Here is a 56,148-nt window from a genome sequence, read left to right as displayed (position 1 = left end):
AGCGCTCGCCTTTTTTGCCTTGAGCGATTGCCGCTCCTCCTCCGCCGAACGTTTTTTGTCGTTTTGCGCCGCAAGCTTACTCTCTAAATCCGACTGTAGCGCCGCAAGTGCCGTGGCCTCGCTTCCGAGTCCAATGTTTAATGAATGCAATGTCTGGATCTCTAGCAAGCTCGCCGCAAGTGTCTGGTTTTTAAGGAACGAGAGCAAGGCGCTCTCCCCGTCTTTTTGTTGTATGGCGCGAAAAATGTCCCGCACCGCCGTCTGTTTTTTGTCGCGCGCGGCGGTGGTGTCCGTGATGCCGTTCTGTAACGCCCCGATTTCAAGCTCTAACTTGTCAACGGTGAGTTCGCTTGATCGGATGCCCAGGTTTACTCTGTTCAGTGAGGCGGTGATGCGGTTCAGCTCCTGGCTCAAGCTCTTGCTTTGCTCTTCTGTTTCGATAAGATCCTGCCGCTTTGACTGGATTTCTAGCGATATGGCCTGCAGCGCCTTATTTTTTTCTTCGATGGCGATTTGAAGTTCCGCCGGAGTCGCGGCGAAAACAGCAATCGGACTTATCAGCCCGATAAGTCCGATAAGTATTAAAGGTAGGCCTTCGACAAGCTCAGGCAATAAGATTTTTATTCGTCGAAGCGTTACAATTTTCATAGTTTCTCAATTGCCGCGTCAATGCGCCGGAGTGATTCGTTTTTACCAATGACCGACATTATTTCCAACGGTCCGGGAGATGCTTCGCGGCCGGAGAGCGCCGCCCGGAGCGGCCAAAACGTTTCCCCTTTGCCGTGCTTCGCGGCAAGTGGCGCGATGACTGATTCCAGCAGGGATTTTTGGAATTCCGCGCCGTCAATCTTCGCGACTGCTTCTCGGAGCAGCGTCAGATTCTCCCGCGCAACAACGCCAGTTGATTTTTTCCAGACAAGAAGCGCCGGTTCATACTCGTCGGCAGTGAGAAACAGCTTCGCGTGCGTGAAAAATTCTTTGAGCGTCCCCATACGGTCCTTGACGAGCGCGGTAAGGGCGTTCTGCGCCTCCGGCGCAAAACGTTTCCGGAATTCTTCGTATTCGGGATAGAGCGCGGCCAACAGACCCACTAGTTCCCCGTCGGGCATCTGCCGGATGTATTGCGTGTTTAACCACTGTAATTTTTCAACATCAAAAATGGCGCCGGCTTTTTGTACGCGCTCCAGCGTGAACGCGGAAGAGATTTCGTCCATATTCAGGATTTCGCGGTCGTCTTTCGGATGCCAACCCATCAGCGCTAAAAAGTTGAGCATTGTTCCGGGGAGATACCCTTCTTTGCGGTAGTCATCTATGGCGGTCGCGCCCGCGCGTTTGGAGAGTTTTGCGCGCTGTTTGTCTAAAAGCAACGGCAAATGCGCGTACGTCGGACGGGCAAAACCGAAAGCTTCCTGGATAAAGAGCTGGCGGGGGGTGTTGGCGATGTGCTCTTCCCCTCTTATGACGTGAGAAATGCGCATCAGTTCATCGTCAACGACGACGGCGAAATTATACAGCGGTTCACGGAGGCTTTTCGCGATGACGGTATCGCCGATGAGCGCGCCGTCAAACGCAAGTTCGCCGCGGACGATGTCGGTGAACGTGATTTTCTGTTCTGGGATTTTGAAGCGGATGACGCCGGGGCCTGTTTTTATGTTTTTTGAGCGGCATTTGCCGTTATACTTTGGGGCAACCCCACGCTTCAACATCGCGGAACGCTCCAGCTCGAGCTCCTCGCTTGTGCACGCGCAATAATACGCGAGATCTTTTTCCAATAAGATGTTGAGATATTTTTCGTATATGTCCAACCGCTCGGTTTGGCGATATGGACCATAGCCCCCTCCGATATCCGGTCCCTCATCCCAAGTAATCCCAAGCCAGCGCAGTCCTTCTATTATATTAGTCTCAAATTCGGGTTTTGACCGATCACGGTCGGTATCCTCAATCCGTAAAATAAATTTGCCGCCGCCGTGGCGGCTAAAAAGCCAATTAAACAGCGCGGTGTGCGCGGTGCCAACGTGGAGGTTTCCCGTTGGGGATGGGGCGATACGGACTCTGATAGGGCTCATAAGACGTACAGGACCAATAGGACTGATAAGACTAATAAATTACAGAAGACTTAATATGTCTTTCGCGATGTTTGTTGCGGCGTCGGGCTTATAGAACTTTGTAGCATTTATCGCCATTTTTTTCAATCGCTCGGGATTTGCGAATAATCCGTCAATTTCGGCGAGCACGAGGTTGCCGATAAGATTTTCTTCTTCGATTACAAGACACGCGCCGACTTCGCGGTACTGAAACGCGTTTTCGCGCTGGTGATCGTATGCGGCGTTCGTCAACGGGATGATGAGCGACGGTTTGCCCCACGCGGCGATTTCAAACAGAGCGCCGGCTCCGGCGCGCGAAATAACAAGATCGGCCGCGGTGAGCGCCTGACGGAAGTCTGTTCCGAAAAACGGCACCACTCGGTAGCGCCGCGCGAGCTCCGCTTCCAGTTGTGGTTTTGTCACCGTGTTGTATGTTGCGATGTGCGCGTCGTAAAGATCCACGCCCACTTGGTGAAGCACTTGGTAGCGCGAAAGTATGGCGGGTAGGTTTTCCAGAATAAAGTTATTGATGATTTCCGCTCCTTGCGATCCGCCGATGACGAGGAGTAGTGGAAGCTCCGGAGCGAATTTCATCGTCAGTTTTGCTTCGTGCGCCGCCCCGCTTTGCGGGGCTTCCTCCGGTCGCATGGCGGAGCGGACGGGATTCCCCGGCGCTTTCACTCTTTCCGCGTACGCGCTCACATATTCCGCGCCGGACGGAAACGCGAGTTCAATAATTTTTGCCACGCGCGCGGTGACGCGACTCGTCAGCCCCGGAACGGCGTCGGAGTCGTGGATAACAATCGGGACACGGTAAAAGGCGCAGGCGTTGACGATGGCAATCGCCCCGGGACCGCCCTTGGAAAACGCAACGTCCGGCATGAACCAGAACACTTTCCAGAGCGCCTGCGGTATGCTCCATGCAAACTTGAAGAAATCAACGATGTTCATGAAGGAAAAATAGCGGCGAAGCTTGCTCCCTGCCACGCGAGTTACGCGTACACCGATGCCCTGCAATTCCAGACTATAGTGTCCCGGATTCCCAAAATAGCGGGCGTCGAGCGTTGCGCCGCTTACCTCGATGAGTTTCTTTAGCTCCTCAATAACGGCAATAAGAGGGTAGATGTGTCCCCCGCTTCCCCCGCCGGTTATGAGTATTCGGATTTTTTTCATCAAATGTATGCCTTCGATATACTCAGGCAATAATTATGTTAATTTGTGTACGTTGAGATATTCGTGATGACGCCGATCATCGTTAAAAATACCACAATGCCGGTCCCTCCGTAACTCACGAACGGCAGCGGCATTCCGGTTAACGGTATAAGCCCTGAAATGGCGCCGATATTTACAAACGCCTGGAGTCCGATGATGGTGCCGAATCCGATGAGCAGGAGTTGACCGAAACGATTCTGCAATCTGCGCGAAAGGAGCAGTGTCCGCATGCTTAGTGTGCCGAAGAGCAACGCCACGGTCGCGCTTCCGACAAAACCGAGCTCCTCGGCGATGACCGCGAATACCGAGTCGCCGATCGGTTCAGGGAGGTATTTCATTTTTGTGGTTGACTCGCCCAACCCAACGCCCCATAATCCCCCGGAGCCGATCGCGATGCGCGCCTGATTTCCGTGGTAGCCCGCATCCTCTAGGTTCGCCTCGGGATTCACATATGCCATGATGCGGCTCCATCGGTATGGAGAAAAATAACTCACGATGACAATGGTGCCGATGCCGAGGACCGCGGTGAGCAGCAGATATATGGCACGCGCGCCGCTCGCGAAATACATCACGCTCGCGGTTGCCGCGAGCAGTACAAACGCGCTTGTCGTGGACTGCGCGAGCAGTATTGTCCCAAGGAGTCCCAACACCGCGAGGAACGGCACAAGACCGCCCCAAAGCGTCCTTGGGCGACGAGCGTCACCGCCGAGCCATGCTGCAATATAAATAACGAGAGTTAATTTCAATATCTCCGCGGGTTGCACCGTGATTGGACCCACGTTTATCCAGCGCTCCGCGCCTCCTGCGCGGAAACCCAGTGGCGTAAAAATCAGCAAAATGCCGATAACGGACAGAATGAACAGCGGTAGGGCGGCGCGCTGATATAGCCCATAGTATGTTTTGGCGGCGGCAAAAAAACCGACCAGTCCGAGCGTCAACCCGAACAGCAGTTGGTGTTTGACATAGTAGTAACTGTCGCCGAAGCGCGTTTTTCCCAGATCCGAAGAAGCGCTGGAGAGCATGATGACGCCGAACGCGATAAGGAACGCGGCGCAAAAAATAACAATGTAATCCGGTCGGCGTTCGTCGCGATATGTGAGGGCGGAGGGAGGCATGGGTACACAATTTTAAATTTCTAATGCCTAATTTCTAATTGATGAAAAAATGCTAGCCGCGGCGGAGAACGCGGCCAAGAAGCGCGGGGGTTACCGCGCCGTCTTTTACCGCCAGTCGGCCGTTCAGGATGGTATGCGCAACGTTCGCGCCGTCAAGGCAGACGAGATCCGCGTAACTTCCCTGTTTGATAATGCCGCGGCCGGTAAGGCGGAATGTTTTTGCCGGAATCGCGGTGATTTTTTCGATGGCTCGCTCAAAAAGCGATGGAGGCATAATGCGCGCAAGCTCAAGGAATCTCGTGAAGGTTTCCTTCGCGCGCTCCGGCTCCAATGCGCTGTTTCCCGGTGGAAGGCTCGCACTGTTCGTCGCGACAAAGGCGCGCGGTTCAAACACCATACGTTCCGCGATGCCCTTGTTGATGTTATCAATGAGCACTACAGCGCGCATGCGTGTCATCGTCATGAGTTCAAATAGCGCGTCGCGTACGTCCATTTCTCGGGACGCCGCGAAACCTCCGAGTGTTTTCCCGACGAGGTAATCGCTGCCGGGTGATTTCGCGATAACAATATGCTCCAGCGCCACAGGAACAAGCCCCTCCCGCAGTTTGCCGCGGTGCATTGCGGCATTTACGGTGCCGAGCATAGATTCAAGATTCCCGCGTTTCGCCCATGCCGGAAGCAAAGTGTATACGGGCACATAACTCGTTCCGAACGGATACAGATCAAAATGAAGATCTACGGTGTCGGGAAGCGCATGGATGGTTTTTACCGCGCGGGCAACCTGCGGTTCAAAGCCGATGAGCGGACGCAGGTGGCTGATGAGCGTCCGCGCTTTTGTTTCCTCTGCCAGCCGTATTGTTTCCGCAACCGATGCCTCCACGCCCGATTGTTCGTCCCGGAGATGCGTGCTGTAGACCCCGTTGTAGCGAGCGACTATTTTTACGAGCGCGCGGATTTCCGCGTATGGCGTCAATACCGCGTGGGCATAGCCCAATCCTGTTGAAAGGCCGAGCGCGCCTTCCTTTAAGGAGCGTTCAACAACATGTTCGGCAACGTTCAATTCTTTATCGGTTAAGTCGCGGTGGTCTTCGCCGATAATCGCACGACGGATAGTGGAGTGTCCGACAAGCGTGCCAAAGTTCACTCCGATTCCCTGTTTTTCAATGGTGCGGAAAAATTCCGACACCCAATGCCAGTTGACGTTTATGAGGTCCGGATTTGCCCACTTGCGGATGGATTCCAGCGAGCCGTAGAGGAGCGGGGCGAGTGAGGAGCCGCAATGTCCGCCGATGATGGTGGTAATCCCCTGTTTTAAGAAATCGTCCTGCGAAGGGTGCGTTAAGAGCGCTAAATGATGGTCTGAATCGTTATTGACGTCAATAAAACCTGGGGTGACGGTGAGCCCCAAGGCATCAATCACCACGTCGGCTTTTTTGTTCGGAAACGCGCCGATAGCGGAAACTTTATCGCCCGCGACAAAAATATCGCCTTTGTATGAAGGCTTACCTGTCCCGTCGATGATGTTGGCATTGCGGATGAGCAGCATAAATTCCACCCACTATATAGGTATTATAGCATTACTTTTCCCCAAATACTGACGCGCCGGACTTAATCCCAGTATTTCTCTACTTGTTCGAGAATCTTCTCTATTTCTTCCTGAAGCTTTTGATGGGTTTTGGCTTTGCCGATGATTTTTCCTTCGGTTGTGTCAAAGTCGCTTGTCGCGCCATGAAACGATTCCGTGAAGTGCCGTAACTCTCCGTCTACATTGCGTTCGAGTTTGAGCGCCATCACGATTTCGTTATCTTTGATAATGTCCACACTGAACCGCTCAACCTTCCGCCTCCCCCCCTTTTGTGTGTTTGTTGTTTTTTGCTTAAGCCAATTGAATTGAATGTCGCAATTGTACCACAGTACCGCGTGGAAATTCCTGCGGCGCGCTTGCTCGGTGTCCAATTTCAGTTCCTCCATCGGCCTCCAAACGGTTGCCGGATCCTCGTTGAGCAGCGCAATGATATCAATAAAAAGATCAACCTCATCAGCGGGCTCTTCGTGCTTCAGTTCTTCTTGAATACGACCAAAAAGTTCCCGGCGGAGGCTTTCGAAATTTTTCTCTGCTGACTCGGGACGTTCACGCATATGTCATATGTTTTGTTAGCAACTTATAATGCAAGCCGGCTGACAAAAAATAGCGCAAGCCCCAGCGCGCAGCCGACGGCGGAAATAATCCAGAAGCGCATAGTCACTTGCGTCTCCGGCCAACCGATCGCCTCAAAGTGGTGGTGGATCGGCGTGGAAATAAACACTTTTTTCTTCAAGAGCGCCTTACTCCCGAGCTGAACGATGACCGAAAGTGATTCAAGAACAAGGATCGGGGCGAATAACGGAAGATACAGGGCGGTATTAGTGAGCATCGCAATGACGCCCATGGTGATGCCCAGTGACATTGAGCCCGTATCACCCATAAAAAAGCGCGCGGGGTAGATGTTAAACCATAAAAACGCGAGCAGTGCTCCCACGATAGCGCCGGAGAATGTCGCAAGATGAAATCTGCCGAGTATGAACGCGACCGCGGTGAGCGCAAGAAACGCAAAAAGCATAACGCCGCCCGCAAGACCGTCCAATCCATCGGTTTCATTCGCGGAAAACGCGCTTGCGATAATGATGAACATAAAAATCGGGATATACCACCAATTTACCGCCACCGCGCCATAAAAAGGAATTTGCAGAACGTCCCAATCAAGACGGTAGTAAAACCATAAGGCGCCTAAGAGGGCGACGACCGAATACATGATGAGTTTGTGGCGCACCTTCAGTCCACCGCCGGATGGGCCCACGCGCAGGACGCCGAGTAAATCGTCCGCGAGCCCGAACAATGCCGCGATAAGCATTGCCGCGAGCGGCAGATACGTTTCTGCTCGGTCAATGAAATTCAACTTCGTGAACATGCCGTCAAATAACCCGTCCAGAGCGTAGAAACCGACCGCGACAATCACAACGGTCAGCCAGATGATGACGCCGCCCATTGTCGGCGTTCCCGCTTTTTTCTCGTGTAATCGCGCGTATACCGGAGCTTCTTCGGCGCTACGGATTTGTTTTCGAAATCCAAGGCGACAAATGACCTTGGTGACCAGTGGCGCGATGAAGAACGCAATCATAAACGAAAGCGTTGCCACGGCGAGTACGCGTAGTGCTTCAAAAATTGCGGGTGTTTCTATCATAGGTCAGATTATTGCTCCTTTGCCCATTTGCCCAGAGCGCGCGTTTCTCCAAACCGGTCATCGGTGCCCAGTACGATGATTAGGAGTGTTTTTTCACCGGCGCTAAACAGCGAAACAAGGTTGCCGTGGGCTTCCGGCGTATAGCCGGTTTTTCCTCCCAGAAATTGCGGATCCCCCGCGAACTCATTGATACTTTTTATGACGCGCGGCGTTTTTGCAGTTTGTTCCAGTATAGTCTGTTCTTTGCTTCTACTCAATGTGAAAATTTCCGGATAATATTCGCGGATGTAGCGGACGAGGCTCGCGACGTTTTCAGCGGTGCTTTGGTTCAGCGACGAGAGGCCGCTTGGGTCAAAAAAACTCGTATTGGTCATTCCGATATCATTTGCCTTTTGCTGCATCGCGTTCACAAAGAGGCTTGTTCCATAGAAGCGCGCCAAGGCGTCCGCCGCGTCGTTTGAAGAGGAGAGTATCATGGCGGCTACGAGATCGCGCACCGAGAATGTTTCGCCGGCTTTAAGCCCCGCCGCATCCCCTTCCGCGCGCACGTCTTCGTCCGTGATCGTAATCGTTTTTTCCATACCGATGTTTTCAAGCGCCACGACGCCGGTCATGAGTTTGGTGAGCGATGCCAGCGGATGCCGCTGTAGTGGGCGGCGCTCCCATAGCACGCTTTGGTTTTCAAGATTTACAACGGTACCGGCAAATGCGGCTACGGCACTGTCGATGGAAGTCTCGCGCGGCGGCCCGGATACCGGCTGTGTCGCCGGCTGTCCAACGACAGCGTCGGAAATCTGTGGCATTGTGAACGGCGCGACGCTCGCGTCCGGATTCGTCACGCTTACAACGCTTCCGAGGGTGATGCGCTCCGGCGCCGATTCAACGCTTTCTTGTAAAGCGCTTTTTGTGTGTCCCCAAAATATAAGCGTGAGAAATAACGCCGCGAATCCGATGGTTTTATTCATTGATGATTGGCGTAATGTGCGCCGTATCCTTGACGGCTTCTCCGGCGTTCCGAAATTTTTCAATCAGCGATCGATATTTTTCGTAATCCGGAAGCTCGCGCGCGTTTCCGACGCCGAGGTGTTTTAATGACGCGAAACTCGCGCTGTAGCGATACGCGTTTGCGCGGTGTGGGTCAACGTCGCGGTCGATGAGGCCACGGAGCGACAAGCTGCGTAAAATAAAGCTGGAGTTGACTCCGCGGATATAGTCAATTTCGGCGCGGCCGATAGGTCCGCCATAGCCGATAATTGCCAGCGTTTCCTCGGCGGCCGGCGTCAGCGCTTCCTGCACCTCGGATTTCACCAGTGTTTCAATAAGCGCCGACAGGTTTGTTTTCGTGACCAGTTGCGTTTCATTGTCGCGGCGGAGCAGGGCGATTCCACGCGCTGAGTCGGCGTTGTAGCGCGATTCCAGCTCGGTGAGATGCGCGGCGACTGTTTCCGCGTTAAGGCCGGTGAGTAATGAAAGTTTTTTTAGCGTTACGGGTTCACCGTACGCAAACAGCAGCGCCTCAATCTTCGCTATATCATTATTTGCATTATTTGTTTCCATTTCCTCCATAGGCGGGCAGACGCATTATTCGCGATTACTACTTCCTAATAATAATATCAGCAAATTGATCTTGTTGCTCAACATTTATGCCGTGGTGGCGCACAAGGTGCAGTACCGCGAGAAACAGGGCGACGACTTCGCTTTTTGATTTTTGCGTGGATAGCGAGCGGAAACTTTGCGTCGCCATTTCTCCGAGGCGAGCGATAAGCTCCTTCATCTTTTCTTCAATCGTAACCAGCGCGCGCTTCACGACGCGTTCATCCTTCGGGATAAACTCTTCAAGCACCGCGAACACTCTTCCGATCGCGGCGCGAAGGGTGTCAACGCGGAGCTCTTGCGACGGGTAAAATATCGGAGGAGTTCCGAAAAGGAATTGGCGGCTCGCGGATTGAGGAGTTTCTGAAAAATTTTTCGCGAACACCGCTCCGGCCGCGCGAAATTCGCGGTACAACGCGAGGCGCGATTCGAGGTCGTGAATATCGCGTTCTTCAACATCCGTCAGTGGTAGCGAAGGAAGCAATACTTTTGACTTGATGAGCACCAACCGCGAAGCCACCACGACAAAATCCGCGAGCACGTCGGCCCCGATGTTCTCCAGTGTTTTTATGTAGTCCAAAAAGTCCGCCGTAACGTCGGCAAGCGCGATGCGGGTAACCTCAAGCTGACGCGCTTCAATAAGCTCAAGGAGTTTTGCGAGCGGTCCCTGAAACTGTTCGTTTTTAATTTCAAACATTTGTTTAGGATTCGCAAATATCGCGAATAAGAATCAGTTATTCTATTTGCAACGCTTCTTCGGTGTAGGTACTCCCCGAATTCCAAAGCATCCAACCGCCGATAAAGCGTCCGTCAATTGCGTCGCGGTGGATGAGGCCGTCGCAAATGGGCGCGCCGGTTTCCGTGACTCCCGATTGCTTCAGGCATTCGCGCGCGGTATCGTCTGTCGCCCGGATTTGCGTCTGTACTTTTTCCGCGTCATAGGTCGCGCCGAGATTAAAGTCCTGCAACCACGGACGGAGCTTTGCGCGCATAGGCAGAGGAACGGGGGTTGTGACGCCGATCACCTCCGCGGTCAGGTTCCTGCGCTGAGCCTCGTCGCGCGCGGACTGATATTCTTTCATGCGCTTTACTGCTTCGTCCAGGGAGTAGCGCACAACTTCATATGGAGCGGACGCCGGGTTTTTGATGCCGATGAATCCGCTTCCGTAATGCGATGGGTAGACCATTGGGCTCACTGCGTCAAAATACGGCAAGGCGTATTCCAAATATTGGCCGATATTCAAATCGTCCTTATTCGTTGTTGTCATGCCGAACAAATCGGCGGAGAGTTTCGCGTCGGGAAGCGACTCGCGGAGATACGCAAAAAATTGGCGCAAAACCTCTTTCTTTGGGGTTTGACCGTTCCAAATCGGATACCGGATGTCCTTTAAATCTCCGTCTGACGCGAAACGGATGTAGTCAAAATTTATTTCGTCAATTCCACGAGCGAGCGCGTCCTTCGCGATGGCAATATTGTAGTCCCACACATCACGCGAGGCGGTATCGAGCCACATCAGTCCCTTATAATCTTTCCACGCCCCCTCTTTTGTTTTGCTCTGTAAGGCAAGCTCCGGCCGAGCGACCGGCAGTTTTTGATCTTCAAAAACCGCGATGCGTCCGATGACGTACACTCCCTCGTCGTGCAGTGTTTTAATCAGCGTGTTGATTCGCGGAATGCGGCGCTCTTCGGCGTTGTATTTTTTTACGTCCGGAACATTGGTGATGTAGCTTACGGTGCCGGTGAAATCTTTAAGGTCTACGACCACGGCGTTCAGTTCCGTGTCCTTGAGCAATCGGAGCATGTACGCGCTTTTTTTCGCGCTGCCCGCGGCCCAGCTGGTGAGGTACGCGGCTTTAATGACAACCGGGGGTGTTCCAAGCGGCTGTTGCGGCCCGATGTCGGCGTTCGGATGAAGCGGCGCCACGCTCGCGATTTCCAGCGGAAGTTTTTTTACGTCAAGATCAAACGTATAGTTGCCGCGTTCGCGCAAAAACAGCGCGACTCCGGAAGCGGCGGCGGTGAGGAGCAACATCAAGAGAGCAACCTTTTTCATGCAGGGGCGAATCTCATTTGTATACTTCTATTTTATCGCGTAGCGCGCGTATTGCGCAATGCTATGCATATCGCAACCGTTGGCGCATTGAGCTTTTTAGGCGCATCGGTATACTGAAGATATGCGTCTTGCGCTTTATCGTAAATATCGTCCGAAAGTTTTTGCGGATCTCGTGGGTCAGGATGAGCTCCGTACCGTTATCCAAAACGCGGCGCGGAGGGATTTGCTCGCTCAGGCGTATCTTTTTTATGGTCCGCGCGGAACAGGCAAAACCACGTCGGCGCGGTTGGTGGCAAAACTCGCGAACTGTGAAACGCGAAGGGTGGACGCGAAATTTAAGACCGTGGGCGAGCCGTGCAACAAGTGCGCCCCATGCGCCGACATTGATTCCGGAACGGCGCTGGATGTCATCGAAATTGACGCCGCTTCCAACCGCGGTATTGACGAGATCCGCAGTTTGCGTGAAGGCATCAAACTTTCCCCTACTTCGTATCCGTACAAGGTTTTTATTGTTGATGAGATGCACATGCTGACACGCGAGGCATTTAACGCGCTTTTAAAAACACTGGAGGAGCCGCCTGCTCACGCGATGCTGATTCTCGCGACTACCGAATACGACAAAGTTCCCGCGACCATCACTTCCCGCACCCAGCGGTTTCACTTCGGAAAACTTTCGGTGGCAACGATTGTGGAAAAACTTTCCCGCATTGCCCGCGAGGAAAAAATGAAGACCGGCGGTGAAGTGCTGGAGCTCATCGCTTCGGCATCCGAGGGAAGTTTGCGCGACGCCGAATCGCTGCTTGACCAGGTGTTTACTTCGGGCGCACTTTCCGATATCGCCTCTGTGGAGCGCCTCATCGGAAAAGTCGGCGGGCGCGTAACCGGTGATATTGCCGAATTGCTGCTTCAGAAAAATCTTTCGAAGACGCTGGAATATCTTTCGCGTCTGTATGAAGGAGGGCACAACGTGACGGACTTGACCAAAGAACTCGTCAATTATTTTCGGCGCGTTCTGGCATTGAAGTTTGATCCCGCGCTTCAAGACATGTACGCCCATGAACTTACCGCCGCGGAATTGGCGCGCGTAAAATCTCATGCTGCCGTTGCCGATGTCACCCGCGTTTTGCCGCTGATGAAATCTCTTATTCGCGCCTATGGCGAAATGCGCTACAGCCCACTGGTCATTGCTCCGCTTGAAGTCGCGGTGATTGAAAATTTAAAGGAGTGATTGCTTCATGGACATCGGTTATGGTATCCTATACCTATGACCGATATCCACAAAAAACCGTTCTTTAAGCAAAGGGCGGTGGCGTTAAGACGTCAGGGACTTTCTTATTCCGAAATACTTCGCGAGGTTCCCGTTGCAAAATCTACTCTTGGAGTATGGTTGCACGATGTAGGCCTTTCAAAAACTCAAAAACAGCGTCTTACGGATAAAAAGCTTGCTTCGGCGCGGCGTGGAGCAGCGATAAGACATGCCAATCGGCTTGCGACCATAAGTCGGATTCATGCCGAAGCCGCAAAGGATATTATCAACATCTCGGAGCGTGAGCTTTTTTTGATCGGCGTTGCGCTGTATTGGGCGGAGGGTGCAAAAGAGAAGGATTATCAACCAGGGTCTCGTATTGCGTTCTCTAATTCTGACCCGCGTATGATTAAACTTTTCCTAAGATGGCTCTCCGCCATCTGTCGCGTCCCCGCTGACCAGCTCGTACTAGAAATTTATATCCATGAATCGGCAGCGAACACCATTCCCTCGGTTACAAAGTATTGGGCAACAGCGACCGGGTTCGACCAATCATCATTTACAAGGATCTATTACAAGAAAAACAAGTTGCGCACTAACCGAAAAAGGGTTGGTAATGATTACTTTGGTTTGCTGCGTATCAGAGTAAAAAGAAGCTCGTCGCTTAATAGAAAAATTGAGGGCTGGATAAATGCCATCGTTCGGTGTACAATATAGACATTGCGGGATCGTCTAATGGTCGGACGTCTGCCTTTGGAGCAGAAAATTGGGGTTCGATTCCCTATCCCGCAGCAAATTTGCTATAATAAAAATATATGAAAAATTATCATTTGTCGGTGTTTGTGATTACTGTTTATGCAACCTTCGCCGCGTCCGCGGTCTTTGCGGCAAGTCCGGTGCCTGTAAACCTTGGGTTGGCGGGAAAATACGTCGTACTCGCCGGGTCCGGCATTACCAACAGCAGAATTTCTACGATTCTCGGAAATGTCGCGATTAGCCCCGCGGGCAGATCAAGTATTGTCGGGCTCGGGGTGGACGAGGTAACCGGAAAAGTTTACGCGGCGGACGATGTGACGTCGGGCGTAAAGGAAAATCTCGCGCAGGCGCAAAGCGATCTCGCGACTGCATATGCCGATGCGGCAGGACGCGCTGCGGATGCAATTCCTCTTTCCGGAAACATCGGCGGACAGAAACTTGTTCCCGGGCTTTATGTAGCAACAGGCGACCTTGAATTATCTTCCGGAGAATTGACGCTTGATGGCTTGGGCGACCCGAACGCGGTTTGGATATTTAAGATCGGCGGGGCGTTCAAAATGACGAGCGGTCGTACCGTCGCCTTGACCGGCGGCGCGCAAGCTCAAAATATTTATTGGCAAGTGGGTACGATAGCCACTATCGGCAGTGGCGCAATCTTCCGTGGCATCATCATGGCGGACCAGTCCATTACCATCGGACCAGTCGCGCGGCTGGACGGCAGGGCGCTGGCGAAAAACGGCAGTGTGACGCTTGCGTATAACCTTATCACCGAACCGACGGATGCTCCCGCGGTTGCGCCCGCGCCGTCTTCGGCGCCTCAGCAAGCACTGCCTATTATTCCGACAACATCCTCGGCGCCCGCGCCGACCGCGTCCGCTGATGTCCAGCTTGCCGCGCTTTTGGCACAGTTAGCGGAGCTACAGTCGCAAGTCGGACAAAGCGTGCCCGCGGCACCGGCCGCTCCGGTGGTCGCTGCTTCCGCCGCAGTCACCGCCCCGCTTGGGACCATCAAACATCTTCAGCAATTTCTGAACGCTAAAGGATTCCAGATTGCCGCAAGCGGCGCGGGCTCACCCGGGAAAGAAACGAGCACGTTCGGAGGTTTGACAAAGAAGGCCTTGTGCAAGTTTCAAGTGAAAACCGGTATCGTTCCAACCTCAGGCAACAGCTCGTGCGGCGTGTATGGTCCGAAAACGAAACAGGTTGTGCGCGACATGAGTCGGTAGCTACATTTTTTGCTTTGCATCCCGGCGCGGCTATGCGCGGTGGTATCGCTATCTATTTTTATAGAAATGTGGTACTATCTCGGAATGCCCCGTGTTACAACTTCGATCACGGAAGCACCGCATAGAGCGTCTTAACTTGCAACAGAGCAGTTCGTACAGCAGGTTGGCCTATTATAATAAACATTAATCGAAGTTGTAACACAGGGAATGCCCAGCGACGAAGTCATTATCCGATTTAATAAGGTATCGTTTGAGTACGGACCGAATAAGCCCATATTACATGAGGCGGATTTTTCTTTGCGCAATGGTTTTAAGGCGACATTAATGGGTCAGAACGGTGCCGGCAAAAGCACAATTTTTCAGCTGATTACCGGCGGCTTAAAACCCGATTCCGGAACATTAAGCGTCGCGAATAAACTGACTATCGCTACCGCGCGCCAGGTGATCCCCCGCGATCAGATGCAGCTTACAGTAAGAGAGTTTTTTGAACAAAGTTTTTCCCCCGCGACGTTGGCGCGCGTGTCGGGCGGCCGGGGAAAAATCTATGATATTGACCCGCGCATTGACGACGTACTTTCGATCGTGAACCTTAAGGCTCCGCATGACCGGATTATGAAGTCGTTTTCCGGCGGGCAGCAGGCGCGGTTGTTGCTTGCCTCGGCGCTTATACAGAACCCGGACTTGTTACTGCTTGATGAGCCGACCAACAATCTTGATAAAGCGGGGATCGCGCACTTAACTCAATTTCTTATTGACTATAAAAAAACATGCATTGTTATTTCGCACGACGCCGCATTCTTGAACGCATTTGCCCAAGGCGTCCTCTATCTTGATATTTTTACCCACACGCTTGAGCAATATGCCGGAAACTATTTTGATGTGGTGACGGAAATCGAAAAACGTCTTGAGCGCGAGCGCATGAAAAATGTCCGGTTGGAAAAGGACATCGCGAATCGGAGGGAGCAGGCGGGGTTCTTCGCGCAGAAGGGAGGCCACATGCGCGATGTCGCGAGGAAAATGCGTGAAAAGATTGAGGAGCTGGAAGAAGATCTTGTGGATGTGCGCAGAGAAGACAAAACCATCCGCAACTTCATCATCCCCTGCCAGGAAAATCTGACGGGTAATATTTTGGAGCTTACTTCCGCCACGGTGATCAAACATCATAAGCCGGTTGAGAAAAAAGTTCACGTGATATTAAAAAAAGGTGAACGGCTGCTTTTGACCGGGCCGAACGGCATCGGAAAAACGACGCTGCTGGAAAAACTTGCCGGCGGTCACGCGAAGGGTGAGCACGTACTACCCGGCACGCGCATCGGATATTACCGACAGGATTTTGGAACGTTGGATTTCAACGCAACGGTATATACGGCGCTTGCCGACGCAATGCAGCAACACGGAACTGACCATGAATTACGCGCCAAGGCGGCCGGGTTTCTTCTTGACGAAGATGTGTTGAAAAGAAAAATTGGCGTGCTTTCCGAGGGGCAAAAGGGTCTCGTCGCGTTCGCGCAGCTGGTGCTGGCGCGTCCGGGGCTCTTGATATTAGACGAGCCGACGAATCACATTAATTTTCGGCACATCCCGACCATCGCCCAGGCGCTGGATAAATACGAAGGAGCGATGATTCTTGTAAGTCACGTCCCGGACTTTGTCGAAAAAATAAAAATTAACCAGACGTTGGACCTCGAAACTCTTTAACCTTACACCTATGAACGAAGAACCGATTTTAACGGAGCAAGCAGGGGCGGGGTTTACCGATTTAGGCATAGCGCCGGCGATTCTCGCGGCGCTGGATCAGCTCAAATACTCCATCCCCACCCCGATTCAGCGACAGGCGATCCCAACCGCGATACAAGGAAATGATGTTATTGGTATCGCGCAGACCGGTACTGGAAAAACGCTTGCGTTCGGCATCCCGATGATTCAACGACTGGTTCAGGCTCCGGGTCGCGGTCTTGTTATTCTTCCGACGAGGGAACTCGCGCTTCAAGTGGATGAGGCGTTGCATCGGGTCGGCGCGGGGTTGGGTATTACCACAACCGTACTCATCGGAGGCACCTCGCTTACGCCGCAAATTCGGGCGCTCGGGAGAAACCCGCGCATCGTCATCGCAACGCCGGGCCGGCTTATTGATCACTTAAACCAGCGGACGCTTACGTTAAACGCGGTGCGCATCCTCGTGCTGGATGAGGCCGACCGCATGCTTGATATGGGTTTCGCGCCACAGATACGAAAAATTTTTGACCATTTGCCGAAGGAGCGCCAGACCATGCTTTTTTCCGCGACTATGCCAAAGGAAATTATGAGTTTGGCAACCGCGCAAATGAAACTTCCTATCCGCGTGGAAGTCGCTCCCGCGGGGACAACCGCCGAACGCGTGACGCAGGAACTTTTTATTATCATCAAGAGCGACAAGAATCGCCTGATTGAACGGTTGCTGGGAACGCACGCGGTCACCACGCTTATTTTTACCAGGACGAAGCATGGAGCGAAGCGGCTGACGCAGACGATTCACGATATGGGCCATACGGTGGCGGAAATCCACTCTAACCGATCACTGAATCAGCGGCGCATTGCCTTGGACGGATTCAAGTCCGGGAAATATCGGGTGCTTGTCGCGACTGATATCGCCTCACGCGGCATTGATGTTCAGGGCATCGGACTGGTAATCAACTATGATGTGCCGACTGACGCCGAAGATTATGTGCATCGCATCGGCCGCACGGCGCGTGCGGGAGAACGCGGACATGCGATTACGCTTGTGACGCCCGAACAACGCGGTGAAATCCGCGACATTGAACGGCTAGTGCGGCAGACATTACGTGTTTCCCCGCTTCCGGAATTACCGCCGGAGCGACCTCGGAGTATTGTGCCTGATCGCGAAAGTCACTTCGGACAACGACCACGATCCGGCGGTCCGCATCGTACCCCGCGTTTTGGGGGAGGCCGCGGTCAGCGGCGGTCATAGCACCGGTTAAATAAACTGAAATACCCTCCACTGCGGAGGGTATTTCAGTTTATTGCTTTTTTGTTCTTAGAGATCTTTCACCTTTGACTGTACCGCCGCCTTCAATTCTTCTACTGTCATTTTCTTGACCATCTCCTCCACGGCTGCTTTGTGGACGGCCGCTCCGTGGCTATCCGCTTTTGTCATAACTTCTTCCACGGACTCCGCGGTTGCGACGTAGTCGCAGTCAAACCCCATATCCCGGCATGCGAATGATTTCATTTGAGTATTTTTGTATTGAGCGAACGACCTTTCACCCGACTTTCCGTTGTCTATTGAAGAAAATTCAACAATTTTTCTGTAAGATCTTTCAAATCAAGACGGTGTTTTTCCAGGTAGCCGACGCACCCAAGCTTGATTGCTTCTTCGATCATGTGCATGCTTTCAAGCACAGTCATCATAACAACAGGGACACGCGCGAACTCAGGGTTTAGTTTTAATTGGCGTAAAAATTCAATGCCGTTTATTTTTGGCATCATGATATCGCACGCGATGAGGTTTGGTTTGCGCTCCTCCGCAACACGCAACCCTTCCTCGCCATTCGTCGCGGTAAGCACCGTAATATCCTTTTTTTGAGACAACATTTCCTGCAATGCCGCAAGGAAAGATTCGTTGTCATCAATGATAAGAATTTGCTTCATGGTTTAAGTATGCTTCATTCGTCGGTAACGTCAACTGCCGGTTTGCTTACGGTTTTTTTCTGGCAACAACGTAGCGATCGTTATACGCGGTAACATCGTAAGCTGGGTTTTCAATATATTGTTTTGCGTACGCGGCGAACGCGTCGGTATTATCGCCGAACCCGAACGGATCATTGATGTCGATAAACGCGACATCCGCGAACGCGCGCTCCATGCCGAGTTGGTATATTTTTTCGCGGTGCGCAAGGTGCGGGAGCAGGTTTGTTTGCGCGGTAACGGAAAGATTTTCGGGAATGTCCCGCGATAATTCACGAAATATCTGCCAGCGTGAGTTTGTTCCAAAAAGATTAAACGGGAATGTAAACGGATTCACGGGCGAGCGCACAAAGAATCCGATAGCGACAGCAATGACAAGAGCTCGCCGCGCAAAGCGCTCCCATGCCGGCCAGCGTCTCACGACATTGCGCAACCCGTAGACCGCGCAAAAAAACATTCCCGGAATAAGGATTGCGTCGTATTGATAGAATGTTGAAAACTGAAACCGGTTTGTGGTCAAAAGATTTTCCAGCAGCCCCGGAACGATAAGCAAAAATGCCCGGCCGGAAAATAGCGGTAAAAACGCGAGCGGCGCGAACAGCCAAAGCAAATAATCCATCTTCGGAAGCGTGAGAATGGTGCGCGCAAACAGCGTCGGATTACGGACAAGGTTTGTTACAATTTCTCCAACCGAGCTCCCGAGCGCCGCGTAGCGGTCGAGGCGCAGTAATCCCCCGCCGAATGCCGGCATAAATACCTTAACCGCCAATACAATGTAGAGCAGCGCGCCGAGCGCGATGAACGCCGCGTATAACCGATTGCGATTCCACCACGCGAATGTTGCGTCTTTCCGGCGAATAAGAAAATATAGTCCGGCAAACGCCACGGCAATAATCGCGTCTTCCTTCATGCTTGCGGCAATCGCGAACCAAAACGACGCCCATCCCCACCGCTCGGCGTCGGCATAGTAGAGCGCCGCAAGCAGCGCCGGAACAAAAAAGGCGATTTCGTGGAAATCAAAAAGGTTTAGCCAATGCAGGGATGGGTACAAGAGATACGCGACAGTGATAAGTTTCGCGAGCGATTCCCGTTGCAACATGCGCATTGCAAGTCGGTAGAGCGGCAAGGCGCCAGCGGCGAGCGCCAGGACTTGGATAAAAAGCAAATAGTATGGTGAGGGAAAGAGCGCGTAACCCGGCACGAGCAGTAATAGCCCCGGGCTCCAGTGGACGCCGAAGTGATCCGGGATTTCCTCGATGCTCCCCTGCATGATGCGGCCGTGAATAGTGTTCCAAAACAGCTGATCAAACACGCCCATGTCCCAGGTTTGGGTTTGGAAATTATAGTGGCGGAGCGCGGTTACGACGCCGAATATGATGATGTAGAGTATGACGGCAACGACGATCGCTCGATACGCGTGCAAGGAAGTCATATTTACTATATTATCAGGAAACAAAAACTCCCCCAAGGGGGAGTTTTTGATCGGTTATGCGTAAGCGGGGTTCTGTCTCATTCGCTTTACGCGGATGACGCAACTATTTCTCTGGGATGGCGATCGCTCGCCACCTCTAGCGGCACTGTCGCCAAAGGCGACCACGGCCTTGCACTCGGGTAAGGGTTTTGCCGTTTCACTCCGGTCTTTTTGTCTCTATAACCGGATTAGGCCATCAAGCTTGAGACGGGGCCTTTCCAACCCTTGCGGATCGGAACGTCACTGATCGCACCTCTGTGTTACCACCGGCAGGCGTTACCTGCTACCTTTGGTCGCCTAAGGCGACCTGAGTGCCCCGACTTTCCTCTGTCGCCTGAGGCGACAGCAGTCGCGTGCATAACCAACAGATTAATCATAAACTGCTTTTTAATGCTTTGTCAAGTGCCTCGTTGACCATTCTGTCGGCGAGCTTGTTTTCTTCGCGTGGAATATGCGTGAAGCGTACCGATTTGAAGTCCTGGCGCAAGTTCCACGCCTCAATAAAGAGCGGTTGCAGGTCGGTGCTTTTAACCTTATATATCCCGTTCATTTGATTGATGATAAGCTCGCTGTCCATGTTGCAATGTATATTCGTCTCCTCTGCTTTTTCTTTGCCGAGCAACGCAATCGCTTTTTTCAGCGCGAAAATCAGCGCCTTGTACTCGGCGACATTGTTTGTTGTCTCCCCGATATATTCACCGTATGGTTTCCCTCCGACAACCGCGCCGATAGCGGCCGGGCCCGGATTCCCTCTTGCTCCGCCGTCAGTGGAGATAACCAACTCTTTGTCTGGAAAAAGCATCTGTGCTGCCATATTAGTTATTTACCGCCTTCCACGGGAACGGCGTATTTTCTGGAATCGTGAAACCCGACGCGTTTTTATGTCCTCCTCCGCCGTATTTTTGCGCGATTTTCGCAACGTCCACTTCCCCTACCGATCGGAGCGATACGCGATAATAGCCGCCACGCTTTGCCCACACAATGCTTATAGGGGGGTTACGGCGAACAAGTTCGGTTCCGATACCCGTCACAAGCATCGGCGAGTTCGCGGCAAAACACCGGAATCCCTCAAACTCAACGAGTTCAGCGTCCGCGGCAAGCTCCTGTATGATTTTTGTTTCTCGCGCAAGCACCAATTTTCCTTCGGCGATCGCGCGCTTCCGGCTCGGCGCCCCCTCAAATGTTTTCGCGAGACGGCTCCATGCGTTAAATTCATACGGATGCGCGCCGATATAAGAAAAAACTTCGCGCGTGTGCGGCAACGACCACCTTCCCAAATCGGTGTCTTCAATATATGTGAGGAGCTTCGGCATTTTTACCTTCGGATGGAAGTACGTCCACGCAAGCACCGATCCGGAGTGTTCCATTTCATACAGCGACTCATCAACCAGCCCAACCTTATCCGCGTTTGATTTATGGTGGTCAATGAGGACAATGCGCTCGTTATTCTCGCGTACAATTTTCAGTTCCGGCACGGAATAACAAAGGTCAATGAAATATACCGTCGCGCCGGAAAAATCCGTTTTCGGGACGTCACCGTGCCGATACGGAATGTAGCGCGCGCGGTTACCGAATTTTTTCCACGCCGCGAACGCGCCGCCGAAACCGTCCTTGCACTCACCGTGGTAGATAACGACGATGTCTTTTTTCATATAGTAATCACGAATATCGCGAATTGGGCTCTAAAAATAATGCGAATCGGGCCGCCGGCTCACTTTAACGCTTCAATGCCGGGCAGGTTTTTGCCGGCGAGAAATGCAAGCATCGCTCCTCCACCGGTTGAAAGCAGAGAAATTTTTTTCTGCAGACCAAGTGAACGGATGAGTTGGGTTGTTTCGCCTCCGCCGACAACGGAAAACGCTTTGCTTTTCGCGATTGCCTCGGCGATTGCGACGGAACCGTTCGCGTAACGTGTATGCTCCACGAGGCCAAGCGGGCCGTTCCACAGCACCGTTTTTGCTGTTTTGATATGTGCCGTGAAATCCGCGATTGTTTCCGGGCCGATGTCCAGTATTTTATTTTTGTCCCAAAGCCAATCGCGCATCACAACAACCTTTCTATTTTTTGCCAATCGTTTTCCAAGCGCGATAAACTCTGGATCACATACCGAATCCCCAATGTCCGTCCCTGTCGCCTTAAGTATGGTATTCGCAATGCTTCCGCCGAAAAGAAATGTATCCGCGCGTGGCAGGAATCTGCTGATAACCGGCATCTTGTCTTGCGCCTTAATGCCGCCGATGATTACCACAAACGGATGGGCCGCCTTGCTTATCATTTCTCGGAGTGTTCCGCATTCACGTTCCATGAGCAGCCCGCCATATGACGGGAGGTAGCGCGTGATTGCCACGACCGAAGCGTGCTTACGGTGCGACACCGCGAACGCGTCGTTTATATACAACGTTCCGAGCGACGCGAGCGTTTTCGCGAGCGGCGCGCTATTCGTCTCCTCGCCCATGAGCAGTCGGATATTTTCCATAAGATATACGCTTCCCGCGGGAGCCGCGCGGAGCGCATCGCGAATTTCAGCAAAGCGGAAATGATCGATGAACATCACCGCTCTTCCCAACATCCGCGCGAGCGGCGCGACATTACCACGGAGCGTTACGGATGAGTTGCCGGCCGCGGACGCGGCATTGTCCGTCGGAGTCGGCCGTCCGCGATGGCTGATCATCAGCACGCGGGCATTGCGCGACAGGAGCCACTTTAACGTTGGGATGATTGCTTCTCTGCGCCAGGAATCGTGCGTGTCTTCCACGTTTAGATCAACACGAAGAATGACAACTTCGCTCGAGAGGTCGGATGCCTGTATGTCGCGCAGTGTCTTCATGATAAATTTTATTATATACTGATGGGATGATGACCGCAACGAGAATACATTCCGAGAAGAAATCCATCGTCATCTTGGGCGCGGGTTTTGGAGGGCTCAGAACAGCAATATTACTCGCGAAAGCATTGCGTAGAGCGCGGCTCACCAACCGCTACGCGCTCTATCTCATTGACCGCAACAGCTACCATACCTATACGCCGACACTCTACGAGGTTGCGACCACATCAAAGGAAACCGCGAATTATATCCAGCTCCGCGATATCGTTACGTTTGATGTCGCCTCCCTTGTTTCCGGATTCCCTGAAATCAACTTTATCCACGATGCCATAACGGCGCTTGATCTTCCGAACGGCGACATTCATTGCGGCGGCCATGAAATGAAATTTGATTATCTTGTACTCGCGATGGGCTCCGAAACCAACTACTTTGACATTCCGGGGCTCCATGAACATTCGTTGCCGCTCAAGTCTTTTATGGACGCTATCGTGCTCCGCGACCGCGTACTTGCGCGCTACGCGGAAGGCGGAACGCTGCGTATTGTTATCGGTGGCGGTGGCTCAACCGGCGTAGAGCTTGCCGGTGAACTCCAAGGGTGGTTTACCGAACTCCGCGCGAAGATTCACCTCGCATGCGCGCCGACGGTAACAATCATTGAAGGAGCGCCTACAATACTTACAGGATATGCCTCGGGCATCATCGCAAAGGCAGCGGCGCGTTTATCGCATCTTGGCGTTACGGTTATTACAAGCGAACGCATCACGGGCGTTACCTCCGCCGAAGTAACGCTGCAAAGCGGCCATACGGCGCCGTACGACATTCTTATTTGGACCGGCGGCGTGAGAGCCGCAGCGCTCATGGGCTCCCTGCCGCTGAAGCGGGAATCAAAAGGGCGCGTTGAGGTCGCCGGCGAGATGCAGTGCTTTCCGCAGACCGGTGATTTGAAACTTTATGAGACTATCTACGGCATCGGCGACGCCGTGTGCTTTTTTGACCCGGTAACGAAAAAACCCGTGCCGCTTGTCGCGCGGGCAGCGCTTATTCAAGCGGACATTGTCGCGAGCAATATCATGCGGCAGATTCTTATCGCTGAAAAACGCCGTCATAGCGTGGCGCTGTTGCGTTATCATCCCGTAGAGTATCCGTACATCATTCCGGTTGGCGGCAAATACGCCATCGCAAAAATAGGGCCGTTTATTTTTTCAGGATTCCTCGCGTGGATCTTGAAGGGGCTTATTGAGCTTTCGTATCTTTCCTCGATACTCCCCCCTGGACGCACCGTCATCACGTGGCTCAAAGGACTTCGTATTTTTTTACGGAATGACCGGCTAGGATAATCGCGCTACTGCGTAATCACGATGGGGGTTTTTTCTGCGTCGCGGGCAAACAAATAGCCGGACGCAAAACTGATCGTGCTTATAAGGACGACGAGCGTTACGAGTATCATCTCGCGCTTATGCGCGGCAAGCCATATGTTCATATGAGTAAATCGGCGCGTTATCGGGCGCTTATATGTGCATGATCTGACACCCACAACTTACGCTTGACACACCACCCAGCATAAACTATACTGTCAGTGTACGCAAGAATAGGAGCATTTAAGCTATGGCATCTACAAAATCTACAGGCTCTACAAAGCTCGGACGCGATTCCATCTCCAAGCGTCTTGGTGTCAAAAAGAACCATGGGCAAGGCGTTCTTGCCGGTGAAATTATCATCCGCCAGCGCGGAAGCCACTTCCTGCACGGAGCCGGAGTCCGGAAGGGCGCTGACGATACACTTTACGCTATCCGCGACGGCGTGGTGGAGTTTATCCCCACGCGCAAGATCCGTTTTGACCGTAAACAGCGAACCGCGACTATTGTGTGCGTGAACCTCGCGGCGTAGTAATTCGATAACGTAATACAACAAAAACCGGTAGCCTCAGGCTACCGGTTTTTGTCGTATTAAGTAATTATTTCGCCATCGCCTCAACCACAACGCGAACCGTGCCTTTTACTCCGCGCGGAAAATGCACTTCAACCTTCTGCTCGCCGGCGTGTTTAAGTGGCCGTTCCAGCGTAACCTTGGCATCCGCGTAACCTTTGGCGCGCAGCGCGGCTTCAACCTGTTCCCCGCTCACCGCGCCGAACAGAGTCCCTTTCGCATCTCCGCGAAGCGCGAATTTCAATGTTTCTTTGCCGAGTGCCTCGGCCGCGTCGGTAAGCCGCTGCATGACCGCGCTTTCGTGTCTGCCCGCGGCAGCTTTCTCCGCAATCGCTTTTGGTGTTACTGGCGAGGCAAGTCCCTTGGCAATAAGAAAATTCCGCGCGTAACCGTCGGCGACTTCCTTTACGTCGTTGTGGCGGCCGATGCCACGGATGTCTTTCAGTAAAATCACTCTCATGGTTTCTGCGCCACTGTTTTTTCAATCATCCCCTTTATCACCTCCTGCGCTTTCTCCAGCTGCGAATCCTTTCCATTTTTAGCATCTTCGTCGGAAATCTTCACTTCATAGTCCGGCTTAATTCCGTTTTTTTCAATGAGATCGCCTTTGGGCATCAGCCAGTGCGCGACCGTAAGTTTCATACTGGAACCGTCATGTAAGCGCCTTAATTCTTGCACCGTGCCTTTGCCGAACGATTTTTCTCCGACCATTATCGCGCCGCGATTGTCCCGAAGCGCTCCGGCTAAAATTTCCGACGCGGACGCGGAACCTTGATTGATAAGTACCACAATCGGCACCGGAATAAACAACCCGTTTCCATACGCGCGAAACTGTTCTTTCGGTTGCGGAGCATCTGCGCGGAACTCTTCCGTAACCACCAGACTCCCCTGCTCCATAAACCATCCGGCGAGAGTCACGGCGACTTCAAGAAATCCTCCGGGATCGTCGCGAACGTCAACGATGAGCCCATTAACTCCATCGGCAACCAACTCTTTTGCCGCGCGCGCGAACAACCCTGGCGCATTTTCGTTAAAATTCCTAATATGGATGTAGCCGATGTGACCATCCAGCATCTTCCAGTCCATCGTCGGCACCATGATGGTGTCGCGTACAATGGAGAAATCTTTCGGTTTGTCCCACCCATCGCGAAATACATTAAGCGTTACTGATGTGCCTTTCGGGCCGCGGATGATTTTTACCGCATCCATAACGCTCATTCCGGTCGTTGATTTATCACCTACCTTTAAAATTTTGTCTCCGCTCCGGATGCCGGCTTTTTCGGATGGTGAGTCTTTGAGAGGCGCAATTACAACAATAATCTCATCGCGCGTGCCGATCTCCGCTCCGATTCCGCCAAAATTTCCGGCGACATCCTCTTCAAATTTTTGCGCGTCAGCCGGCGGGAAAAACACGCTGTTCGGATCATCCAGAGATTTCACTAAACCGCTGATGGCGGCGTATGTCATATCCCCTTCTTTTAACTCCGAACCCTTTAACGCCTCGTCTTTGATCCGGTTCCATGCTTCCCAGAACACGCTGAAATCCGCGGTCACCTTCGGATCATTTTCGATATTCGTCACCCCTTTAATGACCAGCGTCGACGGATGCGTCGTGCCAAACCAATAACTGGCAAAAGCGACCGCTCCGATAACCAAGAGCGCGGCGCAAAGTTTCGTGATGCGATTTTGAATGATGCGTGTAAATATTTTCCTCATACGTATTATATTACCCTATTTATTCTCCAAATTCTATCTCGGTAAGCAATCCGTACTCCGCGCCGCTGCGTTTTAGGCCTGATTCCATAAGGTCCACGCTCTCGGGAATAAAGCGGATACTGATCGGCATCTCTATGTTCGGAAGATTTTCCGCGCGTTCAAACCTCGCCAGTGTCAGGTGTCCGAGATATTTACGCGCCTCACGCTCAAAGCGGACACCGCGATCAGAAAGCGCGTCTTCTATTGCTGTCTTGATTTCGCCGATCGCCTCCGACGAAGCTTCGTCAGTCATTGCCCAAATCATCCGTGGCGCCTTGCCTGGCGGACCGTATGTGACGCCCGTTATCGCGATTTCCGGTGGTGTAAATTGCGGAACCAAATCCCGCATCACAGAAACAATGTCCCCGATAGTTTCATCGGTTTGATCGCCCAAAAACGTCAACGTAAAGTGTAAAAATTCCGGTGGCACAAACCGTACGGATTCCGGAAGCTCCGCGACTAAATCCGCGATATGTTTCCCTAACTCATCGCGGACTCCCGGGGCCAGGTTGATTGCGATAAAAATCCGTTTCTTTTGCATATCACTATACTATAACAAACACCCCCGCGATGGTCATCGGGGGGTGTTTGGGCCAGCCTATTTCTGTGGCGGAACTATCGGTTTTGGGTCAAACATATTTGTTGTTTCTGCGCATTACGCGACCTTTCGAAGGCTTTAGCCCGACCGATTCGGGCGCAGACGTAAAACCTTCTATATAATAATTATACCATCCGAAGACCGGTTTCTTCTTGCAAAAATTTGCATTTATGTCATTCTTTGTTTATACTGTATCTTATGCGTCCAATCCAAGAAGCATCCGGCGACTATCTCAAAACAATCGCCGACCGGAAAAACGGCGGCCATATCTTCCGCAGCTATCAGTTTATCGGCCTTGAGGTCGCAAAACTACTCGCGGATGAGCCCCATAAAGCCCTGTATATCAAGCTTGCCAAGCAGTTCGGAACGGAAAAAATGATGACACTCGCGAAATCTGTTGCCGAAATTAACAATATCCGCAACAAAGGCGCGTATTTTATGAAATTATTGTATAGCAATGAACATTCTCACGATAAAAAATAAAAAGGAGGAATCCGTACTCCGCGTGAAGACCGCTCCGTTCGATTTCGCGTTTTATACAAAACCGCAAATTACGGAGCTTTTGCGTACGATGCGAACAACGATGACGGCGGCTTCTGGCGTTGGGCTCGCGGCAAACCAGATCGGCCTTAACAGCTCAGTGTTTGTGGCCCTGGTACATAACAAGTTTTATGCTGTTTTTAATCCGGTTATTACCGAGATGTCCGTGGAAACCGAGATGCTTGACGAAGGCTGTTTGAGTGTCCCTGGGACCTACGGACCGACTTCTCGCGCCGCAAGAGTGACACTCATTGGCGCCGACCGCAACAGCCGTCCGCTCAAGATAAAGGCGCGCGGTCTTCTGGCGCGGGTGTTTCAGCACGAAGTTGACCACCTTAATGGGGTTCTTTTCATAGATAAAGCGAAGGAACTCCATAAAATTTCTAATATCTAAGGACTCGTTATCAAATTTATTGTAGCCCTTCGACAAGCTCAGGGAATAAAAATTTTAGCTCCTGAGTTTATCGAAGGACAACCTTGTTTATGAAGTATATTTTTTTCGGCAGCCCACGTTTCGCCGAGATTATCCTCGAAAAACTCATCGACGCGAGCATGCCGCCTGCGGCGGTTATCTGCAATCCCGATCGGCCATTCGGGCGGAAAAAAGTCCTGACTCCCCCACCGGTAAAAGTTTTGGCGCAATCACATGGCATTCCGGTCCTGCAGCCAGAAAAGTTGGACGAGGGTTTCAAGCTCCAAGTCTCAGGTTTTAAGCCCGACTTCGCCGTCGTCGCCGCGTACGCAAAAATTCTCCCACAATCAATCATCGGCCTGCCTCGTTTGGGAACAATAGGAGTCCACCCGTCACTCCTTCCGCGCTACCGCGGAGCGTCACCGATCCAATCCGTGATACTTTCAGGGGAAGCCGAAACCGGCGTCACTTTATTCATGCTGGATGAAAAAGTTGACCACGGAGCACTACTCGCAACACGCGCGCTGCCTATCGCAGCTCGCGAAACTTATGAAACGTTGCTGCAAAAACTAGGAGGTTTAAGCGGCGAGCTTCTCGCTGATACGCTTCCTCGTTTTGTCACGGGGAACATTGCTCCGCGCGCGCAGAATGAGGACGCCGCGACATACACAAAAAAGTTTTCCACTGAGAATGGTTTTGTAGATTTCGCGAAGGATGATCCTGCGGTAATTGACCGGAAAATCCGCGCGTTAACTCCCGACCCGGGCGTCTATACGCTTGTGGAAAAAAAAGGAAAGCGCGTCCGCTTGAAACTTCTTGAAGCCGAAATCCGCGACGGATGCCTTGTCCCCACACTCATCCAATACGAGGGAGGGAAGCAAATACGACCATAGCCGGATTCTCGCCTTTGAAGACTATAATGTGTCTCCGAGCTTCGCTCTTGGACACAACCGAGCGGATTTGAAGCGCTATCCGTGGATAACGCCGTGAGTTTGTTTTGGCAGGGGAATCGTAAAGTACACCGTTGTCCCATCGCGCTTGTCGGATGTTATCCAGATTCGCCCGCCATTCAACTCCACTCCGGCCTTCGCAATAAAGAGGCCAAGCCCCGATCCTGATGGCTTGATTGCCTCCGCTTCGGGCAGTCGGTGAAATCTTTGAAACATATCCGGCAATTCGTTTTCCGGAATAACCGGACCACGATTGTTCACGCTTACCTCATACTCGCTCTCAAGTTTCTTGAGTGCCACCGTAACGGTTGAATTTTCATCCCCATAACTTATCGCGTTGTCTAAGATGTTCTGGAACGCGCGGTCCAGGTACTCGTTGCATATGCGCACCGGTTCCACTTCATGCGGCGCGGTGAACACCAATTCCTGATTTTTTACCGCTGCCATCGGGCGCAAGGTATCTACGATAATTTCAAACGCATGCCGCGGATTGCATTCGCTGATTTCCAGATGTTGCTCCCCGCCCAAGAGCGCCGCCGCGCCAAGAAAATTATTGACTAAGTTTAACGCGCGCTCGTCCGCCTCCATAATTGCGGCGAGTTTTTTATGCTGGCTTTCGGTCAGATTCTTGCCTTCCATGCGCTGCAATTCCTCCGTAACAAACTTGATAACCGAAAGCGGCGTGCGCAGCTGGTGCACGATTACCGCGATGAATTCCTGCCCGCCCGCGACGTCCGGTGACTTCTTCACGTTGCCCACACTTTGTCTTTTGAGATATTCCATCACCTTATCGTAACATCGTCGGTATTCACCGGCAACGCAATAAAGAATGTCGCGCCCTTTCCGCGTCCGGCTGACTCAACCCATAGCGTGCCGCCGTGCTGGGCAACAAATGTTTCCGCGATAAACATGCCCAACCCCATGCCGTCCGGAGCAATGAGACGCGCTTCCTCACTGCGGAAAAACTTATCAAAAATCCGTTTCTTCTCTTCGTCGGTCAGTCCGAGGCCGGTATCGGAAACCGAAAGTACAAAATGCTTTTTCCCGTTCAACGTCCGGTTTTCCGAGTGAATGACAATGTGGCCGTCTTCCGGAGTATAGGTAATCGCGTTTTGAATAAGCACCTGAATCGCTTTTTGAATTTTCTTCGCGTCGCATAAAATCAGCGACGCGTTGCCGGAAAGTTCAAGTTTCACGTCTAAATGCTTATCTTGAATTTGGTGCTGTAGCGACGACACAATGTCAACGGAAAGCGTGTGCACTTCGCACGCGCTCTTTTGCAGGCCGCCCTTCTCGCTTTGGATGGCAAGCACGGTCAGCACGTCGTCCAGCTGGCCGGCAATAAAGATCGCGTTATGGTGCGCGTTCGTCAAGAATTCCACGCGCTTCGCCTCCTCCAGATTTTTCTGCTGCAGCAGTTCCAGACTCCAACGAATGGCGGAAATCGGCGTGCGCATCTGATGCGAAACAACGGAAATAAACTGCGACTTCATCTCATCGCTCTCTTTTAAGTCGTTGTAGAGGCGCGCGTTTTGTATCGCGATGCCGGACTCCGAAGAAAAAATGGAAAGCAGTCCTATATCTTTACTGCTATAGAGATCCCCTGCGCGCTTTGGCCCAAGCGCCAAAATCGCGACTTCGTCACCGCCGACGCGGATAGGAATCATCAGCGCGATGTCGTATTTCCGCAACACATCAAGCCCTTCGGGGTTATTGTGAATATCCTCAAACGTCACGATGTTCTGGTCCGCGATTGTCTGGCTATGCAACAGGGAATCCAGCGGCGCCTGGCGCAATGCTTCCTCGTCGTACCCCACACCCTTCGCGCCGACAACCGCGTGATGGTCAAGAAGCAGAAAAGCGGCTTTACTGACGCGCATTTCAGCAATAAGCGTACCCAACACCTTTTTTGCCAGCTCGCCAAGATCAATGGTTTCAATCATGTGTCGCGTGAGGGTTCCGAGCAGCGCGTCCGCGTCATACTGCGCCTTGAAAAAGATCCGATCAGTCAACTTTTCAATGCGCCGGCGCACGGGCTGAAACGTTAGCGCCGCGATTCCGGCAAGCAGCACGCTTAACGCCACAACACGCGGCTCAACCGAACCCCCGAGCACGAGCGTTGTAAACCCGAAGAGCACTCCGGTGTAAAGGAAGCCGAGTATAACGATAAGCAAGGTGTATGACACCGCGCGCGCAATGACCGGCTTAATATCCAGGAAACGATGCTTCACGATAGATGCCGCGACAAACGCCATAAGAATCACGGGCACGATGGGGCCCAAAAAAACAAACGCGGATGTTTTTCCCAGTACGACGGTCAGGTTGGACGCGACGCCCATAATCGCGAACGTGAAAAGAATTCCGAAAAGAAAGTATTGCAGCTGCGCCTTTTCCTTGCCGCTTGTTTTCCGATATTTGTATATGAGCCAAATGATGCTCCAGAAAAACAGTCCGCCGAAATCCAGCACAAATACGGGCATGCCGATTCCCGGAGTCGGAATCGGTTCGCCGCTTATGTATTCCAGCTTCTCAAACACCAACGGCGTCATCGCAAGCGTCGCCGAGAGAAACATGAGTATGAGCAACGGCGCGAGATAACGCTTGCGGAGCGTGATGGTGTCGCGCGGAAATGTATGCACGAGCAAAAAAAGCATCGGCCCGATAAACGACGTCACAAACATAACAACACGGATCCAAAATAACTGGTTGTCGCTGGTCGCGACCGGCGGATGAAGCGATAAATAATTAACGACGATATACGTATCAATAAGCGCCGCGATGACCGCGAACAGACGATGCGTGGCGCTATTCGGATTACGCAAATACACCATCAGCCCCAAATATGTTGAGGACACAAACGCGATAAGGCCGAGGATGAGCTCCACCCGCTGGCTGATAAGCGGCGCGAATGCAGTTGCGCTTTCCATACCCTGTGCTACAACTTCGATTTATGTTTGTAATATGCGACAAGCGATGCTATTGAAAAGATGGGCATGTTCATATCAATATTCAGAATCTTTTGCCATGCACCCCACGATCGAAGTTGTTGCACGGGGCATACATTCATTATAGCGTATCGGTGCGTATTTCCTCAGCCGGTGACTCCGCCCGCATGCTATGATTGCAGTATGGACACAATAAGCGACGCTCGGCGCCTCAATGTCTACAATCGGCGGGATTTTGCCGCGCTTCCAGCACTTCAGCAGCTCCGCATACTTATTGCCGCGGGGCACCTTGCTCCATCAACGCACAACACGCAACCCTGGCGATTTTTTCTTCGTCCCGACACAATGACCATTGACGTTTTTCTCCATCGCCCGGGAGTACTCCCCGCGTCCGACGTCCGCGGACGGCAGGCGATGGTAAGCATCGGCTGCGCGATTGAACATATCCGTACCGCGGCCGCTCACTACGGCTTTATCGCGGCTATTGATATCGCGCCGCTACTTCCGGCGCAAGTCAGACCGTCAGCTAATGCCGCGCGCGTTCCCCCGCTCCACGTCGCAACCATACAGCTACAACACGGTGATGCGAAATGCGAAGAAAAAGTTTTTCGCGCGATTTTTACACGCAAAGTTGTCCGGGCCGAGTTTGACCCCGCTAAACCGCTTCCGACGGATCTTGTCGCGCGCGCCAAAGCCGCGATTGCCGATACTCCGATCGCGCTGCATTGTGTTACCGACCCCGTCCGCCGGCTGGCCATGGCCGAGTTTCAAGGACAAGCCGACGGCTATGTCATTAACTCGCCCAAGTTCAGCAGAGAACTTGGCGCCTGGCTTTTGCCGAACGATACCATTTCCCGCGTCGGCATGCCGGGGAACAATTTCGGATTAAGCGACGCGCAAGCGCTCCGGATGCATAAAGGACTTTTGGGAGATGGCCACCTTGAACCCGAAGACGGGCTACGGTTTGCCATGGCAGGAAAACTCGGTATTGAAAAATCGCCGCTCATCGCGGTCTTGACCGGTGCCGCGGACGATCCTCAAGCGTGGATTTACGCCGGCATAGCCCTTGAACGACTGTTGCTGCTTTTTACCGGCGACGGCGTTGCCACCGCCATACATGCCGGAATCGTGGAAGTCGCGCTGATTAACCGCATTTTCGCGGCGACGCTCGGCACCACGCGCAAAATGCTCGCGCTGTTCCGCGCGGGATACCCGAAGCGCGCCGAGGACGGACTCCGGCCGTTTGCGCCGCGGTTGCCGCTGAATGAAATAATCCTTACCTCCGATCCGGAGGAAACCGTTTAGCTTCAAACGTGCGCTTATTAAAAAAAACTCGTGGCGGATACGTCTCTCCCAAAAGAATCCGCGCGGCTGTTTCCGCGACAATGCCCGCGGCAACAGCTATGGTTGACCCGAGTTGCGGAATGATGGTGGATGTCGGGATTTCCGTTTTGCCTTCAATAACCAACGCAAGTTCACCCTGGCGGTATTGGGTCCCGAGTAACGCGTCTACAAACGCGAAAAACGTCTTGCGGTCACCGGGATTACCGTACACCGCGTTCATTTTCTCGTACAGCTCTTCGTCGCTTGTGCCATACGTGAGCGGCAACGCACCGTCCAAATCGTAGCGCGATATATCAAGCTGTACCGCGGATCCCACGTCTGTCGCCATGATAAGCGGCACCCTTCGGCGACGCGCCTCCTCACGAAGCAACAACTTGATACGCGGGTCATCAACCTCTTCTATGAGTATGTTTATCGGCGGTTCTTCTCCTTCGCCTTCAAAAAATCGGGCGATATTTTTTTCGGTAATCCCTTCGTTGTATACATACACGTTGAGGTACGGGTCAATGGAATACAGTTGCGCGGCGGTTACGTCGGCCTTATTGCGGAGCATCATATCCGCGACAGCTTCACGATCCGCGTTCGGACGTACCATGTCCCAATAACCCAGCCGCACGCGGTTGATATTTTCCATCTTATACAAGGATTTATCCGCGATTTTAAGATTGTCGGGCCGAATATCCATGGCAACGGCGTGGATAATGCTTCCTCCGACAGATGCGCCCGCAACCGCAATCACAGAGGCGTCAAAAATATCCCGTATTTCACGCCACGAGAGCTCGCCGATCGGATCAGAAATAAGCTTCGCGTTGCTCGCGACCGCCACCACGCGATGCCAATACTTTGGGCAATAGCGCACTAAGTCGTTCCGCTCCGCGTAATACGCGTACACGCCATAGGTAACTCCGGCGCCCGTGTTGCCCATTGCCTCCGCGTACCGGTTCCACTCGTCGTTAAACTCGTCGCGCAGCGTATGCCCTCCCGCGCCGACAACCGGAGAGGTTGCCGCCGCAGTCAGGCGTTCATTTAATCCGAAAATTGTTGCCTGCGTTACATCGTACTGATGATCGGGTGGCACATGTCGCTGGCTTCCGTCGGGAAGACGGACAAGCGCCTCGCCCGCCTTGCCATACCGTACCGCTCCGCTTGCGTCGGCCGCGGCGGCATCCAACAGTATTGGTTTCACGCTACCCATGGCATTACAACTTTGCTATACCGGCATCTCGGCAAAACATCGCGACGCTCGCCGACCACGCAACACTTGTCATCATGTGCAACGCGGGACCGTCGGGCACCCTACTCACCCTGCGGCGCAATTCTTCGCCGGAAATTTTTGCGGCATGGAGCGGCCCCTCCGCGGAAAGCAACTTCCCCAACCCATGAAGCGCCGAGATGTGCATATCATCAAACCGCAGTAACGCTTCCGGATCAGCTGTTTCGCCTAAATAATGCGCAAGCGTTGCGTGTGATATGTCGCCACGACGCACAACACCGCGCAATGCGCCGAGCAGCTTCTTTATATCCAAAAAATATTGTGGAAACCGGTGGCAATACGATGCCGCAAACCCGTCGCGGGCGAGCCGTACCGGCGCCCTTAGTCCCAGCGTCCGATGCGCCGGAACAAAGCGCATCGCGGCGCGCTTTTTCCCTTTAGTGTATGTAAGCGCCCGGCCAACCAGCGCGTCGTGCATCAGCGTTGTCACATGGGAGAACTCCTGCGCCGCGCGATTGCCGGCGTTAAAAAACGCGTCATTCATTGCCGTAAACGCTAACGCCGTGTACGCGTGCTTTACCCGACGCGTTTCTCCTTGCTTATCGCTTGCGCGCGTTGGATACGGAGGAATGCCGCACACGCGGGAGATGGATACCAACGACGGCGTGCCCTCCGGACGCGGAAACTTTTTCTGCACCCAATAGTCAATAGCCCTTCCTTTGTGCGCGCAGAGTTTTAAATCATCGTAGCCATACGGCGTTCCACGCCATGGGATAAAACGAGCGCTCAGCCATTCTTCCGTCGGGATTTTATTTTCTCCGCGGCCGTCGCTATAGCGAATACGCGCGAGGTATACCGCGGCTTTACGATCCAGCGCGTCCAACGGCGGATAATCCCCATAACGGTAATACGAGCCGCGCGCGTCAATGGCAAGACGGAATAATGAGGGGTTTACCCACGACGGATGATACAAATGCTTGGCGCAGAACACATCAATCGCTACCCCGCCCGCGCAATAGCGCGCGGCGGGCTTCGGAAGCTCGCGTATGAGCGCGCGCAACGCCCGCGGCTCGAGACGCGGCACTATTTCGAGATACGGATCGCGCTGCAGAGCGAGTGCCGCGTCAGCGCGTGATGGTTTTTTGCGCGTCATAGAACTTAATCAACTGTACTCATTGGTGATGCGCCCGTCTTCTAAAGCCCTAATACTTGTTTCACTTTTGCTGCAACCTCGGCCAACGAACTATTTGCCTTCACAAGATAATCCACGACGCGCAGCCCCATCTGCTCAATCCACGCCTTCTCCCCGACAAGATTACTAAATACAATCACCGGGACGTTTCTCGCGGGCGAGGACTCGTCCTGCATCGCCTTCAACACCGCGACGCCGTTCATCTCCGGAAGCACGATGTCCAAGAGCACTACGTCGGGCGTCATCGTCTGGAGCATTTTCAGCGCTTCGTTGCCGTTATAGGCGTTCTTCACGTCGTACCCCACGCCGCCCAAATACTCCCCGATTGCCTCCGCGAGCGGCTTTTCATCCTCAACAACGAGAACAATCTTTTTATTTTTTCCAGCGTCTTCACCCATGACTAGAAGTGTACCACGAGATTAAAAACCTATCTCGAACATATCCCCACTTTTCCGGAATTCAGCGCGACACCGTTATAACCGCGCCAAGCTCCGCGTATGGCGCCGCGATGGTGATGATTCCCGTCGTTGAACTTGCGCGCACCGTGTACCTCGAATCATAACTGCTGACGCTGACGTAGCTTGCCCCCGGCGCCGCAGGATCATAAGGAAATGTAGCGAGATATGCGGGAACGAGACACGGCGCAATATTATAATTACCCGAGCTCGTCGCCATTATTGTCGCCGCATTCGTGGGAAGCGCCCCGCCGGTACACGTAAAAACGCCCCTATTATCCGCGATTTTCTGCCCGATGGCGTTCGCGATGGCGTTAATATCCGCGCTACGCCGCGTATTGCGCGCCGAAGCGAATTGAGCCGAGGGATTTAGCCACACCATCGCCACGCCGGCCGTAATCATCACGAGCGCGCTCGCGATGATAAGTTCAATAAGCGTAAACCCCGTGCTACAAGCGGTGGAAGGTTGAGTTGTTCCGAACTTCTTTAATATACGCGATGACGAGCTTGGCATAAGATGTGTTATAAGATAAATAATTTTGCGCTTCGCCACCGCTTGTAGCACAGGGTAAATCCTTTGCGATTCATATCATCAGTCTACGGGAGTACGGTCAGCTCCTCAAGTGAGATATGCTGTAATTTCGAATTCACAGTAAATTTGAGGTTTGTAGTCGCGCGTGAAACGACCGCCTTCGTTTTAATAACCGTGTTCGGCGGCACACTCTCAATAGGGAAAATCGTACAGGTCGTACCACCGACGCTGACCGTTTCGTTTCCGGCGTAGGCAGGATCCGCGCGAAGGCGGAGTAACGCAACGTCATCGCATGAACGCGCGATAACAAAACTCGTTTTCTTATTGAGATACTCTAACCGATTAAACCGCGCGAGGAGCGTTCGTGTGCCGAGCGCTGCCGACACAAAAAGCGCGATAAGCGAAAAAATGAGCGCGACGGTGATCGCGAGATAGCCGGCTTCGCGACGGTCATCAAATGAAACAATAGAACAACGAAGCAACGAAGCAACGCCTCTCCGCCCTTTTGCTTTTATGTTTTTTTGTTTTTTTGCTTCCATGTTTTTTATTTGACGATAATCGTCTGGTCAATACTTGTGGTCGCGTAGCGTCCCGTCAGAAGCGCCGTGACGCGCAGCCGCTCGTGAAAGCCGGAGACAATGTGGTCAAACAACAGGCTTGACACCGCAACTTCCGGCGGTGTAATCGGCACCGGAGTTCCTGCGCCGGCTTGGAAGCGCAGTACGCCGTTTTGCGCGTCAACCGTAATCGGATTTTCGCCGAAATTCACCTTCGTGAGTGTGAGCGTCCCGCCGGTCGCGTTCGCTGCCGGAACAGTGATTGCGGAAACTCCCATGAGCGCCCATTCCAACTTTTGCTCAACAAACAACTTCGCGTCCGCGAGCTCCATATTCCCCTGTGACCGCTCCGTCGCCGTCAAAACGCCATAAATAAAAAATAAAAATCCGCTTATAATAATTCCAACGATAAGCGTGTAGAGCAATGTTTCAATAAGCGAGAGGCCACGGCGGCCATGCATAAAAGCATAAAAACATAAAAACAGTGGGGCAATGGCTCGCTTGCCTTCATGCTTCGTTGCTTCGTTGCTTCGTTGCTTTATTGTCATAGTCCCGGTCCGATAATCTGCAGCGCATCGTTGCTCCGTACCGCGGCGTATACCGCATTGCCATAACACGCGGTCGCGCTGATAAGCTGTGAGAGATTCAATGAGGCCACTACGCGCATGTTGCTCGGCGTTGAAATATCGAGCACCTGAAACTCCGCATTAGAATTGTCTGTTCCCGCCACCGCCCACGCTCCAACGCCATACACATCCCACGCGCGGCCGCCAACATCCACTGAGGCGACGGTGATAGGGCTTGTGACGGTTGTCGCATCAACGTATTTCACTGTATGTCCCCAGTCCGTCCCGACCATAAATACCGACTCATCGCCGCCGGCGTACATACCATACACGTCATCGGTGCCAATGTCCCAGGTTGTGACAAGCGGCGCCGCGGGGGGGTTTGTAATGTCGCGCACGATAATATCCTCGGTTAAATTATAGTATGCGGAATACAACCGATCATTGAAGGCGTACATCTTGAGCATTGACGCGCCTATATCAAGTTCCATGGCGATAAGGGGATTTATGGGATTCGTGACGTCAACAACTACCAACTCTTCATAAGTGCTGCTATAATTTCTGCCGATGAACACATGGTCTTTCCAATACGCGATGCTGTTCGCGTTGCCGCTTCCGCCAAGATTGATGTCCGCGACCTCAACCGGAGCGGCGGGGTTCCGCACGTCAATCACCTTAAACTCTTCGGAGTCGTCCGATGAAACCGCAAATATATATCCGCTATGCAATACAAATTCGTTAATACCGCCCCCAACGTTTACCTCACCAAGCAACTGTAAGCTCGCGGGATTTGACGCGTTATAGATTGAAAAATCTTTTTTGCTCGAATCAGAAGCGATGCTGGAGACGTATACCGTCGTTGTCGCAACCTCGACGTCCGTTCCGCTGCGCCCGGGTCCCAAATCCGCCGTTCCCAAAATGCGCGGATGCGCCCAATCGCCACTCAACGTACAAAGCGTTGGTGACGCAGTCTGCCACGCGGTAAGCGTTTGTGCAATTTCAATGCGTTGCGGACGGAGCGGGTCAGTCATCCACGTAACAGTGGTGGTCGCGATTTTTGTGTTCGCGTCCACAGTCGCGACGCTCACGCTTCGCGTATAAATATCCCTCGCGTCCGATGATCCGCTGAACTGCCAATCATTTCCGGAAAGTGTGATGCCGTGCGTCCCGTCCGTTAAGGCGCCCCAATCCGCGTCGCGAATGGCGCGCACCGCCTCCAAGCCCTCAGCGGCATATTCAGCCGACTGTGTCGCCTGCGTGGTATCAGAAAGCAAATCCTGTCCGCCGGAAATCATCGTAACAACGCTCCCCGTGATAACCAAGAAAATGCCAATAGCGACAAGCACTTCTACGAGTGACTGTCCATTATGTGAAGCAATGAAGCAATGAAGCAATGAAGCAACGTTACGCGACCCTTTCGTTCCCGTGTTTTTTTGTTTACTTGCTCCCATGCTTTTATTGGACCAGCCCCTCCGTGTTTACGCGCACCGTTGTTGAACCGCTTACGGTCATAAAGGTCGTGGACGCCGAAGCACTTCTGCCGGAAAGAGCCGCAAACACAAACTCCATCGTGCCCGTTGCCGTAATTCCGAATGACCGCGGAAATGCCTGGTCGCGCATCACATTCCGCCCCGCGTAGTTTGCCCCTTCAAAAACAACAAAGTTGGCGCCCACAAGCGCCACGCCGTGCGCTGATTCCCCCCTGTTGCTCAGCGCGCGCGTGCGGGCGACGCGGAGATATTGAACAGCATTTGCACGTTCCGCGCGCAGTTCGCTGGTTAAGTAAAAATCCCACGTCATCGGAAGCCCCATGCCCAACAGCACGCCGGCAATGCCGATAACCACGACTATTTCCATGAGTGTCGCGCCGCGTTCGGTATTTTTTTTCATAGCGCTTTAGACGTTAGGCTACTCATGTCATTCCCGCGAAGGCGGGAATCCAGAAAACGTATCCGCGCTTCTGGATTCCGGATCAAGTCCGGAATGACAAAGGGTGTAGTCGCTACTTAATTCCCTGCGTGATGCTATAAATCGGCGTAATAATCGCGATTGCAACAAAGCCGACAATCAATCCCATAATAATGAGCAACAGCGGCTCCAGCACCGTGGAAAGATTTTTGGTCGCGTTATCCACTTCCTCCTCGTAATATTCCCCGAGATACAGCAGTGTTTCGCTTAAATTTCCCGTGCTTTCGCCCACCATAATCATCTGCGTCAGCATATCCGGAAAGAGGTTCGCCCGTTTTCCCAAATGCTCGGAGAGTTGCTCCCCTTTTCTGATATCGTCGGCGGCGCCGGAGAGCGCGTCCCGGAATACCAAGTTGTTGAGCGTCATCCCGGCCGTATTCACCGACTCGACAATCTTTGAGCCGCTCTTCAACAGTATCCCGAGTGTGCGCGCGAAACTCACCAAATTCACCTGCTGCATTAAGGTACCCGCAATCGGCAACGCAAGTAGTCCGCGCTGCACCAGGTACTGGAATGACCGTATGCGAAGCAGCGCCATGAACGCGACAATGATCACGGCAAGCCCCGCGAACATATACAACGTGTAGTGCTGGGCAAAATCAGAAATCCCAATAAGGATGCGCGTCGGAAGCGGCAGGGTGACATTGAGTGATTGAAACACGGGCAGAATCTTCGGCAGCACAAACGTGACAAGCAAGGTGATGATGCCGGTCGTGCCGATTAAAATAATTAACGGGTAAAACAGCGCGCCTTTAATTTTTGTCGCCAGCTGCCGCTTCTTCGTCAATTCTTGCGCGAGATAATTCAGGTTTTCCGGCAGCGTGCCGCTGGACTCACCGATGCGAAGGATGTTGATAAAAAGCTCGCCAAACACGTTTGCGTACGGTTCCAGCGCCACCGCGAGAAACTGCCCATTTGTCACCGCCCTCGTCGCCTCCTCCAGAATAATCTTCATGGACCGCGACTTTGATTGGCGCTTCAACATTTGCAAGCTATCCAACAGTGACATGCCGGCTTTCGTCATAATCGCAAGATGCCGAGCAAAAAGAATTTGCTCCTGCACGCTGACATGTAAAAATGCGTTTTTGAACGGAGAAGCCATTAACATAATTATAGCATGCGCCCGATGTCATTCTGAGGGTAGCAGCCCGAAGAATCCCAAGAGATCCTTCGGTCACCTTAGGCGACCTCAGGATGACAACTCAAACACTTGACTTCCCTTGCGGCCTTTGCCATACTATGGACAGTTTCGGAGGGTGGCATTGTGCTACTTTCCACGCATTCAGTTGTTGCAAAACCCAAGAAAGGGTGGTGTGGGATGCACAAAGCGATTGACATGAGCGAGGCGAAGAACAGGTTGCGGAGACTCCGGGACTACATCCCGGCCTGCAACATGAAGCTCCGCGACTTCGGGGCATCTCTCTCCGCGCATCTCTTCTCGCGACTCACGCCGTATGAATTCGTGGAGCAGTGCCAGTTGGCACTGCACGAGTTCCCGTACTGTGGGGATGTTTCCCTGCAGGGAAACATCCCCCACATCGCGGAGGCGATTTTCTCCACGGAGTTCGCGTCGGAGGTGAAGTCCGAGCACGCGGAGTACCTCGCGAAGCGCATCAAGGAGCTCGAGCATCAGCTGAGGCAGACGGATCTTGTGAGACGGTAACGCACGAGGGGCGCGGTGGAGCAATCCACTCGCGCCCCTTTCCCGTTTTTACGCCGTCATTCTGAAGCCCCGCAACGCGGGACTGAAGAATCCCAAGAGATCCTTCGGTCACCTTAGGCGACCTCAGGATGACAAACGAAACACGGCGCTATTCGTGCACCACTCTTACAATCTCCTCAATCGTCGTCTCACCTAAAAGCGCTTTTTGGAATGCATCTTCCAGCATCGGACGCATACCGTTTTTGATGGCGATTTTCTGGATTTCCGCGGTGTTCGCTCGACGCATCACCGCCTCGCGGATTTCGTCGTCAATATCCATCACTTCATGCACGCCGATGCGGCTCTTATATCCGCTGTCGTCGCACTTCACGCACCCCTTTCCTTTGAAAAACTTTTTATGCGTGCCGAGCAACTCCTGCCGGACCACCTGCTTGATCGTCGCGAGCTCCTCATCGGTGATCGTCACCTCTTCCTTACAATCATCGCAAATACGGCGCAAAAGGCGCTGGCCGATGGCGACGTTCACGGTGGAGGCAATCAAAAACGGCTCCACTTTCATATCAATCAAACGAGGCAATGCTGTCGCGGCGTTGTTGGTGTGCAGCGTGGTCAAAAGCAAGTGGCCGGTCAAGGCGGCATTCACCGCGATCGCCGCGGTTTCTTCGTCACGGATTTCACCGACCATCACGATATTCGGGTCCTGGCGCAAAATAGACCGCAATCCGGAGGCAAACGTGATTCCGGTGCGGGGGTTCACCTGAATCTGATCAATACCGTCAATAGAATATTCAATTGGGTCTTCAACGGTGATAATGGACACCTCCGGCATGTTGAGCTGTTTGATGATAGTGTAGAGCGTTGTTGTCTTTCCGGAACCCGTGGGACCCGTTGCCAGAATCATACCGTACGGTTTTTTAATTGCTTTCCGTATTCTTTCAAGATCCACCCCTTCAAACCCAAGCGCCTCAAGCGTAAACGTCTGCGCCTGTTCCGCCAAAATACGCATCACGGCATTTTCGCCGTAATACGTCGGAGCGATAGACACGCGCACGTCAATATAGCCCACTTCGCGTATCGGCGCCTTAAACCGACCATCCTGCGCCGCCTGATGTTCGTCGGTGCGGAGTCCCGAAAGCACTTTGATGCGCGTCACGACTTCCGACTGCAGCTCTTTCGGAAAGAAGAATGCCTCATGCATCACGCCGTCAACGCGCACGCGCACTCTGATGCGGCCGGACTCCGGATCAATGTGCACGTCGGAGGCGCGCGCGAAATACGCGCACTCCATCAAGAGGTCCACTAATTTGATGATGGAAATTTTCGCGACGTCTCCGGAAAGCTCTTCCTCGATTGCCGCTTTAGCGGCGCGATCCGATCCGGCGACGCGGAGATCTTTTTTGACCTCCTTCTTTTCTTCGTTTTTAGGTTCTGCTTTCTTTGCCATATATAGTATTCGCCAATATCGCGAATCGGGCGATAAAAATAACGCGAATGAGTACCGGCTACGAACTGTGCTGTTTTTGCAACTCAAACTTTTCCGCTATCGCGTTGACGTAATTCCAATCCAAGTTCTTGAAAAACGACGCGATGTAATCCAAGCGGCGTACGCCGTAGTCCATAAAGTACGCGTGCTCATAAATGTCTAGGGCGATTAACGGAATCGCGCCCCACACCGCGCCGACGTTATGGCCGTCCGCGCCGTAATTGTGCAATTTGTTGTCGCGGAAGTCGTAGCACAAAATCGCCCAACCTCTGGCGGCCAAGCCCGTTGCCACCATGTCCAGCTTCCACGCGTCCATGGAGCCGAAATCCTCAATGATCATCGTTTCTATAATAGTCCCTGAGCTTGTCGAAGGGCTACCATTGAGTTCGCCGAAATACACTTCGTGCAGTTTCATTCCGTTCACCGCGAAGGTTTCTTGGCGCTTCAATTCGCCGATATAACTATACACGCCGTTTGCCTCGGACTTATCCGCCTCCTCAAGCTTCTGCTGAATCTCGTTGGATTTCTTCACATATCCTTCATACAACTTGAAGTGCTCCGTAATCATCTTCAAACTCAAACCGTCCAAGTCCTTATCAATGGTTAATTTGTCTGCAATGTAATCTTTTCTCATATTATAGTGTTCGCAAATATCGCGAATCGGGAATAGAAATATCGCGAATAAGGTTATTTTTTAATACGCACGAATATTCGCGTTATTTTTATCTGCCATTCGCGTCATTCGTGTTCCCTATACGTTTATATTGTACCACGATTCTCTGCTTATCCTTGAACTTCAGCGCGCCAAACTCTTGCGACGACACGTCGTCCACGGTCATTTCAAGCGTATATCCTTCGCGCTCCATTGATTTTCCCCAGGTGCCGAAAAATTCGCCGAGCGTATATTCGTGACGGTCTTGCGCCTCCACATGCAGTTCGCCGGTTGAATCGTGCGTGTGGAGCGCGCGCTCGCACGCGCCGATGCCGATATTTGTCGGAATAACCTCCTCCTTATCATCAACCAAAATCCTCATCTGCGGATGAATGTGCTGCAACAGCGGCAGATTTGGCACAAGACACGGCGAGCCGCCACTTCCGCCTCCACCATTACTCCGGTTCAGGCTCGGAATCATAAAAAGCCCCGCGAGTACCACCGCTACCGTAATAACAATCGCCCAGGTCGCGGCGTTGCCGTTTGTCCGAGTTTGATTTATCATTATTCTAGTTTCTCATTTTGTGGAGGATGCCGCAATGGCGATGACTTCATCCAACAAGCAGCGCTGCGAGCGCTGCAAGACCGAGGAGTACATTCCGTTCACGCAGTACGTGAAGTTCAACGACAAGATCTGCTACCTCTGTAAGAATTGCTGGGACCTTTTCGCGGTATGGTTCCTCGCGCCCCGCGCCATGAAACGGCCATAGCAATGGCGAACCCGCAACAACCCCTCTGATGGACGTCGGAGGGGTTGTGATTTTTATATTCCCATTTTTACTAGCGCCACCTTCTCGCTTCTCTTCCATCCCTTTATTCCGGCTTCCCTCTGCCTTGCTTTCCGGAGAGTACGGAAAGATTCCACGTGCACCAATTTCACCGGGCGGCGGATTTTCGTATAATGCGCGCCTTGTTTTGACTCGTTGTGCTGTTTTAACCGCCGCTCAAGATTATTAGTACACCCAACGTACAAAGTTTTATCGGCACATTCCAGAATGTAGGTAAAGTACGGCATAAACCTGTATTCAGGTTAGCATGCGCCGCAAATTTGCAAAATAAGTCAAAATCAGACATTATGAATGGTAACAATTGCGGGATCGTCTAATGGTAGGACATCGCCCTCTGAAGGCGAGTATCTTGGTTCGAATCCAGGTCCCGCAGCTGATTTTACGAAATCATGTCGCGCACCGTCCATTGAGGCGCGACCAAAATTAAGCACATAACTTATGAGTAAAAAATTTATTATTCTTATCGTTTTTCTGGTGTTGGTTTCCGCCGCAAGCATGTACTTCCGGGTTATTTATTCACGCAAAGTCACAACCGTGGATAACGCGGTCACGCTTTGCGCCGCGGAACAGCGGGAGGCGACGGCATGCATCGCGCTCTATCAGCCGGTGTGCGCGAAAATAAACATTCAATGCATCAAGGCGCCGTGCAACCCGGTGAATCAGACGATTTCTAACTCGTGCGAGGCGTGCAAAAATTCGCTCGTGGAATCATACATTTCGGGCGCGTGCGAGGGCGAGTAGCCGCTTAACACGATTGGTTTAAAAATCGCTCCGCGGCTGCGTCCACGTCCGCGGCGTTATTAGCGGCCATCAGTTCCACGCGCAATGCTTTGACATCGCGCTCGCCGGCGGCGTACTTTGCTAAGTGCTTCCTCACGTGCACAAACGGCTTCCACGGCATAAGTTCTTCGCAGAGTCGGGCGTGCATACACATTGCCTCCAACCTTTCTTTCAGTGTTACGTCGGTTCGTCCGGAAAAGAAAAACGGATTGCCGATGGCGGTGCGGCCGGCCATAAATCCCGTTAGAAGTCGCCCTCGCCCAAGGCGAGTGGCTTCGGCCACCTTGGGGCGGCCTACTTCTAACGGGATAAATCCGCCGGCACCCGCGGCACGCGCTTTTGCATAGCCATCTTCAAGCGATGCGACGTCGCCGTTACCAATAATTCTTATTCCGGAACCCTTCGCAATTTCCACGGCTCGCGCAACGCGATCCCAACGCGCCGGAACAAGCGACATCTCTTTCGCGGTGCGGGCATGAATGGTGATCGCCGCGGGCTCCGCCTCAAGCAATCGCGGAAGCCACTCTTCCAATACATCGCTTTTGACGCCTAGCCGGGTTTTTACCGAAACGGGAATCACTCCCGCCGCTTCTTTCATTGCCTTAATAATCTTGACGGCGCGGTCGGGGTCGTCGATTAGTGAAGCACCGGCGCACTGTTTCATCACCGCCTTATCCGGGCAGCCCATGTTTACTTCCACGCCGTCAAAACCAAGTGTACATATGTACTCGGTCGCCTTCGCCAACACGTCGGGATCGTTATCAAAAATCTGCGCGACAATCGGGCGCTCGGACTCATGGAATTGCAGGTCGTGTTGCAACCGCTCCCTGCCGCGGGACATGAGGCCTTCCGCGGAAACAAACTCGGTGTAGAGCACGTCGGGTTTGCCGTACTTCGCCACCACGCGCCGAAAAGCGGCGTCGGTGACTTCCGCCATTGGCGCCAGAATCGCGCATACATCGGGTAACTTCGCCCAAAATCCGAAATTCTTTGACATCTATTTCTCAACGACAAGCGTTCCTTTCATACCCATCGCGCGATGACTGCCGACGGAGCAATAATACTCAAAGCTTCCGGCGTCAGCCGCCACAAACTCCACGACATCGCGGTCCCCCATTCGAATTTGACGCGTTGCCACATTCAGCTTGTCAATACGGAAGTCGTGAAATCCTTCAATGTTTTCAAAAATAATCCGCACTTTATCGCCCTTCTTTACCGTAAGCGTTGAGGGTGAAAACGAAAAATTCGCCCCGTTGACGGTAAATTCTTTTACGATGGCCTCCGTCGGCGCAACATCCGCGGTAACCGCGTCTTGCGGAGGAACAAGCGACAATGACCGGTAATAATTCAAGCTTATTGTCCCGGCGAGCCCTGCCGCAATCACGAACGCCGCAATAGATGATTTTTTCATATGTAAATTATATTCGCTACTTCGCTTTATGCCCGCCGAACTGCTCGCGTAACGCGGAAAGTACTTTGCCCGCGTAACTCGGATGTTTCGCGGAATTGACACGGAACTTCAATGCTTCTTCAATCACCTTCGCTTTGAGCTTCATTTGTTTCGCGGTTTTAACCGTCCACGCGCCCTCGCCGGTGTGCCCCACGGTTCCCGAAATTTCTTTCAAGTCCTCGCCGTGCGCCTTGAACGCCCCGTAGAGCCACCCCGTCAAACGGGACTCAATAACGCTGCCGTGGTTATAAATATCCGTGACACGCGTGAGGTCTAATTTATATTTGGATTTTTTCAGTATCTCAAACCCTTCGGCGAGCGATTGCATCATGCCGTATTCAATGCCATTATGCACCATTTTCACAAAATGCCCCGCGCCGGCGCCTTCGAAAAACTGATAACTCCCCTCACGTGCCATGTCTTTGATGAGCGGCTCAATTTTTTTGAATACCGCTTCTTTCCCGCCCACCATAATACACGCGCCGGCTAATGCTCCCCCGGGACCACCCGAAACGCCGACATCAATAAAATCAATGCCGCCGCGCTTCGTGACTTTTTTATAGCGTGCCACCGTGTCGGCAAAATATGAATTTCCTCCGTCCACAATGATGTCCCCTTTTGATAAAAACTTCAGCAAACCCTCTTTGCCAAAAATGACTTCGTCAACCACATCTCCCGCCGGCACCATGAGCCAAATAACGCGCGGGGAAGCGAGTTTTTTCACAAGATCTTCCAGCGTTGCCGCGCCGACAATCCCCTCGCCTTTCAATCGCTCCAACACTTCCGGCTGATCAACTCCGACAACGCTCCAGCCGCGCCCTACAAGCCGGCGCGCGATGTTCGCCCCCATTTTGCCCAAGCCAACAATGCCGAGTTCCTTTTTTTGTGACGTTGCTTCCATACGTGGAGCGTACCCTGTGCCACAACTTCGGTCAATGTTGTTGGTGGACAGTTATCGATGTTTTAAGGATCTTTTATTCCGCGCAAGATTTCGCCGACTCTTACGCGCCGTTGCGCTGCCGGAGTTGTGGCACGGGGCGTACCAATTTACTTTCGCCGCGGCAAGCAGCGCCTCCGCGGTATCAGGCTTGTACGACGCGAGTGGAACGGCGTTCGCCTTCCACGCATTGATAATCGGGTCAACGAAGCGCCACATCGCCCGCACTTCAGCGGTGCTCGCGAACAGTGTTTGATCTCCGGCAAACGCATCCCAGAGAAGCTTTTTATACTCTTCAACGTATTGCCGCCGGTTGGGGTTTTCGCGCAGCGCGTCAAAGACCTCGCGCTGCATATCAAACTTCAACCCAGGTTTTTTTGACCAAAACTCAACCGAAAACCCTTCTTTTGGTTCCAGCGCGATGACAACCCGATTTTTATATTGCGCCGCGTCATGCGGAGGACAAAAACACGGGTCGGGATGCTTAAATATGATTTCCACTTCTTTTTTTACTTCACCGAGCCGCTTTCCGCTCTCCAGCGTAATCGGCACCCCGCGCCAGCGCGGCGAATCAAGAAACGCGCGCACCTTAAAATATGTTTCCGTTTCGGAACTCTTCCGTACGCCGGTGATACCCTGATAACCGGAATACTGCGCGCGCAGCGCAGCTGTCCGCACCTCCCGCGCATCCGGCGGAATGAGCATTTGCAATACCTCCGCGCGCCGCGCGCGGATCGCGTCCGACGCTAAACTTCCGGGGTGTTCCATTGTAACGAGCGCCAATAACTGCAATAGATGATTCTGGCCCACGTCGCGCAACGCGCCCACGCCGTCATAAAAACTCCCACGATGCTCAACGCCCAGGTTCTCCCAAAGGCGGATATTGATGCTCTCCACGCATTCGTTGCTCCAGCTTTTTTCCGCAAGATTATTCGCGAACCGAAACGTCAATATGCTCTGCGCCATTTCTTTGCCGAGATAATGGTCAATGCGGTAGATCTGGGATTCTTGAAAAAATTCACCCAGCAGTTCATCCAGCCGTTGTGCGGTCGCGAGATTTTCTCCGAACGGCTTTTCCACCAGTACCCTGGTCCACCCTTCTTCATTTGAGCATGTCTTTGTGAGCCCTGAGGTCTTCAGCTCCTTAAAAATCCCCTCATAATATTCTGGTGGTACCGCGAGATAAAACAATTTGTTTGAGCAAACTCCCCACCGGTCATCAACGCGCTTCAACTCCTCGCGCAACGCGCGGTAGTCGCCGGCGTTTTCAAACGTGCCCCGCTGATAGGAAATCGCTCCGCAAAACTTCGCGCATTCATCCGCATCAAAATCTTTTTGTTTCGCGAGCACACCGGTAATATATTGCCGGAATTCCGGCGCAGTGAGGCTCCGCCTGGAAAACCCGACCAGATGAAACATCTCCGGCAGATCGCCCTGCCGGAATAAACTAAAAAGCGCCGGCGCGATTTTTTTCGCCGTTAAATCCCCCGTCACGCCGAAAATCACGAGTACGGTCGGGATATTCTTCAACGCTTTTTCATTTTTTCTTGAAACCATGGTATTTTTATACTACCATGACGCCTCAGTCGCTCAAACTTATTTCGGTAAATATTGAGGGCCACAAACACCTTGACCTTGTGCTTCCGTTTTTGAGGTCAAATAATCCCGACGTCGTTTGCTTACAAGAGGTTTATGAGCCGGATTTTCAGATGCTGTGCGAGGCGCTTGGCATGAAAGGGCATTTCACGCCGATGACGCTTATACAACTAGACAAAAAAACCGGGCCACGAATTCCGTGGGGCATCGGGCTTTTGACGCACCTACCATTTACCGACATGCGCGAGCGTTACTATTACGGGGATCGCGCAACCATACCGGAAAATAATGATAATTTTGATACGATTTATAAGGCGCTCGTGAGTTGTATTGCCCAAAAAGACGGCGTGGACTATACCATCGGAACATCTCACTTCACTTGGACACCGAACGGTGAGGCCAACGAGAACCAGCGGCGCGATATGCCGATGTTTCTTTCGGCAATCACCGAGCGTCCGGAGATGGTCTTTTGCGGCGACTTTAACGCCCCGCGAGGACGTGAAATGTTTGCCGTCATCGCCGAACGCTATAAAGACAATATCCCCGCCTCGTATGACTCAAGCATTGATGAAAACCTCCATCGCGTGAGACCGAAGTTGCGCTATATGGTGGACTGCCTATTCTCAACTCCGCAATACCTCGCCTCAAATGTGCGGCTCGTCAGCGGCGTCTCCGACCACTGCGCGATTGTGGCGGATATTTCCAAAGCTTGACCCATCAGACGGGCCTTGAGTTATGGGCTCAAATCTCGTATAACGAATGTAGCTCATCATGCGTAGTTTTTCCGTTCATGGAGGTGACTGATGCGTCTCGTAAAAATCGGCCTCGCGAATGTTGACCCGACCGTCGGGGCAATGAACGACAACACCGCGAAGATCCTTGTCCGCGCGAAGCAGCTCGCGGACGCACACTGCGCCGTTGCCGCCTTCAGCGAACACACGATCTCCGGATATCCGGTGGAAGACCTCGTACAGTGGAAAGGGTTTGTGGCGCAGCAATGGGAGGAGCTGCGACGCTTCGCGGACGCGACGAAGACTTTCGGGTACCCCACGGTCTTCGTGCTCGGCCTCGCGGTAGAGGAAGGACCCGACATCTACAATACTGCTGCCGTTGTTTCAAGCGGCAATATCCTCGGCGTCGTGCCGAAGGAGAAGCTGCCGACGTACGGCGTCTTCTACGAACGACGCACGTTCTCGGCCGGTATCCCCGGGCACATCGGAACAGTACACGGCGCACCGTTCGGCGACCTCATCTTCCGCTTCCCCTTCGGCACCCTGGCCGTTGAGGTATGCGAGGATATCTGGTCGCGTAACGGTCCGATGAGCCGGAGGTGCTTTGGCGGCGCGGAGCTGGTCGTAAATATCTCCGCGTCACCGTTCCGTTCCGGCGTGCTTCCGCAACGGCGCTCGCTCATCGCGGCGCGCGCGATGGATAACGCCGCAACAGTCGTATACGTGAATCAGGTAGGCGCGAATGATAGCCTGGTCTTCGACGGCGGCGGATTCGTGAACCAGTGCGGCGACTTCGTACTGGAGGCCCCGCGCTGGCGCGAAGGAACAGCAATCGTCGTCGTGGACTTGGACGACATAACACTCACGCGGCATGTGAACACCACCTGGCGCACCGACCGTGAACGGTTCGTATCGGAACATCCGCCGGTGCAAACAGTGTCATCCGACGACGGACCGCCCGCAAACGACGAAGAGGTCATCTACCCCACGCCGCCATCCAAGAGCTTCTTCATGCCGGAGGACGTGACGCAAAAGACAAATCCGCGCCACGAATACTTCGACGATCTCATTGAAGGAATGATCTCCGGCCTCAAGGGGTACTTCGAGAAGACAAACACGTTCCAACGGATCGCTATCGCGCTCTCCGGAGGGATGGACTCGGCGCTCACACTGCTTATCGCAGAGCGGTACGCGGCGCGGCGCCGGATGAACATCAATCCGATGCTCGTCACGAACGACTTCATCAAGTGCTTCTCGATGCCGACGAGGTTCAACTCGGATACCACGCGAAGCATCGCGAAGGACTTAGCTGAGGCACTCGGTGTCGGGTTTCTGGAAACGCCGGTCGCGCGCCAAGTGGAACACGCAGAGGATCTCCTGAAACTCATGTACCAGGGCGAAGCGCCGAAGATGACGCTGCAGAACGTCCAAGCCCGTATCCGCGGCATGGCCATGTGGAATTACGCGAACGCCGCTCACGCCATGTGGCTCCAGACCGGCAATATGACGGAAAAGGCGGTGGGCTACACGACCATCGGCGGGGACATGATGGGGGCGTTCTCCCTCATTGGAAACCTTCCGAAAACAGTCGTGAGAGAGCTCATCGCTTACCTCATGACGCAATCACCTGAAACGGTCGCCGCTCCGCTCCGTGCGTTGCTCGCGACGAAGGCATCAGCGGAGCTCGATGCCAACCAGAGCGACGAGGACGATCTCATGCCGTTCCCGGTGCTGGACGCGTGCTACGCGCTCTTCGCCGGAAAACGCATGATGGCCGTTGAGGTCTACAGGGTTGTGAAAACCATGTGGCCGGAGGAGCAGCGCTTGAAGGAATGGGTACGGAAATTCGTCGTCCTCTTCCGCCGGTCCATTTTCAAGTGGGTCCAGACGCCGGAAACGGTGCACCTCGGCTCACTTGACCTTGACCGTGAGCGCGCGCTCCAGCTTCCGGTGGTGCAGTCGGAAGAATGGATGGCGCTTGAGGAACTCGACATCGCATAACGAAACGACCCACGCGGCGCCGATAAGCACTGCGTGGGTTTATTATTTCCCAACATAAATTGGAAAGTGGCTCAATCGTATGAACGATTGAGCCACTTTGCGAAAACTACCCGGCGGAGGTGCGGAGCTCGCACGCTCAGCGCCGAGAGCGATGATTCCGATGTGTCGAGGCACCGGAACCACCAAGGGAGGAGCGCCACGAGCGACCAGGGAAGACTGGCCGGCGGGATTGCGGAGCGGGCATCACGGGCAGGAGCAAGTTGCACACATGTGTCCGCAAAGCGCACAACCCCGCCGGCAGCGCCCCGTCAGACGGGGCAGCGGATAGCATCAGCTTTCGGTGGTATCTGATGTTACCCTTCGGCGACAGCGACCAACCAGATGGAGCGGACATTCCTGAATGCTCTGCCCGAGCCACCAGCATCGGGCAGGCGCCAGCAGTAGCTGACTGGCACCTATGACGGCCCGGGATTTTTCTCAACGGAGTATTTCCGTCGTTTCTATTATCAACGCTAGCACACCAAAGCCCCGCTTGTCAATAGCGCACACTACACTTTCAGATAGCGCGTAATCGCGATACTACCGGAGATGGTGCCAAGCGCGATGCCAAAAAGCAATTCGTAGCCAAGCAATGAAAACAGATTCCCGTAAAAGTAGCCGAGGAGGCTCATCTCCGGAATAAAAATTTTCACGTATGGCGCCGCAACGTGGATAATCGGGGCAACAAGCAACAGCGCCAGCACTCCCGAAATCGCTCCATAGAGTACGCCCTCCACAAAATACGGCCCGCGGATAAACGCGTTTGAAGCCCCTACGAGGCGCATCACGCCGATCTCGTCGCGATTGGAATAAATTGCCAGCCGGATAGTGTTAAATGTCACTACAATAGCGATAAGCGCCAAGGCGATGATTACGGCGATGCCGGTCGTGTTTGCCGCGCCTATGATGCGCACCAAGCGGTCAATCGCGGTTTGGTTTTGGCCGTAGCTCACTTTTTCAATCACCGGAGTAAAATCCTTATGTTCCAAATACGCGGCAATGATGCCGTAGTCCTTCGGGTCAACAGCTTTGATATTCAGAGTTCCTGAAAGCGGATTATCGTTCAGTTCGGTGAGCGCCTTCGCGATGGTCGGGTCATCTTTGTGTCGCTCCCTAAACAGCTCGAGCGCTTTTTCGCGCGAAATGTATTCTACCGCGCGCACTTCCGGAAGCACCTTCACCGCGCGCTCAATTTTCAACATTTCATCCTCCCCTGCCGTCGTTTTGAAATACACGCTGATATCAATTTTATCCTGCAGAGCCGTCACGGCAGTTTTTGCCACAACGCTAAAAATCATGAGCCCCGCGAACACAAAAAGCGCGAGCATCATCACAACCGTGGTCGCCACGGAAAGCCATCCGTTCCGCCAAAAATTCTGAAAACCGTATTTAAGCACCCGAGCAAGTTTTGTAGCCATTATAGTGTTCGCAAATATCGCGAATTTGGGATAAAAAATAACGCGAATGCAAAATACGATGCGTTAATATTGAGTTGTCTTGTTACTTTCATATTCGCGTTATTTTTATTTGCAATTCGCGGTATTCGTGAGTACTAAACTATTAAAGGATGTATCGCCCGACCTTATCATCCCTGATCAATCGCCCGTCATCCAAGCTCAACACCCTCTTCCCCAGTTTATCAATAATTTCTTTACTATGCGTCGCGAGGATGATGGTCGTTCCGAGTTCATTAATCTTTTTGAGCAAGTTAATAATATCCCAGGTGTTCATCGGGTCAAGATTTCCCGTCGGCTCGTCGGCGACAATGACCGCGGGGCGGTTCACCATGGCGCGCGCGATCGCCACGCGTTGTTTTTCGCCGCCGGAAAGTTCGTTCGGAAAATTATTCGCGCGCTCGGCCAAACCAACCATATCCAGCACCTTCGGGACCAAGTCCTCAATTTCCGGCTGGCTTTTGCCGCCGACTTCCATCGCGAAGGCGATATTTTCATACGCCGTTTTCGCGCTCAGCAGTCTAAAATCCTGAAACACAATGCCGATCTGGCGCCGAAGCGCCGGAAGCGCGTGCGACGGCAAACGGTTCACTTCGGTATCCGCGAAAATCACCCTTCCTTTCGTGGGTTTTTCTTCACCGATCAAGAGCTTAATGATGGTGGATTTTCCTGCGCCGGACTTTCCCACCAACGACACAAATTCACCGGCGTCAATTTTGAAGGTTACGTCCTCCAGCGCGACGGACTTGGTATATGCTTTTGAGACGTTTTGAAAGGCAATCATGGGGGCAGAATCTAGAATTTAGTATCTAGGATCTAGAACAAACTTTATATTACGTAGTATACCCCAAAGCTACGCTTTGGGCAATTCCAACTCTGCCTCTATGAACTTATCAAGATCGCCATCCAGCACCTTTTCCGGCTGAGACGATTCAACTTTTGTGCGCAAATCCTTCACCACATGGTACGGGTGGAGCACATAATTCCGGATCTGATTCCCCCATTCCGGCTTCACCTGCGTGCGCAAATTGGAAAGCTCTTTCTCGTGCCGAGCCTCCATCACCTGCAACAGTTTTGCCTTCAAAATCTTCATCGCCTTGTCGCGGTTCATCTCCTGATTGCGTTCCGCGCGCGAGGCAACGGCGATACCCGTAGGAAGGTGCACAATGCGCACCGCGGTTTCGCGCTTATTGACGTTTTGCCCGCCCGGACCGCCGGCGCGCGCTGTTTCAAGCCGTAAGTCTTTTTCCGGAATGACAACGTTCCTATGCTCCACCTCAGGCAAGTCCGGCACCACTTCAACAAGCGCGAACGACGTGTGCCGCGCAGCACGCGCGTCAAACGGAGATATGCGCACCAAGCGATGAACGCCCTGTTCCTTTTTTAAACTCCCATACACATAAGCGCCGACGATTTCCAGCGCGCGATCGTCGGTTTGGATGACTTTCCAGCCACGCCGTTGCGCGTAGCGATAATACATGCGGATAAGCATATCCGCCCAATCCTTCGCGTCGTCGCCGCCAACACCCGCGTACACCATGAGGTGGGCATTGTTTTTATCATATGTGCCCGAAAGGGGTTTAAGGGGAAGATCCATGGGGTTTTCTTTGTCATTCCGGGCTTGACCCGGAATCTAGAGAATTTATAATCTTCAGCGAGCTGGATTCCCGCTTTCGCGGGAATGACAAACCTCATCTGAGCCACCTCCCGGAAATTGAACTGCTCGCTGCGACCTTCGGTCGGCTGCGCTCACAAACCCAGCGGTTCGTGTACTCCGCCACGGGAAAACTCCCGTTTTCCCGACCCCTTTCCCAGTTCAAATCTCGGAAGTATTGAATTTAATTTATATTGCTCTTTCAGAGCCACCTCCCGGATTTGAACCGGGGACCTTCGCTTTACGAAAGCGCTGCTCTACCGCTGAGCTAAGGTGGCGCTACTCCGCTGTAACCAATGTTAAATACTATATCATTTCCCTCAAAAATGGGAAGTCCTGTGCTGCCAGCGGCGAACACAGGACTTCACGCGAGGAGCCCGGTAGGACTACTGTCGGTATCAGGCAGAACGCCCACTCTCGCCCAGCTATGCGTGAGGCGCGAAAGCTCACTTCGGCGGTTTTGTCACCACGGGTACACTTGCACCCATGGCAACTCATACGTCCCAACCGGCTCCCGATGCATTATTAACGTATCACGTACATGCGCGACACGCAAGGCGCTGCTACGTTCACAACATGGGCGCACCGTTATGCCCCCCCCCCCAGCCATTTGCGTACGCAAATGGCGAAGCTCTTCCTTCAATTTCTCAATTTCTTCTTTAAGCTCAATCATTTTTATTTCCCTTCCGACCATGACATCATTCAGACGTTTCAGCTCTTCGAGGCGTTCCCGCAATTCACGCTCGGCGTTCTTCCGCGCTTCAAGAGCAATGTGCAAATTCCGCGCGTTTATTTCCAACTCCGCCCAACCAGCGAGCGCCTCAAGAATTTCTTCGTCGGTTTTTGAAAACTCCCGCGGCTTTGTGTCCTTAACACAAAACACTCCGACGCGGTGCCACTGAGCCTGCCCGCAATGCTGCGCCTAGCCCGACAGCCTGACGGCAGTCATGGCGGCGAGCATAGCACTGCAGGTGGGCTACTCCGGCGTATTTCTAACGATACTACACGCTATAGCATTTCCCGCAAAAAAAAGAAGCCCCTCGCCAAAGATTCGCATCGACAAGGGGGCCCTCTTTTTTCCGTTATGCTCGCCTCTTCTTTCGCTCAACATAGAATGACGCGAACGCGACAAAAAGTCCGATCGCAACGATAGCAATCCACAACACCCCACTCCGGTCATCGAAACCAATGCCCGTATTCGGCAATCCCGGCGAAGCCACGACGACGGTCGCAGGTGACGAGTCAACGGCGATTAGCCCATTGGCCTTGCCGCTTGCGGTGCCGATGTTTGTTGTTGTTTGCGTCAGGTTTGTCTCACAGATAAACGACCACGCTTCGTTGTTCTCCAGCAAATCATTCTTATTGAGGTCTCCGGGGTGTCCCACCACGCGACCAGGCAAACCGGTGCATTTATCGTCAGT

The 56,148-nt window shown here is 52.9% G+C and carries 61 protein-coding genes, 3 tRNA genes and 1 other RNA gene (1 of these 65 only partly in view); 17 read left to right on the top strand and 48 right to left on the bottom strand.

Going from position 1 to position 56,148, the window contains the following annotated elements:
- From Q7R85_01560 to Q7R85_01510, 11 genes are all read right to left on the bottom strand, one after another.
- Positions 1-648 carry the 5' portion of a peptidoglycan DD-metalloendopeptidase family protein gene (locus tag Q7R85_01560; protein ID MDO8584788.1) on the bottom strand. Its footprint begins 642 nt before the window's first position, so the window shows 648 of its 1,290 coding nt (coding positions 1-648); it begins with the start codon at positions 646-648; the stop codon falls past the left edge of the window.
- Entirely contained in the window at positions 645-2,066 is a 1,422-nt protein-coding gene (gltX, locus tag Q7R85_01555) for a glutamate--tRNA ligase (GenBank protein ID MDO8584787.1), read from the bottom strand. Before gltX ends, Q7R85_01560 begins: the two co-directional genes overlap by 4 nt.
- A 39-nt stretch (positions 2,067-2,105) precedes the next feature.
- A complete protein-coding gene (locus tag Q7R85_01550) occupies positions 2,106-3,257 on the bottom strand; it encodes a UDP-N-acetylglucosamine--N-acetylmuramyl-(pentapeptide) pyrophosphoryl-undecaprenol N-acetylglucosamine transferase (GenBank protein MDO8584786.1) in 1,152 nt (383 codons plus the stop codon).
- Positions 3,258-3,295: 38 nt separating this feature from the next.
- Complete coding sequence (locus Q7R85_01545) at positions 3,296-4,411, bottom strand: putative peptidoglycan glycosyltransferase FtsW (GenBank protein MDO8584785.1); 1,116 nt, start codon at positions 4,409-4,411, stop codon at positions 3,296-3,298.
- 52 nt (positions 4,412-4,463) lie between these two features.
- Positions 4,464-5,957 carry a hypothetical protein gene (locus Q7R85_01540; protein MDO8584784.1) on the bottom strand — a complete coding sequence of 498 codons (1,494 nt, stop codon included), beginning with the start codon at positions 5,955-5,957 and terminating at the stop codon, positions 4,464-4,466.
- A gap of 62 nt (positions 5,958-6,019) precedes the next feature.
- Positions 6,020-6,550, bottom strand: a complete 531-nt coding sequence (locus Q7R85_01535) for a hypothetical protein (GenBank protein MDO8584783.1) — start codon at positions 6,548-6,550, stop codon at positions 6,020-6,022.
- Positions 6,551-6,573: 23 nt separating this feature from the next.
- The gene (gene mraY / locus Q7R85_01530) at positions 6,574-7,632 is read right to left on the bottom strand and encodes a phospho-N-acetylmuramoyl-pentapeptide-transferase (protein ID MDO8584782.1); all 1,059 of its coding nucleotides are present in this window, start codon (positions 7,630-7,632) and stop codon (positions 6,574-6,576) included.
- Positions 7,633-7,640: 8 nt separating this feature from the next.
- Entirely contained in the window at positions 7,641-8,597 is a 957-nt protein-coding gene (locus Q7R85_01525; protein ID MDO8584781.1) for a serine hydrolase, read from the bottom strand.
- The gene (locus Q7R85_01520; GenBank protein MDO8584780.1) at positions 8,590-9,198 is read right to left on the bottom strand and encodes an SMC-Scp complex subunit ScpB; all 609 of its coding nucleotides are present in this window, start codon (positions 9,196-9,198) and stop codon (positions 8,590-8,592) included. Before Q7R85_01520 ends, Q7R85_01525 begins: the two co-directional genes overlap by 8 nt.
- Before the next feature lie 28 nt (positions 9,199-9,226).
- On the bottom strand, positions 9,227-9,922 hold the full coding sequence (locus Q7R85_01515) for a segregation/condensation protein A (protein ID MDO8584779.1): 696 nt from the start codon (positions 9,920-9,922) through the stop codon (positions 9,227-9,229).
- A 37-nt stretch (positions 9,923-9,959) separates the two neighbouring features.
- A complete protein-coding gene (locus tag Q7R85_01510) occupies positions 9,960-11,279 on the bottom strand; it encodes a putative glycoside hydrolase (GenBank protein MDO8584778.1) in 1,320 nt (439 codons plus the stop codon).
- Positions 11,280-11,400: 121 nt separating this feature from the next.
- Between Q7R85_01510 and dnaX the strand changes: the two genes are divergently transcribed.
- From dnaX to Q7R85_01480, 6 genes are all read left to right on the top strand, one after another.
- Positions 11,401-12,507: a DNA polymerase III subunit gamma/tau gene (gene dnaX / locus Q7R85_01505; protein MDO8584777.1), complete on the top strand. Its 1,107-nt coding sequence runs from the start codon at positions 11,401-11,403 to the stop codon at positions 12,505-12,507.
- A gap of 36 nt (positions 12,508-12,543) precedes the next feature.
- Complete coding sequence (locus tag Q7R85_01500) at positions 12,544-13,242, top strand: hypothetical protein (GenBank protein MDO8584776.1); 699 nt, start codon at positions 12,544-12,546, stop codon at positions 13,240-13,242.
- 4 nt (positions 13,243-13,246) lie between these two features.
- Positions 13,247-13,317: transfer RNA gene (locus Q7R85_01495), tRNA-Gln, on the top strand.
- A 23-nt stretch (positions 13,318-13,340) separates the two neighbouring features.
- Entirely contained in the window at positions 13,341-14,507 is a 1,167-nt protein-coding gene (locus tag Q7R85_01490; GenBank protein ID MDO8584775.1) for an ice-binding family protein, read from the top strand.
- Positions 14,508-14,714: 207 nt separating this feature from the next.
- Positions 14,715-16,205: an ATP-binding cassette domain-containing protein gene (locus Q7R85_01485; GenBank protein MDO8584774.1), complete on the top strand. Its 1,491-nt coding sequence runs from the start codon at positions 14,715-14,717 to the stop codon at positions 16,203-16,205.
- A gap of 10 nt (positions 16,206-16,215) precedes the next feature.
- A complete protein-coding gene (locus tag Q7R85_01480) occupies positions 16,216-17,475 on the top strand; it encodes a DEAD/DEAH box helicase (protein ID MDO8584773.1) in 1,260 nt (419 codons plus the stop codon).
- 66 nt (positions 17,476-17,541) lie between these two features.
- Here Q7R85_01480 and Q7R85_01475 read toward each other — a convergent pair whose 3' ends face one another.
- The 7 genes from Q7R85_01475 to pgk all read right to left on the bottom strand — a co-directional run bounded on the left by Q7R85_01475 (position 17,542) and on the right by pgk (position 22,489).
- The gene (locus Q7R85_01475) at positions 17,542-17,736 is read right to left on the bottom strand and encodes a DUF1059 domain-containing protein (GenBank protein ID MDO8584772.1); all 195 of its coding nucleotides are present in this window, start codon (positions 17,734-17,736) and stop codon (positions 17,542-17,544) included.
- Positions 17,737-17,786: 50 nt separating this feature from the next.
- Positions 17,787-18,155, bottom strand: a complete 369-nt coding sequence (locus tag Q7R85_01470; GenBank protein MDO8584771.1) for a response regulator — start codon at positions 18,153-18,155, stop codon at positions 17,787-17,789.
- Positions 18,156-18,201: 46 nt separating this feature from the next.
- Positions 18,202-19,623: a DUF2079 domain-containing protein gene (locus Q7R85_01465; protein ID MDO8584770.1), complete on the bottom strand. Its 1,422-nt coding sequence runs from the start codon at positions 19,621-19,623 to the stop codon at positions 18,202-18,204.
- 46 nt (positions 19,624-19,669) lie between these two features.
- An RNA gene (rnpB, locus tag Q7R85_01460) (RNase P RNA component class A) lies at positions 19,670-20,027 on the bottom strand.
- 8 nt (positions 20,028-20,035) lie between these two features.
- Positions 20,036-20,476: a ribonuclease HI family protein gene (locus Q7R85_01455; protein ID MDO8584769.1), complete on the bottom strand. Its 441-nt coding sequence runs from the start codon at positions 20,474-20,476 to the stop codon at positions 20,036-20,038.
- 1 nt (position 20,477) lies between these two features.
- Complete coding sequence (locus Q7R85_01450; GenBank protein MDO8584768.1) at positions 20,478-21,314, bottom strand: DHHA1 domain-containing protein; 837 nt, start codon at positions 21,312-21,314, stop codon at positions 20,478-20,480.
- Positions 21,315-21,373: 59 nt separating this feature from the next.
- Positions 21,374-22,489, bottom strand: a complete 1,116-nt coding sequence (pgk, locus tag Q7R85_01445; protein MDO8584767.1) for a phosphoglycerate kinase — start codon at positions 22,487-22,489, stop codon at positions 21,374-21,376.
- A gap of 26 nt (positions 22,490-22,515) precedes the next feature.
- Here pgk and Q7R85_01440 point away from each other — a divergent pair, with 26 nt between their 5' ends.
- Positions 22,516-23,823 (top strand): FAD-dependent oxidoreductase, encoded by a 1,308-nt coding sequence (locus Q7R85_01440; protein MDO8584766.1) that lies wholly within the window; start codon positions 22,516-22,518, stop codon positions 23,821-23,823.
- Between the two features lie 5 nt (positions 23,824-23,828).
- On the opposite strand, the gene Q7R85_01435 is transcribed toward Q7R85_01440, so the two are convergent.
- On the bottom strand, positions 23,829-23,966 hold the full coding sequence (locus Q7R85_01435) for a hypothetical protein (protein MDO8584765.1): 138 nt from the start codon (positions 23,964-23,966) through the stop codon (positions 23,829-23,831).
- 125 nt (positions 23,967-24,091) lie between these two features.
- Here Q7R85_01435 and rpmA point away from each other — a divergent pair, with 125 nt between their 5' ends.
- Positions 24,092-24,373, top strand: coding sequence for a 50S ribosomal protein L27 (gene rpmA / locus Q7R85_01430; protein ID MDO8584764.1), 282 nt, complete (start codon positions 24,092-24,094; stop codon positions 24,371-24,373).
- A 67-nt stretch (positions 24,374-24,440) separates the two neighbouring features.
- Here rpmA and rplI read toward each other — a convergent pair whose 3' ends face one another.
- From rplI to thpR, 3 genes are read right to left on the bottom strand one after another with little or no spacing between them, the layout of a single operon-like run.
- Positions 24,441-24,872 (bottom strand): 50S ribosomal protein L9, encoded by a 432-nt coding sequence (gene rplI, locus Q7R85_01425; protein MDO8584763.1) that lies wholly within the window; start codon positions 24,870-24,872, stop codon positions 24,441-24,443.
- A complete protein-coding gene (locus tag Q7R85_01420; protein ID MDO8584762.1) occupies positions 24,869-26,128 on the bottom strand; it encodes a S41 family peptidase in 1,260 nt (419 codons plus the stop codon). The genes rplI and Q7R85_01420 overlap by 4 nt, the downstream gene beginning before the upstream one ends.
- 19 nt (positions 26,129-26,147) lie before the next feature.
- A complete protein-coding gene (gene thpR, locus Q7R85_01415) occupies positions 26,148-26,708 on the bottom strand; it encodes an RNA 2',3'-cyclic phosphodiesterase (protein ID MDO8584761.1) in 561 nt (186 codons plus the stop codon).
- Between the two features lie 255 nt (positions 26,709-26,963).
- On the opposite strand from thpR, the gene Q7R85_01410 reads away from it, so the two are divergent.
- From Q7R85_01410 to fmt, 3 genes are all read left to right on the top strand, one after another.
- Positions 26,964-27,248 (top strand): hypothetical protein, encoded by a 285-nt coding sequence (locus Q7R85_01410; protein ID MDO8584760.1) that lies wholly within the window; start codon positions 26,964-26,966, stop codon positions 27,246-27,248.
- Positions 27,223-27,699, top strand: a complete 477-nt coding sequence (gene def, locus Q7R85_01405) for a peptide deformylase (GenBank protein MDO8584759.1) — start codon at positions 27,223-27,225, stop codon at positions 27,697-27,699. Before Q7R85_01410 ends, def begins: the two co-directional genes overlap by 26 nt.
- An 89-nt stretch (positions 27,700-27,788) precedes the next feature.
- On the top strand, positions 27,789-28,610 hold the full coding sequence (gene fmt, locus Q7R85_01400) for a methionyl-tRNA formyltransferase (protein MDO8584758.1): 822 nt from the start codon (positions 27,789-27,791) through the stop codon (positions 28,608-28,610).
- 75 nt (positions 28,611-28,685) lie between these two features.
- Here the strand turns inward: fmt and Q7R85_01395 are convergent, their stop codons facing one another.
- Both Q7R85_01395 and Q7R85_01390 read right to left on the bottom strand, forming a co-directional pair.
- The gene (locus Q7R85_01395; GenBank protein ID MDO8584757.1) at positions 28,686-29,450 is read right to left on the bottom strand and encodes a HAMP domain-containing sensor histidine kinase; all 765 of its coding nucleotides are present in this window, start codon (positions 29,448-29,450) and stop codon (positions 28,686-28,688) included.
- Positions 29,450-31,594 carry an ATP-binding protein gene (locus Q7R85_01390; GenBank protein MDO8584756.1) on the bottom strand — a complete coding sequence of 715 codons (2,145 nt, stop codon included), beginning with the start codon at positions 31,592-31,594 and terminating at the stop codon, positions 29,450-29,452. Before Q7R85_01390 ends, Q7R85_01395 begins: the two co-directional genes overlap by 1 nt.
- 201 nt (positions 31,595-31,795) lie before the next feature.
- On the opposite strand from Q7R85_01390, the gene Q7R85_01385 reads away from it, so the two are divergent.
- Complete coding sequence (locus tag Q7R85_01385; protein MDO8584755.1) at positions 31,796-32,917, top strand: hypothetical protein; 1,122 nt, start codon at positions 31,796-31,798, stop codon at positions 32,915-32,917.
- On the opposite strand, the gene Q7R85_01380 is transcribed toward Q7R85_01385, so the two are convergent.
- From Q7R85_01380 to Q7R85_01340, 9 genes are all read right to left on the bottom strand, one after another.
- A complete protein-coding gene (locus Q7R85_01380; GenBank protein ID MDO8584754.1) occupies positions 32,889-34,151 on the bottom strand; it encodes a ThiF family adenylyltransferase in 1,263 nt (420 codons plus the stop codon). The two genes, Q7R85_01385 and Q7R85_01380, sit on opposite strands and share 29 nt — an antisense overlap.
- A gap of 4 nt (positions 34,152-34,155) precedes the next feature.
- Positions 34,156-35,322, bottom strand: a complete 1,167-nt coding sequence (locus Q7R85_01375) for a hypothetical protein (protein ID MDO8584753.1) — start codon at positions 35,320-35,322, stop codon at positions 34,156-34,158.
- A gap of 41 nt (positions 35,323-35,363) precedes the next feature.
- A complete protein-coding gene (locus Q7R85_01370; protein ID MDO8584752.1) occupies positions 35,364-35,759 on the bottom strand; it encodes a response regulator in 396 nt (131 codons plus the stop codon).
- Between the two features lie 61 nt (positions 35,760-35,820).
- Positions 35,821-36,330, bottom strand: a complete 510-nt coding sequence (locus tag Q7R85_01365; protein ID MDO8584751.1) for a prepilin-type N-terminal cleavage/methylation domain-containing protein — start codon at positions 36,328-36,330, stop codon at positions 35,821-35,823.
- A gap of 83 nt (positions 36,331-36,413) precedes the next feature.
- Positions 36,414-36,887 (bottom strand): hypothetical protein, encoded by a 474-nt coding sequence (locus tag Q7R85_01360; GenBank protein MDO8584750.1) that lies wholly within the window; start codon positions 36,885-36,887, stop codon positions 36,414-36,416.
- A gap of 5 nt (positions 36,888-36,892) precedes the next feature.
- Positions 36,893-37,453 carry a hypothetical protein gene (locus tag Q7R85_01355; GenBank protein MDO8584749.1) on the bottom strand — a complete coding sequence of 187 codons (561 nt, stop codon included), beginning with the start codon at positions 37,451-37,453 and terminating at the stop codon, positions 36,893-36,895.
- Positions 37,450-38,922: a hypothetical protein gene (locus tag Q7R85_01350; protein ID MDO8584748.1), complete on the bottom strand. Its 1,473-nt coding sequence runs from the start codon at positions 38,920-38,922 to the stop codon at positions 37,450-37,452. Before Q7R85_01350 ends, Q7R85_01355 begins: the two co-directional genes overlap by 4 nt.
- A gap of 4 nt (positions 38,923-38,926) precedes the next feature.
- Positions 38,927-39,361, bottom strand: coding sequence for a type II secretion system protein (locus Q7R85_01345; protein MDO8584747.1), 435 nt, complete (start codon positions 39,359-39,361; stop codon positions 38,927-38,929).
- A 112-nt stretch (positions 39,362-39,473) separates the two neighbouring features.
- Positions 39,474-40,547: a type II secretion system F family protein gene (locus Q7R85_01340; GenBank protein ID MDO8584746.1), complete on the bottom strand. Its 1,074-nt coding sequence runs from the start codon at positions 40,545-40,547 to the stop codon at positions 39,474-39,476.
- Positions 40,548-40,757: 210 nt separating this feature from the next.
- On the opposite strand from Q7R85_01340, the gene Q7R85_01335 reads away from it, so the two are divergent.
- Entirely contained in the window at positions 40,758-41,102 is a 345-nt protein-coding gene (locus Q7R85_01335; GenBank protein MDO8584745.1) for a hypothetical protein, read from the top strand.
- Between the two features lie 148 nt (positions 41,103-41,250).
- Here the strand turns inward: Q7R85_01335 and Q7R85_01330 are convergent, their stop codons facing one another.
- From Q7R85_01330 to Q7R85_01310, 5 genes are all read right to left on the bottom strand, one after another.
- On the bottom strand, positions 41,251-42,546 hold the full coding sequence (locus Q7R85_01330) for a GspE/PulE family protein (protein MDO8584744.1): 1,296 nt from the start codon (positions 42,544-42,546) through the stop codon (positions 41,251-41,253).
- Positions 42,547-42,604: 58 nt separating this feature from the next.
- Entirely contained in the window at positions 42,605-43,219 is a 615-nt protein-coding gene (locus tag Q7R85_01325) for a Fe-Mn family superoxide dismutase (protein ID MDO8584743.1), read from the bottom strand.
- A gap of 88 nt (positions 43,220-43,307) precedes the next feature.
- Positions 43,308-43,802 carry a hypothetical protein gene (locus Q7R85_01320; GenBank protein MDO8584742.1) on the bottom strand — a complete coding sequence of 165 codons (495 nt, stop codon included), beginning with the start codon at positions 43,800-43,802 and terminating at the stop codon, positions 43,308-43,310.
- Between the two features lie 46 nt (positions 43,803-43,848).
- Positions 43,849-44,106: a hypothetical protein gene (locus Q7R85_01315; protein ID MDO8584741.1), complete on the bottom strand. Its 258-nt coding sequence runs from the start codon at positions 44,104-44,106 to the stop codon at positions 43,849-43,851.
- A complete protein-coding gene (locus Q7R85_01310; protein ID MDO8584740.1) occupies positions 44,061-44,312 on the bottom strand; it encodes a GIY-YIG nuclease family protein in 252 nt (83 codons plus the stop codon). The genes Q7R85_01315 and Q7R85_01310 overlap by 46 nt, the downstream gene beginning before the upstream one ends.
- A gap of 75 nt (positions 44,313-44,387) precedes the next feature.
- Here Q7R85_01310 and Q7R85_01305 point away from each other — a divergent pair.
- Positions 44,388-44,458 (top strand) — tRNA-Gln (locus Q7R85_01305).
- 65 nt (positions 44,459-44,523) lie between these two features.
- Positions 44,524-44,826, top strand: a complete 303-nt coding sequence (locus Q7R85_01300) for a hypothetical protein (GenBank protein MDO8584739.1) — start codon at positions 44,524-44,526, stop codon at positions 44,824-44,826.
- Positions 44,827-44,830: 4 nt separating this feature from the next.
- Here Q7R85_01300 and Q7R85_01295 read toward each other — a convergent pair whose 3' ends face one another.
- Genes Q7R85_01295 through zwf form a run of 4 tightly spaced genes read right to left on the bottom strand, consistent with a single transcriptional unit; the run spans position 44,831 to position 48,809 of the window.
- On the bottom strand, positions 44,831-45,862 hold the full coding sequence (locus Q7R85_01295; protein MDO8584738.1) for a tRNA-dihydrouridine synthase family protein: 1,032 nt from the start codon (positions 45,860-45,862) through the stop codon (positions 44,831-44,833).
- Positions 45,863-46,276: a cupredoxin domain-containing protein gene (locus Q7R85_01290; GenBank protein ID MDO8584737.1), complete on the bottom strand. Its 414-nt coding sequence runs from the start codon at positions 46,274-46,276 to the stop codon at positions 45,863-45,865.
- Between the two features lie 16 nt (positions 46,277-46,292).
- On the bottom strand, positions 46,293-47,216 hold the full coding sequence (gene gnd, locus Q7R85_01285) for a decarboxylating 6-phosphogluconate dehydrogenase (GenBank protein ID MDO8584736.1): 924 nt from the start codon (positions 47,214-47,216) through the stop codon (positions 46,293-46,295).
- A 51-nt stretch (positions 47,217-47,267) separates the two neighbouring features.
- Positions 47,268-48,809, bottom strand: coding sequence for a glucose-6-phosphate dehydrogenase (gene zwf, locus Q7R85_01280; GenBank protein MDO8584735.1), 1,542 nt, complete (start codon positions 48,807-48,809; stop codon positions 47,268-47,270).
- A 17-nt stretch (positions 48,810-48,826) separates the two neighbouring features.
- Here zwf and Q7R85_01275 point away from each other — a divergent pair, with 17 nt between their 5' ends.
- Positions 48,827-49,561 carry an endonuclease/exonuclease/phosphatase family protein gene (locus Q7R85_01275; protein MDO8584734.1) on the top strand — a complete coding sequence of 245 codons (735 nt, stop codon included), beginning with the start codon at positions 48,827-48,829 and terminating at the stop codon, positions 49,559-49,561.
- Positions 49,562-49,651: 90 nt separating this feature from the next.
- Positions 49,652-51,580 carry an NAD(+) synthase gene (gene nadE / locus Q7R85_01270; protein ID MDO8584733.1) on the top strand — a complete coding sequence of 643 codons (1,929 nt, stop codon included), beginning with the start codon at positions 49,652-49,654 and terminating at the stop codon, positions 51,578-51,580.
- 548 nt (positions 51,581-52,128) lie between these two features.
- Here the strand turns inward: nadE and Q7R85_01265 are convergent.
- From Q7R85_01265 to Q7R85_01240, 6 genes are all read right to left on the bottom strand, one after another.
- Positions 52,129-53,037 carry a permease-like cell division protein FtsX gene (locus Q7R85_01265; protein MDO8584732.1) on the bottom strand — a complete coding sequence of 303 codons (909 nt, stop codon included), beginning with the start codon at positions 53,035-53,037 and terminating at the stop codon, positions 52,129-52,131.
- A gap of 142 nt (positions 53,038-53,179) precedes the next feature.
- Positions 53,180-53,857: a cell division ATP-binding protein FtsE gene (gene ftsE, locus Q7R85_01260; GenBank protein ID MDO8584731.1), complete on the bottom strand. Its 678-nt coding sequence runs from the start codon at positions 53,855-53,857 to the stop codon at positions 53,180-53,182.
- Positions 53,858-53,926: 69 nt separating this feature from the next.
- The gene (locus Q7R85_01255; protein MDO8584730.1) at positions 53,927-54,670 is read right to left on the bottom strand and encodes a peptide chain release factor-like protein; all 744 of its coding nucleotides are present in this window, start codon (positions 54,668-54,670) and stop codon (positions 53,927-53,929) included.
- Positions 54,671-54,933: 263 nt separating this feature from the next.
- Positions 54,934-55,005: transfer RNA gene (locus Q7R85_01250), tRNA-Thr, on the bottom strand.
- 185 nt (positions 55,006-55,190) lie between these two features.
- Positions 55,191-55,610: a hypothetical protein gene (locus tag Q7R85_01245; protein ID MDO8584729.1), complete on the bottom strand. Its 420-nt coding sequence runs from the start codon at positions 55,608-55,610 to the stop codon at positions 55,191-55,193.
- A 199-nt stretch (positions 55,611-55,809) separates the two neighbouring features.
- Positions 55,810-56,148, bottom strand: a 339-nt coding sequence (locus Q7R85_01240) for a hypothetical protein (protein ID MDO8584728.1), incomplete at its 5' end; no start/stop codon positions are given.

This window comes from bacterium, from assembly GCA_030649055.1.
Classification (GTDB): Bacteria; Patescibacteriota; Minisyncoccia; order UBA6257; family JAUSGH01; genus JAUSGH01.
This window is presented reverse-complemented; position numbering and strand designations above follow the sequence as displayed.

Bases quoted from the DNA above. Each gene is read 5' to 3' on its own strand.
- gltX (MDO8584787.1), bottom strand. From the start codon at position 2,066: ATGAGCCCTATCAGAGTCCGTATCGCCCCATCCCCAACGGGAAACCTC.
- Q7R85_01550 (MDO8584786.1), bottom strand. From the start codon at position 3,257: ATGAAAAAAATCCGAATACTCATAACCGGCGGGGGAAGCGGGGGACAC.
- Q7R85_01545 (MDO8584785.1), bottom strand. From the start codon at position 4,411: ATGCCTCCCTCCGCCCTCACATATCGCGACGAACGCCGACCGGATTAC.
- Q7R85_01540 (MDO8584784.1), bottom strand. From the start codon at position 5,957: ATGCTGCTCATCCGCAATGCCAACATCATCGACGGGACAGGTAAGCCT.
- Q7R85_01535 (MDO8584783.1), bottom strand. From the start codon at position 6,550: ATGCGTGAACGTCCCGAGTCAGCAGAGAAAAATTTCGAAAGCCTCCGC.
- mraY (MDO8584782.1), bottom strand. From the start codon at position 7,632: ATGATAGAAACACCCGCAATTTTTGAAGCACTACGCGTACTCGCCGTG.
- Q7R85_01525 (MDO8584781.1), bottom strand. From the start codon at position 8,597: ATGAATAAAACCATCGGATTCGCGGCGTTATTTCTCACGCTTATATTT.
- Q7R85_01520 (MDO8584780.1), bottom strand. From the start codon at position 9,198: ATGGAGGAAATGGAAACAAATAATGCAAATAATGATATAGCGAAGATT.
- Q7R85_01515 (MDO8584779.1), bottom strand. From the start codon at position 9,922: ATGTTTGAAATTAAAAACGAACAGTTTCAGGGACCGCTCGCAAAACTC.
- Q7R85_01510 (MDO8584778.1), bottom strand. From the start codon at position 11,279: ATGAAAAAGGTTGCTCTCTTGATGTTGCTCCTCACCGCCGCCGCTTCC.
- dnaX (MDO8584777.1), top strand. From the start codon at position 11,401: ATGCGTCTTGCGCTTTATCGTAAATATCGTCCGAAAGTTTTTGCGGAT.
- Q7R85_01500 (MDO8584776.1), top strand. From the start codon at position 12,544: ATGACCGATATCCACAAAAAACCGTTCTTTAAGCAAAGGGCGGTGGCG.
- Q7R85_01490 (MDO8584775.1), top strand. From the start codon at position 13,341: ATGAAAAATTATCATTTGTCGGTGTTTGTGATTACTGTTTATGCAACC.
- Q7R85_01485 (MDO8584774.1), top strand. From the start codon at position 14,715: ATGCCCAGCGACGAAGTCATTATCCGATTTAATAAGGTATCGTTTGAG.
- Q7R85_01480 (MDO8584773.1), top strand. From the start codon at position 16,216: ATGAACGAAGAACCGATTTTAACGGAGCAAGCAGGGGCGGGGTTTACC.
- Q7R85_01475 (MDO8584772.1), bottom strand. From the start codon at position 17,736: ATGAAATCATTCGCATGCCGGGATATGGGGTTTGACTGCGACTACGTC.
- Q7R85_01470 (MDO8584771.1), bottom strand. From the start codon at position 18,155: ATGAAGCAAATTCTTATCATTGATGACAACGAATCTTTCCTTGCGGCA.
- Q7R85_01465 (MDO8584770.1), bottom strand. From the start codon at position 19,623: ATGACTTCCTTGCACGCGTATCGAGCGATCGTCGTTGCCGTCATACTC.
- Q7R85_01455 (MDO8584769.1), bottom strand. From the start codon at position 20,476: ATGGCAGCACAGATGCTTTTTCCAGACAAAGAGTTGGTTATCTCCACT.
- Q7R85_01450 (MDO8584768.1), bottom strand. From the start codon at position 21,314: ATGAAAAAAGACATCGTCGTTATCTACCACGGTGAGTGCAAGGACGGT.
- pgk (MDO8584767.1), bottom strand. From the start codon at position 22,489: ATGAAGACACTGCGCGACATACAGGCATCCGACCTCTCGAGCGAAGTT.
- Q7R85_01440 (MDO8584766.1), top strand. From the start codon at position 22,516: ATGATGACCGCAACGAGAATACATTCCGAGAAGAAATCCATCGTCATC.
- Q7R85_01435 (MDO8584765.1), bottom strand. From the start codon at position 23,966: ATGAACATATGGCTTGCCGCGCATAAGCGCGAGATGATACTCGTAACG.
- rpmA (MDO8584764.1), top strand. From the start codon at position 24,092: ATGGCATCTACAAAATCTACAGGCTCTACAAAGCTCGGACGCGATTCC.
- rplI (MDO8584763.1), bottom strand. From the start codon at position 24,872: ATGAGAGTGATTTTACTGAAAGACATCCGTGGCATCGGCCGCCACAAC.
- Q7R85_01420 (MDO8584762.1), bottom strand. From the start codon at position 26,128: ATGAGGAAAATATTTACACGCATCATTCAAAATCGCATCACGAAACTT.
- thpR (MDO8584761.1), bottom strand. From the start codon at position 26,708: ATGCAAAAGAAACGGATTTTTATCGCAATCAACCTGGCCCCGGGAGTC.
- Q7R85_01410 (MDO8584760.1), top strand. From the start codon at position 26,964: ATGCGTCCAATCCAAGAAGCATCCGGCGACTATCTCAAAACAATCGCC.
- def (MDO8584759.1), top strand. From the start codon at position 27,223: ATGAACATTCTCACGATAAAAAATAAAAAGGAGGAATCCGTACTCCGC.
- fmt (MDO8584758.1), top strand. From the start codon at position 27,789: ATGAAGTATATTTTTTTCGGCAGCCCACGTTTCGCCGAGATTATCCTC.
- Q7R85_01395 (MDO8584757.1), bottom strand. From the start codon at position 29,450: ATGGAATATCTCAAAAGACAAAGTGTGGGCAACGTGAAGAAGTCACCG.
- Q7R85_01390 (MDO8584756.1), bottom strand. From the start codon at position 31,594: ATGGAAAGCGCAACTGCATTCGCGCCGCTTATCAGCCAGCGGGTGGAG.
- Q7R85_01385 (MDO8584755.1), top strand. From the start codon at position 31,796: ATGGACACAATAAGCGACGCTCGGCGCCTCAATGTCTACAATCGGCGG.
- Q7R85_01380 (MDO8584754.1), bottom strand. From the start codon at position 34,151: ATGGGTAGCGTGAAACCAATACTGTTGGATGCCGCCGCGGCCGACGCA.
- Q7R85_01375 (MDO8584753.1), bottom strand. From the start codon at position 35,322: ATGACGCGCAAAAAACCATCACGCGCTGACGCGGCACTCGCTCTGCAG.
- Q7R85_01370 (MDO8584752.1), bottom strand. From the start codon at position 35,759: ATGGGTGAAGACGCTGGAAAAAATAAAAAGATTGTTCTCGTTGTTGAG.
- Q7R85_01365 (MDO8584751.1), bottom strand. From the start codon at position 36,330: ATGCCAAGCTCGTCATCGCGTATATTAAAGAAGTTCGGAACAACTCAA.
- Q7R85_01360 (MDO8584750.1), bottom strand. From the start codon at position 36,887: ATGGAAGCAAAAAAACAAAAAAACATAAAAGCAAAAGGGCGGAGAGGC.
- Q7R85_01355 (MDO8584749.1), bottom strand. From the start codon at position 37,453: ATGACAATAAAGCAACGAAGCAACGAAGCAACGAAGCATGAAGGCAAG.
- Q7R85_01350 (MDO8584748.1), bottom strand. From the start codon at position 38,922: ATGGGAGCAAGTAAACAAAAAAACACGGGAACGAAAGGGTCGCGTAAC.
- Q7R85_01345 (MDO8584747.1), bottom strand. From the start codon at position 39,361: ATGAAAAAAAATACCGAACGCGGCGCGACACTCATGGAAATAGTCGTG.
- Q7R85_01340 (MDO8584746.1), bottom strand. From the start codon at position 40,547: ATGTTAATGGCTTCTCCGTTCAAAAACGCATTTTTACATGTCAGCGTG.
- Q7R85_01335 (MDO8584745.1), top strand. From the start codon at position 40,758: ATGCACAAAGCGATTGACATGAGCGAGGCGAAGAACAGGTTGCGGAGA.
- Q7R85_01330 (MDO8584744.1), bottom strand. From the start codon at position 42,546: ATGGCAAAGAAAGCAGAACCTAAAAACGAAGAAAAGAAGGAGGTCAAA.
- Q7R85_01325 (MDO8584743.1), bottom strand. From the start codon at position 43,219: ATGAGAAAAGATTACATTGCAGACAAATTAACCATTGATAAGGACTTG.
- Q7R85_01320 (MDO8584742.1), bottom strand. From the start codon at position 43,802: ATGATAAATCAAACTCGGACAAACGGCAACGCCGCGACCTGGGCGATT.
- Q7R85_01315 (MDO8584741.1), bottom strand. From the start codon at position 44,106: ATGGAAGAGAAGCGAGAAGGTGGCGCTAGTAAAAATGGGAATATAAAA.
- Q7R85_01310 (MDO8584740.1), bottom strand. From the start codon at position 44,312: ATGCCGTACTTTACCTACATTCTGGAATGTGCCGATAAAACTTTGTAC.
- Q7R85_01300 (MDO8584739.1), top strand. From the start codon at position 44,524: ATGAGTAAAAAATTTATTATTCTTATCGTTTTTCTGGTGTTGGTTTCC.
- Q7R85_01295 (MDO8584738.1), bottom strand. From the start codon at position 45,862: ATGTCAAAGAATTTCGGATTTTGGGCGAAGTTACCCGATGTATGCGCG.
- Q7R85_01290 (MDO8584737.1), bottom strand. From the start codon at position 46,276: ATGAAAAAATCATCTATTGCGGCGTTCGTGATTGCGGCAGGGCTCGCC.
- gnd (MDO8584736.1), bottom strand. From the start codon at position 47,216: ATGGAAGCAACGTCACAAAAAAAGGAACTCGGCATTGTTGGCTTGGGC.
- zwf (MDO8584735.1), bottom strand. From the start codon at position 48,809: ATGGTTTCAAGAAAAAATGAAAAAGCGTTGAAGAATATCCCGACCGTA.
- Q7R85_01275 (MDO8584734.1), top strand. From the start codon at position 48,827: ATGACGCCTCAGTCGCTCAAACTTATTTCGGTAAATATTGAGGGCCAC.
- nadE (MDO8584733.1), top strand. From the start codon at position 49,652: ATGCGTCTCGTAAAAATCGGCCTCGCGAATGTTGACCCGACCGTCGGG.
- Q7R85_01265 (MDO8584732.1), bottom strand. From the start codon at position 53,037: ATGGCTACAAAACTTGCTCGGGTGCTTAAATACGGTTTTCAGAATTTT.
- ftsE (MDO8584731.1), bottom strand. From the start codon at position 53,857: ATGATTGCCTTTCAAAACGTCTCAAAAGCATATACCAAGTCCGTCGCG.
- Q7R85_01255 (MDO8584730.1), bottom strand. From the start codon at position 54,670: ATGGATCTTCCCCTTAAACCCCTTTCGGGCACATATGATAAAAACAAT.